At 54.3% G+C, this 57,671-nt stretch carries 41 protein-coding genes (1 of these 41 only partly in view); 26 read left to right on the top strand and 15 right to left on the bottom strand.

What is annotated here, in order from left to right:
* Positions 1-457 carry the 3' portion of a protein disulfide oxidoreductase gene (locus QSJ80_RS10430; RefSeq protein WP_285764392.1) on the top strand. It extends 47 nt beyond the left edge of the window, so the window shows 457 of its 504 coding nt (coding positions 48-504); its start codon lies off the left edge, out of view; it ends in the stop codon at positions 455-457.
* Here the strand turns inward: QSJ80_RS10430 and QSJ80_RS10425 are convergent.
* From QSJ80_RS10425 to QSJ80_RS10415, 3 genes are all read right to left on the bottom strand, one after another.
* Complete coding sequence (locus QSJ80_RS10425; protein ID WP_285764391.1) at positions 454-1,557, bottom strand: AI-2E family transporter; 1,104 nt, start codon at positions 1,555-1,557, stop codon at positions 454-456. The two genes, QSJ80_RS10430 and QSJ80_RS10425, sit on opposite strands and share 4 nt — an antisense overlap.
* 31 nt (positions 1,558-1,588) lie before the next feature.
* On the bottom strand, positions 1,589-2,557 hold the full coding sequence (locus QSJ80_RS10420; RefSeq protein ID WP_285764390.1) for a lytic murein transglycosylase: 969 nt from the start codon (positions 2,555-2,557) through the stop codon (positions 1,589-1,591).
* Positions 2,558-2,649: 92 nt separating this feature from the next.
* Complete coding sequence (locus tag QSJ80_RS10415; RefSeq protein ID WP_285764389.1) at positions 2,650-3,339, bottom strand: D-Ala-D-Ala carboxypeptidase family metallohydrolase; 690 nt, start codon at positions 3,337-3,339, stop codon at positions 2,650-2,652.
* A 342-nt stretch (positions 3,340-3,681) separates the two neighbouring features.
* Here QSJ80_RS10415 and QSJ80_RS10410 point away from each other — a divergent pair, with 342 nt between their 5' ends.
* On the top strand, positions 3,682-4,986 hold the full coding sequence (locus QSJ80_RS10410; RefSeq protein ID WP_285764388.1) for a DASH family cryptochrome: 1,305 nt from the start codon (positions 3,682-3,684) through the stop codon (positions 4,984-4,986).
* Positions 4,987-5,160: 174 nt separating this feature from the next.
* On the opposite strand, the gene QSJ80_RS10405 is transcribed toward QSJ80_RS10410, so the two are convergent.
* Both QSJ80_RS10405 and hslO read right to left on the bottom strand, forming a co-directional pair.
* Entirely contained in the window at positions 5,161-6,720 is a 1,560-nt protein-coding gene (locus QSJ80_RS10405; RefSeq protein WP_285764387.1) for a phosphoenolpyruvate carboxykinase, read from the bottom strand.
* A 253-nt stretch (positions 6,721-6,973) separates the two neighbouring features.
* On the bottom strand, positions 6,974-7,852 hold the full coding sequence (gene hslO / locus QSJ80_RS10400; protein WP_285764386.1) for an Hsp33 family molecular chaperone HslO: 879 nt from the start codon (positions 7,850-7,852) through the stop codon (positions 6,974-6,976).
* A gap of 42 nt (positions 7,853-7,894) precedes the next feature.
* Here hslO and QSJ80_RS10395 point away from each other — a divergent pair, with 42 nt between their 5' ends.
* From QSJ80_RS10395 to QSJ80_RS10385, 3 genes are all read left to right on the top strand, one after another.
* Complete coding sequence (locus QSJ80_RS10395; protein ID WP_285764385.1) at positions 7,895-8,122, top strand: hypothetical protein; 228 nt, start codon at positions 7,895-7,897, stop codon at positions 8,120-8,122.
* Between the two features lie 199 nt (positions 8,123-8,321).
* Positions 8,322-8,882: a hypothetical protein gene (locus tag QSJ80_RS10390; RefSeq protein WP_285764384.1), complete on the top strand. Its 561-nt coding sequence runs from the start codon at positions 8,322-8,324 to the stop codon at positions 8,880-8,882.
* Positions 8,883-8,951: 69 nt separating this feature from the next.
* Positions 8,952-9,101 carry a hypothetical protein gene (locus QSJ80_RS10385; RefSeq protein ID WP_285764383.1) on the top strand — a complete coding sequence of 50 codons (150 nt, stop codon included), beginning with the start codon at positions 8,952-8,954 and terminating at the stop codon, positions 9,099-9,101.
* Between the two features lie 7 nt (positions 9,102-9,108).
* On the opposite strand, the gene QSJ80_RS10380 is transcribed toward QSJ80_RS10385, so the two are convergent.
* The 4 genes from QSJ80_RS10380 to QSJ80_RS10365 all read right to left on the bottom strand — a co-directional run bounded on the left by QSJ80_RS10380 (position 9,109) and on the right by QSJ80_RS10365 (position 12,488).
* On the bottom strand, positions 9,109-10,635 hold the full coding sequence (locus QSJ80_RS10380) for a S1C family serine protease (RefSeq protein ID WP_285764382.1): 1,527 nt from the start codon (positions 10,633-10,635) through the stop codon (positions 9,109-9,111).
* A 125-nt stretch (positions 10,636-10,760) separates the two neighbouring features.
* The gene (locus QSJ80_RS10375) at positions 10,761-11,144 is read right to left on the bottom strand and encodes an RNA-binding S4 domain-containing protein (protein WP_285764381.1); all 384 of its coding nucleotides are present in this window, start codon (positions 11,142-11,144) and stop codon (positions 10,761-10,763) included.
* Positions 11,137-11,811, bottom strand: a complete 675-nt coding sequence (gene yrfG, locus QSJ80_RS10370) for a GMP/IMP nucleotidase (protein ID WP_285764380.1) — start codon at positions 11,809-11,811, stop codon at positions 11,137-11,139. Before yrfG ends, QSJ80_RS10375 begins: the two co-directional genes overlap by 8 nt.
* A 5-nt stretch (positions 11,812-11,816) precedes the next feature.
* Positions 11,817-12,488 (bottom strand): lysoplasmalogenase, encoded by a 672-nt coding sequence (locus tag QSJ80_RS10365; protein WP_285764379.1) that lies wholly within the window; start codon positions 12,486-12,488, stop codon positions 11,817-11,819.
* A 138-nt stretch (positions 12,489-12,626) separates the two neighbouring features.
* Between QSJ80_RS10365 and cysQ the strand changes: the two genes are divergently transcribed.
* The 12 genes from cysQ to QSJ80_RS10305 all read left to right on the top strand — a co-directional run bounded on the left by cysQ (position 12,627) and on the right by QSJ80_RS10305 (position 24,569).
* On the top strand, positions 12,627-13,451 hold the full coding sequence (gene cysQ / locus QSJ80_RS10360; protein WP_285764378.1) for a 3'(2'),5'-bisphosphate nucleotidase CysQ: 825 nt from the start codon (positions 12,627-12,629) through the stop codon (positions 13,449-13,451).
* Positions 13,452-13,582: 131 nt separating this feature from the next.
* The gene (locus QSJ80_RS10355; protein WP_285764377.1) at positions 13,583-13,786 is read left to right on the top strand and encodes a hypothetical protein; all 204 of its coding nucleotides are present in this window, start codon (positions 13,583-13,585) and stop codon (positions 13,784-13,786) included.
* A 220-nt stretch (positions 13,787-14,006) separates the two neighbouring features.
* Positions 14,007-14,276, top strand: coding sequence for a type II toxin-antitoxin system HicB family antitoxin (locus QSJ80_RS10350; protein WP_285764376.1), 270 nt, complete (start codon positions 14,007-14,009; stop codon positions 14,274-14,276).
* A gap of 112 nt (positions 14,277-14,388) precedes the next feature.
* On the top strand, positions 14,389-15,078 hold the full coding sequence (locus QSJ80_RS10345; RefSeq protein ID WP_285764375.1) for an outer membrane protein: 690 nt from the start codon (positions 14,389-14,391) through the stop codon (positions 15,076-15,078).
* 91 nt (positions 15,079-15,169) lie between these two features.
* On the top strand, positions 15,170-16,075 hold the full coding sequence (galU, locus tag QSJ80_RS10340) for a UTP--glucose-1-phosphate uridylyltransferase GalU (protein ID WP_285764374.1): 906 nt from the start codon (positions 15,170-15,172) through the stop codon (positions 16,073-16,075).
* Between the two features lie 647 nt (positions 16,076-16,722).
* Complete coding sequence (locus QSJ80_RS10335; RefSeq protein ID WP_285764373.1) at positions 16,723-17,283, top strand: glycosyltransferase; 561 nt, start codon at positions 16,723-16,725, stop codon at positions 17,281-17,283.
* Positions 17,283-18,587, top strand: coding sequence for a polysaccharide pyruvyl transferase family protein (locus QSJ80_RS10330; RefSeq protein ID WP_285764372.1), 1,305 nt, complete (start codon positions 17,283-17,285; stop codon positions 18,585-18,587). Before QSJ80_RS10335 ends, QSJ80_RS10330 begins: the two co-directional genes overlap by 1 nt.
* A gap of 31 nt (positions 18,588-18,618) precedes the next feature.
* Positions 18,619-19,479 carry a glycosyltransferase family 2 protein gene (locus tag QSJ80_RS10325; RefSeq protein ID WP_285764371.1) on the top strand — a complete coding sequence of 287 codons (861 nt, stop codon included), beginning with the start codon at positions 18,619-18,621 and terminating at the stop codon, positions 19,477-19,479.
* A 56-nt stretch (positions 19,480-19,535) separates the two neighbouring features.
* On the top strand, positions 19,536-20,915 hold the full coding sequence (locus QSJ80_RS10320) for a nucleotide sugar dehydrogenase (RefSeq protein ID WP_285764370.1): 1,380 nt from the start codon (positions 19,536-19,538) through the stop codon (positions 20,913-20,915).
* A gap of 32 nt (positions 20,916-20,947) precedes the next feature.
* A complete protein-coding gene (locus QSJ80_RS10315) occupies positions 20,948-22,255 on the top strand; it encodes a Coenzyme F420 hydrogenase/dehydrogenase, beta subunit C-terminal domain (RefSeq protein ID WP_285764369.1) in 1,308 nt (435 codons plus the stop codon).
* Positions 22,252-23,616 carry a hypothetical protein gene (locus QSJ80_RS10310; protein ID WP_285764368.1) on the top strand — a complete coding sequence of 455 codons (1,365 nt, stop codon included), beginning with the start codon at positions 22,252-22,254 and terminating at the stop codon, positions 23,614-23,616. The genes QSJ80_RS10315 and QSJ80_RS10310 overlap by 4 nt, the downstream gene beginning before the upstream one ends.
* Before the next feature lie 14 nt (positions 23,617-23,630).
* The gene (locus QSJ80_RS10305) at positions 23,631-24,569 is read left to right on the top strand and encodes a glycosyltransferase family 2 protein (protein WP_285764367.1); all 939 of its coding nucleotides are present in this window, start codon (positions 23,631-23,633) and stop codon (positions 24,567-24,569) included.
* Positions 24,570-24,687: 118 nt separating this feature from the next.
* Here QSJ80_RS10305 and QSJ80_RS10300 read toward each other — a convergent pair whose 3' ends face one another.
* Entirely contained in the window at positions 24,688-38,436 is a 13,749-nt protein-coding gene (locus QSJ80_RS10300) for a non-ribosomal peptide synthetase (protein ID WP_285764366.1), read from the bottom strand.
* Between the two features lie 312 nt (positions 38,437-38,748).
* Between QSJ80_RS10300 and QSJ80_RS10295 the strand changes: the two genes are divergently transcribed.
* Entirely contained in the window at positions 38,749-40,206 is a 1,458-nt protein-coding gene (locus tag QSJ80_RS10295) for an oligosaccharide flippase family protein (RefSeq protein ID WP_285764365.1), read from the top strand.
* Positions 40,207-40,209: 3 nt separating this feature from the next.
* Here QSJ80_RS10295 and QSJ80_RS10290 read toward each other — a convergent pair whose 3' ends face one another.
* A complete protein-coding gene (locus tag QSJ80_RS10290; RefSeq protein WP_285764364.1) occupies positions 40,210-40,920 on the bottom strand; it encodes a 4'-phosphopantetheinyl transferase family protein in 711 nt (236 codons plus the stop codon).
* Positions 40,892-44,224 carry an AMP-binding protein gene (locus tag QSJ80_RS10285; RefSeq protein WP_285764363.1) on the bottom strand — a complete coding sequence of 1,111 codons (3,333 nt, stop codon included), beginning with the start codon at positions 44,222-44,224 and terminating at the stop codon, positions 40,892-40,894. The genes QSJ80_RS10290 and QSJ80_RS10285 overlap by 29 nt, the downstream gene beginning before the upstream one ends.
* A 285-nt stretch (positions 44,225-44,509) precedes the next feature.
* Here QSJ80_RS10285 and QSJ80_RS10280 point away from each other — a divergent pair, with 285 nt between their 5' ends.
* The 8 genes from QSJ80_RS10280 to QSJ80_RS10245 all read left to right on the top strand — a co-directional run bounded on the left by QSJ80_RS10280 (position 44,510) and on the right by QSJ80_RS10245 (position 54,292).
* On the top strand, positions 44,510-45,622 hold the full coding sequence (locus QSJ80_RS10280) for an undecaprenyl-phosphate glucose phosphotransferase (protein WP_285764362.1): 1,113 nt from the start codon (positions 44,510-44,512) through the stop codon (positions 45,620-45,622).
* 141 nt (positions 45,623-45,763) lie between these two features.
* Positions 45,764-46,948 carry an outer membrane beta-barrel protein gene (locus tag QSJ80_RS10275; RefSeq protein WP_285764361.1) on the top strand — a complete coding sequence of 395 codons (1,185 nt, stop codon included), beginning with the start codon at positions 45,764-45,766 and terminating at the stop codon, positions 46,946-46,948.
* A gap of 18 nt (positions 46,949-46,966) precedes the next feature.
* Positions 46,967-47,539, top strand: a complete 573-nt coding sequence (locus QSJ80_RS10270; protein ID WP_285764360.1) for a polysaccharide biosynthesis/export family protein — start codon at positions 46,967-46,969, stop codon at positions 47,537-47,539.
* Positions 47,539-49,782 carry a GumC family protein gene (locus tag QSJ80_RS10265; RefSeq protein ID WP_285764359.1) on the top strand — a complete coding sequence of 748 codons (2,244 nt, stop codon included), beginning with the start codon at positions 47,539-47,541 and terminating at the stop codon, positions 49,780-49,782. The genes QSJ80_RS10270 and QSJ80_RS10265 overlap by 1 nt, the downstream gene beginning before the upstream one ends.
* Complete coding sequence (locus QSJ80_RS10260; RefSeq protein ID WP_285764358.1) at positions 49,779-50,534, top strand: tyrosine-protein phosphatase; 756 nt, start codon at positions 49,779-49,781, stop codon at positions 50,532-50,534. The genes QSJ80_RS10265 and QSJ80_RS10260 overlap by 4 nt, the downstream gene beginning before the upstream one ends.
* Before the next feature lie 97 nt (positions 50,535-50,631).
* Positions 50,632-51,468, top strand: a complete 837-nt coding sequence (locus tag QSJ80_RS10255; protein ID WP_285764357.1) for an Ig-like domain-containing protein — start codon at positions 50,632-50,634, stop codon at positions 51,466-51,468.
* 598 nt (positions 51,469-52,066) lie between these two features.
* Entirely contained in the window at positions 52,067-52,339 is a 273-nt protein-coding gene (locus tag QSJ80_RS10250; RefSeq protein ID WP_285764356.1) for an Ig-like domain-containing protein, read from the top strand.
* A gap of 447 nt (positions 52,340-52,786) precedes the next feature.
* On the top strand, positions 52,787-54,292 hold the full coding sequence (locus tag QSJ80_RS10245; protein ID WP_285764355.1) for a DUF1565 domain-containing protein: 1,506 nt from the start codon (positions 52,787-52,789) through the stop codon (positions 54,290-54,292).
* Positions 54,293-54,373: 81 nt separating this feature from the next.
* Here QSJ80_RS10245 and QSJ80_RS10240 read toward each other — a convergent pair whose 3' ends face one another.
* The 3 genes from QSJ80_RS10240 to QSJ80_RS10230 all read right to left on the bottom strand — a co-directional run bounded on the left by QSJ80_RS10240 (position 54,374) and on the right by QSJ80_RS10230 (position 57,586).
* Positions 54,374-55,846 carry a hypothetical protein gene (locus QSJ80_RS10240; RefSeq protein ID WP_285764354.1) on the bottom strand — a complete coding sequence of 491 codons (1,473 nt, stop codon included), beginning with the start codon at positions 55,844-55,846 and terminating at the stop codon, positions 54,374-54,376.
* 67 nt (positions 55,847-55,913) lie between these two features.
* Positions 55,914-56,735, bottom strand: coding sequence for a 2OG-Fe(II) oxygenase (locus tag QSJ80_RS10235; RefSeq protein ID WP_285764353.1), 822 nt, complete (start codon positions 56,733-56,735; stop codon positions 55,914-55,916).
* Positions 56,732-57,586, bottom strand: coding sequence for a hypothetical protein (locus tag QSJ80_RS10230; protein ID WP_285764352.1), 855 nt, complete (start codon positions 57,584-57,586; stop codon positions 56,732-56,734). The genes QSJ80_RS10235 and QSJ80_RS10230 overlap by 4 nt, the downstream gene beginning before the upstream one ends.
* Positions 57,587-57,671 lie beyond the last annotated feature (85 nt).

The raw sequence follows: 57,671 nt of genomic DNA, 5'->3' as shown, positions 1-57,671 counted from the left end.
CGTCGCCGGCGCGATCAGCTGGTACCAGCAGCGGGATATGCCAAGCGGAAAAGCGCTGCACCTGCGCGGTCCCGACATTACCGCAGCCGCATCGCAGCAGGCAGAGCTGGACCTGCATCGCATGGCTGAGGACGGCCCGGTGCTGGTTTACTTCTGGGCGACCTGGTGCGGATACTGCCGCGTGGTTTCGCCGGCAGTAGATGGGATTGCAGAAGACCATCAGGTTATTTCAGTTGCACTGCAGTCCGGCAGCGCTGATGAAGTCCGCCAGTATCTGCATGACAAGGAGCTGGCCTTCCCGACCATCAACGACAACAGCGGCATCCTCTCTTCACAGTGGGGCGTACGTGTCACCCCCACTATCGCCATTATCGACAGCCAGCGCGAGATCGCCTGGGTGACGTCCGGCATTACCACTGAGGCCGGCCTGCGCGCCCGGCTTGCAGTTACCCGCTAGCCTGCCTCATCAGAACCATTATCGTCGTGCTCCGCCCCCACCCTCGAACCGCGGCCGCGCACAGGGTTGAATTCACGCGCAAAGATTTCCCAGAACGCCACGAACAGTGCCGCCAGCAGGGGCCCCATCACAAAACCGGAGACCCCAAACAACACAAAACCACCGAGGGTGGAGAACAGCACCAGGTAATCTGGCAGCTGCGTGTCGCGGCCCACAAGGATCGGGCGCAGCAGGTTGTCAGCGAGACCAATGACCAGCACTCCATAAGCCACCAGCACGGTCGCACTGATCAGTTCGCCCGTCGCAAACAGGTAAATGGCCACCGGCACCCATACCAGCGGCGGCCCCATGGCAGGCACCAGTGACAGTACCGCCATCAAAACCGCCCACAGCATTGCACCGGGAATATCGAGAATCCAGAAAATCAGGCCGCCGAGAGCCCCCTGCACCACGGCCACCAGCAGGTTGCCCTTGATGGTCGCGCGGGTCACTTCGGCCACCTTGTCAAACAGCAGATGTTCGCGCGCATCCCCCATCGGCAGCGCACGCTTGAATTTCTCCAGCAGCGCCTGGCCATCACGGAGCAGGAAGAACGTGAGATACAGCATCAACGCAAGGCCGACGAAAAACTGCGCCGTGTTCTGACCGAAGCTGATAGCGTGCTTGCCGACAAAGCGGCTCGCGTTCACCGCCCCTTCCAGCGTCTGTTTTTGCAGCTCATCCAGGTCGACATCGAGGCGCTCGACCAGCCCGGGAAGACCGGGAATCGCCGAGCGGATACTGTGCAGGATCTTTCCAAGGTCTATCTCTCCGGCCTGAATTTTCTGATAGAAACTGACCGCTTCATTTACGACCGATGCGGATATCAGCAACACCGGCAGGACCGCAAGCACGATACTCAGCAACAGCACCGCCAGTGCCACCAGGTTTTGTCGCTGGGGGTACTTCAGCAGCAGTTTTTTGTGTAGCGGGTGGAACAGGACCGTAACCACACCCGCCCAGAAGATGGCAAAGAAGAATGGCTTCAGCAACCAGCCGAAGGCCAGGGTGATCAACAATAACAGTGCGAGGAAAAATACCTGTTCCAGTTTTTCCTGCATGCCAATCCCCCGGCCCACCACTGTCGCCGAATCAACGGCGGCAGATCTGGTCCGCCATCCAGCCGACGGTGCCGGCGTAGTAGGTAGAGTTGTTGTAGGTCATGATGGTGTCGAAGTTGCGGAACGCGAGGAACGCAGGCCCGCCGTCCGGCGTCACGATGCGACCACTCAGTGAGGACGGCACGCCGCCCGGCACCTGCACGCCCATGGCCTTCCACTCCGCGGCGCTCTTGCGGGTCTTGCGGTCCACGTGGGAGCGGCTGAAGTTGCGCGGCAGGCGCACTTCAACGGCCCAGGGCTGACCCGCCTGCCAGCCATTGCTGCGCAGGTAGTTGGCAATGGAGCCGAGCGCATCCGGAATGCTGTTCCAGATATCCTTGCGGCCGTCGCCATTGTAATCCACCGCATAGTTCTTCCAGCTGGTGGGCAGGAATTGCGGATGGCCGGAGGCACCGGCCCACTCACCCACAAACTGGCCAAGGGATACCTGGCCCGAGTGGACGATATGGAAGGCCTGGATCAACTGCTTGCGGAAGAAGGCCTTGCGATTGGAATCGTACGCAAGCGTTGCCAGGGACGGGATCACCGGGAAGCTGCCCTTGAAGCCGCCATAGGCAGTCTCCAGCCCCCAGATGGATGCGATCACACAGGAGTCCACGCCGTAGCGGCGTTCGACGCTGCTCAATGTAGATTTGTACTTTGCGTACTTCTGCCGACCGATGCGGATACGCGCGGCATCTGCGCGGGAGCTGCGATATTTTAGGAACGACAGGCGTCGCTCCGGCTGGCTCTTGTTGAGTTTCTTGACCTTGCGATCCGGCTGCCTGGCTGATGCCATGGCCCGGTCGAACAGGCTTGGCGGGATACCGCTGGCCACCACTTCGCGTTTCAGGTCCGCCTTCCACGCGTCCCAGCTACCGCGCGCTTCCGCGCTTTGCGGTGACTGCAGCAACAGCAGGCTGCACACACCAGCTCCGATCAGAATACTTTTGAATTGCACGATACACCCCGGATACTACTTATTTCCTCTCCAGAGTATAGAAGGCTTTTTGCGCCACGCTTTCCTACACCGCCAGGCCGAGTAAATTAGCCCTACCACCGCCTAAAGCCGCAGGTATCGATATGGAACCGTATGCCGCTGTAGATACCCAGCCCCATATTCCAGTCACGCCCGGCCTTGCCGTGCATCTTGCGCAGGCGCGATACCAGCTTCTTGCGTGAGGTGGGGTTTTGCGGAATCAGGTCGACACCGCAGAAATGCATGTGCTTGCTGCGCCGGGATCCGCCGGCCTTGCGGTTGTATTCAGGGGTCCGCCAACCGGACAGCACGTGCACAGGCCCCACCACCGGCACCACTTCGTCGCGGATCGCCTGCAGGGTCCGTACCATGGACGGCCACTTACTTTCCGGCGGCATGGCAAACGGCGGCTCCTCTACCATCAACCAGTCAGTGCCCTGACGCAGCAGTTCGAACGGTGGCACCACGCCCTCCACGCCCTCACTGGACAGGAAATTGCGCAGTTTGTCGAAACGATTACTCTCCTCTGTTTCGAACAGGTAGGCGGAAAACATGGTGCGCGACGGCGTATTGTAACCCTGTAGCACACTGATCGCCGGCAGCGCCGTGGGGATTTCATCCGGCGCGCTGACCGGTACCGGTTCCCGAATCAGCAGATAGATCACCAGTGACAGCAGGGCCGCCGCCAGCGTAGCCAGCCAGCTGGCGGTACGACGCTTGATCCGGAACTCGATGTAGTCTGACTTTTCAGCTTCTATCGACATGCTTCACCAGTACTTCTGCGCAGTGCTGCAGGATGCGGCCGGCGGGTCCATTCGCTCGCAGTTGGTGAGCCACCAGAGGCGCGCACCGCAGAATACCAGTAACGATACGATCACGACCACGACCATGCGATTGATAGGACTGCTCCCCGTCGCTCCTGGCGACTGCCTCAGTCCCTAACGATAGTCGAGTTTTGCGCCATCGGCGGGTTTTGCATTCTGGGAATAGCTCTTGACCTTGCAGCGCTGTTTAGCTTCTCTAAGTAAACAGTGACTCGGAAAAACGCGTTACCAAAAAATCCTGCCCGGCATGCGGGCAACCTTTCACCTGACGGCGAAGGCAAAATGAAGCTGGTCTGGTTTCTCAATAATCTGCGCAGCCATGACAATCGGCCACTGAATCGGGCCTGCGATCCGGAGCATGGTAATGAACCAGTTGTCGCCCTCTACTGTTTTGATCCGCAATTTTTCAACAGTGATGAGTTCGGATTCCCGCGCACCGAAAAGTTTCGCGCGCAGTTTCTCCTGCAGAGCCTGGAAGATTTACAACAGCAGCTATCCGACCTCAATATTCCGCTACTGATACGCTTGGGTACACCCGCACAGATTATTCCAGAGCTTGTCGCCGAACACGGTATAACCGAGCTGTTTTTGCAATATGAGTGGACGCGAGATGAACGCACTGCGCTGGCGTCCCTGCGCGCGGCACCTGCTATGGACGCAGTGCACATCCACATGGATTACGACCAGTTTCTCATCCATCCAGACGACCTACCGTTTGCGGAAGTCGCAGAGTTACCGGAAGTGTTTACCCAGTTCCGCAAGGTGGTTGAGCGACAGTTACCCATACGCACGCCGCTGCCCACCCCCACACCGCGATCCGGAAGAAATCTCACAGCAGCAGGTGGCAGCTCGCCATTGCCGACACTTGAAGAGCTTGGACTGGAGCAACCGGTAGCAGACCCTCGCAGTGCTTTTCCCTTCACCGGTGGTAGTGCCGCGGGCAAGCAACGTATAGAGGAATATTTCTGGCGCAGCGAAAACATTACCCGCTACAAACAAACCCGCAACGGCCTGATAGGCACCGAATACAGTAGCAAACTCTCCGCCTGGCTGGCGAATGGCAGCCTGTCGCCACGAGAGGTGCATGCAGAATTGAAACGTTTCGAACGGGAAGTACAGGCCAACGAAGACACCTATTGGCTGCAGTTTGAACTGCTGTGGCGCGACTACTTCAAATACATATCACTCAAGCACGGTGATCGCCTATTCGTCCTGAGCGGTATTCGCGCGCGGGATTACACGTGGCAGCTGGATGAGAAAAAGCTTGTGGCATGGATAGAAGGGCGCACACCCTACGATTTCGTCAACGCCAATATGCGCGAATTCGCCACTACAGGCTGGATGAGCAACCGCGGGCGGCAAAATGTAGCGAGCTACTGGGCGAAGGAACTGCAGCAGGACTGGCGCGCCGGCGCCGCCTGGTTTGAGAGTCAGCTCATCGACTATGACGTACACAGTAACTATGGAAACTGGATGTATAACAGTGGCGTGGGTAATGACTCGCGAGACCGCAGGTTTAATATCGAGCGACAGGCAGAAAATTACGATCCGGACAGAGCTTATCGCAACTTGTGGCTCAGTAATTAGATAGGGTTAGCTCAGTACCGGTGCGCCCGATGGCACGAAACGTGATTTCTTTAGGGAAGTCGTCATACATTTTTGAAATGCAACCTGCGACACATTGCCAGCGGACAAAAAAGCCGGCTATTAAGCCGGCTTTCGCGGGCGGCCAGGTGGCCGCCTTCAGAGAGTAGGGAGCACTTAGCCCTGCGGGCCGGCGTTCTCGATGCCGCTACCCACTTCGAACTTCTTGATGTTCTCAGCAAACAGCTTGGCCAGCTTGGTCGCCGCCGCATCGTAGGCGCCCTTGTCCGCCCAGGCTTCACGCGGGTTCAGGTAGGACTTGTCCACACCCGGTACTTCCACAGGGATATCCAGGTTGAGGATATCCAGGTGCTCGGTGGCCACACCTTCGAGGGCACCGCTCTGGATGGCCGCAACCACCGCGCGGGTGACCGGAATCGGGAAGCGCTTGCCCTGATGTTGAGAAGAGCCACCGGAGCCACCGGTCCAGCCGGTGTTCACCAGGTACACGTTGGAGCCGAACTCCTCGATACGCTTCATCAGCAGGTCCGCATACTCGCGCGGTGCGCGCGGCATGAACGGCGCACCGAAGCAGGTGGAGAAGGTCGGGTGGATACCGGCCTCGGCGCCCAACTCGGTTGAGCCAACACGGGCGGTGTAACCGGACAGGAAGTGATACGCGGCCGCTTCCTTTGACAGGATGGAAACCGGCGGCAGTACACCAGACACATCACAGGTCAGGAAAATCACGTTCTTCGGCTCGCCCGCGCGGTTTTCCAGCTGGCGCATTTCGACGTGCTCCAGCGGGTAAGAACAACGACCGTTCTCGGTCAGGGAGGTATCGTCGTAGTCCGGCACGCCGGCTTCGTCGGTCACCACGTTTTCAACGATGGCACCGAAACGGATCGCGTCCCAGATTACCGGCTCGTTTTTCTGGCTCAGGTTGATGGTCTTGGCGTAACAGCCGCCTTCCATATTGAACACCGCGCCCTTGGCCCAGCCGTGCTCGTCATCGCCGATCAGGTAACGCTCAGGATCTGCAGACAGGGTGGTCTTGCCGGTGCCGGAAAGGCCGAAGAACAGGCAGGTATCGCCGTCTTTGCCAACGTTGGCGGCACAGTGCATCGGCATCACGTCTTTCTCCGGCAGCAGGAAGTTCTGCACGGAGAACATGGCCTTCTTCATCTCACCGGCATAGCGCATGCCGGCCAGCAGGACCTTGCGCTGGGCGAAATTGATGATCACGACGCCTTCAGAATTGGTGCCGTCGCGCTCCGGGTCACATTCGAAGTTGGCGGCGTGCAGGATGCGCCACTCTTCCTTCGCCTGCGGGTTGTACTTCTCCGGACGGATAAACATATTGCGGCCGAACAGGTTGTGCCACGCGGTCTGGGTGGTGACCTTGACCGGCAGGTAGTGGTCTTCGTCCTGGCCAACGTGCAGGTGCTGCACGAAAGAATCGCTGGCAGCGACGAAGCTCTCGACACGGCTCCACAGCGCATCGAACTTGTCCTGCGGGAACGGGCGATTGACGTTGCCCCAGGCAATGCTGTCGGCAGTGGAAGGCTCTTCCACCACAAAGCGATCTGCCGGGGAGCGGCCGGTGCGGGCGCCGGTGGTGGCCAGCAGCGCGCCAGTGGCGGTCAGCTTGCCTTCACCGCGGGTGATTGCTTCTTCAACCAGTCGAGCGGAAGCCAGGTCCTTCAGTACTACCGTCGCTTCGTCCAATCGTGCCATTCGTCGAATACCTTTAATCTGATCCTGCATCTGCATCCGTGCAGCGCAGCAGGCGCCACCCGGATTTTTGGGGGCGCCATTATGGCAAAGTTCAATGCGGGTTAATACCGAAGTCCGGCGATTTTTGCGCAATGAAAGCCCAATTCTCCTGAATATTCAGGATAGAGATTGCAAATACGACAAATACTACAAAAAAAGGGTTTTTCTGTAGTTTTCCTACAAAAAATATCGCCCGTTTTTTACTAACTTTTGGTCAGTGCAGGGTCTGCGTCGGCGAACCAAACAGGGCGTCAATATCGTTACTGTCGAAACGATATTGCTGGTTGCAAAACTGGCAGTCGGCCGCGATTTCGCCTGCGGATTCCTGCAACAATTCGCGCACCTCTTCCTCACCCATCGCCACCAGCGCCTGCTCACTGCGCTCGCGCGAGCAGCTGCAGCGGAAACGGATATCCGACATGCCCATATCGGCCGGTGCCAGCTCGTGGAACAGCCGGTACACCAGCTGGTCATGCGGCAGGTTGTGCAGTTCCTCTGCGGTGACGGTTGCCGCCATGGCAACGGCATCATCCCAGGCCTGGGCATTTTCCTCGGCGGTGGCGGCGTTATTACCGGGCATGATCTGCAACATGATGCCACCGACGGTATCTGCCGCCGCCTCCAGCCAGAAGCGGGTGGCTAGCTGTTCGGAGCGCTCGAAGTAGTGCTCCAGGCAGCCCGCCAGGGTATCGGCTTCCATCGGCACCATGCCCTGGTAACGCGACCCTTTGGCCGGGTCGATGGTGATGCTGAGCACCGCATTTTCCCCCAGCAGCTCGCGCAGGCCGGCGCCCTCCGGAATGACCGCATCCGCCTCCAGCCGCGCAATACCGCGCAGGTCACTGTGGTGGGTACACTCCGCCATGATCAGTGGCATGTTGCCATCGCCGCGCGCCTGCAGCGTCAGGATGCCCTCAAACTTGAGGGTGGTGGACAGCAGGCAGGCCGCCGCCAGAAACTCGCCCAGCAGGTGTGCCGCGGGCGCCGGCAGGCTGTTGTTGGAGAGGATGTCGCGATAGGCGTCACCCAGGGTGACTACCTGGCCACGAATATCGTGACCGGAGAATATAAAGCGTTGAAGCTGGTCTGACATGTCGATCGCCGGTTGAAAAATGCGCGCATTCTAGAGCATAGCGTGCAGCGGCAAAAGGTGACCCGCCTGCACGATAAGGGTGAGATCGCCGAAGGCGAGTTGATGGACAACTATGTGACCCTCCTCGCCGGCATCTTCCGCGGCGTACGCTTCGGTGCCGCCAGCGCCCAAGTTGCGGGAGGCCCATTGCGGATATGGCGCCAATTGTCCGAGGAGGTCGTATGGGGCATGTTTAAACCAGAGTACCTGATCCCGACGATGAGCATGTGACTCGCCTTCCCGTAGTCAGAAAATATACCCGGCGGGCGACTGTACTGGCCGCGGCATTTGTGAGAGGGTACGGGCAGGGTTGGCTTGTAGCTCCTGTCAGATTTTGTGATTCTTTTTTAGCAGCCCGCAAAACCTGGGGCCATCCGCTTGACACTATCGCTCCAGCGTCTGATTCGATTCTCGATCAAGGAGATTTATCATGCGATTTGGGGTTCTGGTATTCGGCTTCGTTTTAACGCTTCCGGCATCTGCCCATGCGGTCGATCATGCCCTTGGAATTGAGATCGGCCCCGCAGGCACCTCCGGCAGCCCATGTGCCAACTTTTCCACGAACTATGATTGTGATGATAGCGATCAGGCCTTCCGTCTTTTTTACGGTCTAAGGGTCTCGGAACAGTTTGAACTCCGGCTGGGCAGCACTTTTTTCGATGTTCGCTTGACGGATGATGTCGACCCGATTTTTAACGCCCCCAGTGTAAGCTCGAGTATTACTGATGCCGCACTGTTATGGCGAAGCCCCATCAATGACTGGGTGCAATGGCATGCGAAAGGTGGCCTGGGGTACTGGGAGGAATCCCGGTCCGGCGGTGCTTTTCTCGGTGGGGGAGACAGCTCCAGCGGGGTGGTACCACTGCTAGGCTTCGGGGCTGAACTTGGCAAGGGTCCTTTGAGGTTTGGCCTGAATCTGGATGCTTACCCGGGTGCGGCAGAAACGGATCTGCTGTATTTCTCCAGCATCGGCTTGCAATTTATTTGGTAGCGGGAACGGCATCAGCCACTTCGCGCCAGGCCGCAGAGCCGATGTCCTGCCCAGCGGCTAGGTATCAGCGTGGCCGCCACTGTAACGCAACGTGTGGTACTTCGCCTCGACGACCGTGCAGCGCAATCCATCGAGTCGCTGGCGGAGTACGCCGAAGGCGGGTCGCGCCAGCGACTCACTGGCGGCCCTGGTGTTCTGCAACTGGTGAAGGGTGACTGATATCAGGTCACAGCGCGGAAGTATGCGGTGTGCGCCCCTTGCCCGCCGCTGCGCTGGAATCGAACAGCCCCGGCGAATGGCGTGCGGGGATATGGTAGGTTTCCAGGATCAGCGGCTGTTGCCTGCTGGCCTCCTCGTGTTCCAGCACCATCATGTATCCCGCATCATCCTCCATTCGAACGAATGCCTCGCTGTTGTCTTCCAGCATCCGCGCAAACGACAGGAAATCCCGTACGGGCTTGCCGTTCACCTGTTCCACGATCCAGTTCTTCCAGTCGTGATAACCCAGGTTGATCGCCGCGGGCAGGACCTTGAGTGCGACCACCAGCTCCTTGCGATCGGCGTCGGCCCACTGGCTGCGCGCGTGCAGGAAATCCACCGGCGCCTTGGAGTGCCAGCTGCTGCCCCAGCGCTTGATCAGGTTCATATTGAGCGGCACAAACACCACACCCCCATAGATGTAGTATTGCGGCAGCTCGTCGTACTGTTCGGCGAGTACCAGGGTGCGAGACAGCGGCGGTTTGCCCAGCTCTACCTCCAGTGTCTGCTCCTCGCCATCGCGCGCAACCTTCACCTTGATCTTGTCACCGACATGGTGTCGGTCGATGGCGAAATGGTAGTTGGTGCGCTGATTCGGGCGCCATTCCACGGTCCGGTCCTCGGCAACCTCCATACCATCGACCTCGAGAATCACATCGCCGAGCTTGAGTACCCCGGCAGCCTTGGAGTCCTCGAATACCCTGACCACCAGCGCACCTTCCTGGTCGTCCTCCAACCCTGCAATGGCGCGCATCGAGGGGCTCTCCATGTTCTGGGTTACCGCGCCGAGTTCCGGGAAACCATCGTGGCTGCCGTCACCGGCGTCTTCCAGTACATGCCGAATCACGATGGGCGGCACGAAGTAACCAAGGTTTTCTGCGCGCTGGCTGGTATTGGCCTGCATCACCACACCGACAATACGCCCACCGGAAATTACCGGGCCACCGCTGTTGCCCGGGTTGATGGCGGCATCGATCTGGCCGGCCATCAGGTAACTGTCAGCGTGGGCGTAGTACTGGTGCTCGACCCGCGACAGCACGCCGCGGGTAATGGACAGCGACTTGCCGCCAATGGGGTAGCCGTACACCGTAACTTCCTGTTGCAGCTCCGGCAGGTCGCCGATGCGCAGGGCACGCGTGCCCTCGAAAAAGCTCTCGTCGTCGACGGAAAGCACAGCGAGGTCCGCCTCGTGTGAAATCACGTCCACGCGCGCACGGTATTTCTTGGCGTCGCCGTGGCGCTGTACCTGTATATAGCTGCCATTGGCAACGACATGGGCGTTGGTGAGGATGCGGTTATCGGCAATGACGGCACCGGAGCCGTTGAGCTGCTTGGCATTCAGAAGCGCCCACGGGTTGAAGTAATCCGGCGCTGCCGCAGTGGTATATATCTTGATGATCGAACGCTTGATGCGCTCGATCTCTGCCGTGTCGGCGTGGGCAAGGGGGACGAGGAACAGCCCCAGGGCCAGGACCGCGAGAATTTTACGCGCCATTTCGTACTCTTCTTCCTTAAAATTTTTATTGACGATATTTGGACCGGCAAACACGCCGTCGGTTTCGTCAATTTAGCAGTTCCCTGTGAAGATGACCGAAATTGCTTCCTGTTTACTTTTTCAGGCTACTTGTCCATATCCTCACGGAAGCGATGGATCTGGCGCCGCTGCTTCTTGGTGGGGCGGCCCTCGCCCGCACGCGGCACCGCACCGGCCTTGCGCGCGGCTTCCTGTTCGGCGCGTTTCTGCGCGCTGTCCTCGGTCTCTCGATAGAGTTTCTGCGCCTCGGGCGCACCGCGACGCTGGTCTGACAACGCCAGCACCTCGACGGTTTTCTCATCCCAACCCTGGCGCACCACCAGCAGGGTGCCCACCACAATTTCCTTGCTCGCTTTCACGCGCTGGCCATCGCAGTGCACCTTGCCGCCCTCGATCGCCTGCTTGGCGATGCTGCGGGTCTTGAAAAAACGTGCGGCCCAGAGCCACTTGTCGATACGGACTTTATCCATTGACATCTTGCGCGCTTTCGATTGGCATCACTTCATCGAAGTGGGTAATGGCCGGGAATTCATCGATCTCCCGCACCGGTCCGCGGCTGTCCGGCTGGCGCACGCAGAGCAGGTGGCGGATGCCGTATTTGTGCGCGGAGCGCAGCACCGGCAGGCTGTCGTCCACGAACAGGGTGCGCGCCGGGTCAAAGGGCTCACTCTCCTGCAACGCCACCCAGAAATCCTGCGCCTCTTTCGGATGGCGGAAATCATGCGAGGAGACCACGCTATGCAGCCACTGGTCGATGGCAGTCTCACGCAGCTTTAGCCCCAGCGCATCCCGGTGCGCATTGGTGGCGAGGATCACGCGCTTGCCGGCACCGAGCAGCCCCTCCAGAAACGCCTCGGTATGGGGACGAATCGCAATCTTGTGGCGAATCTCCTCCTTGAGCGTCAGCATGTCCATATCCAGCCGTTCCGACCAGTAGGCCAGGCAGTACCAGTCCAGTTGGCCGCGGATCGCATCCATGTCTGCCAGTAGCTGTTCACGTACCTCATCCGGCCCCACACCGCGTTGCTCTGCGTAGCGATTCGGCAGGTGCTCCAGCCAGAAATAATTATCGAAGTGCAGATCCAGCAGGGTGCCGTCCATGTCCAGCAGCACCGTATCAACATTCTTCCAGTCCACCGGGTTCACTCCTGTGTACTCCCCGCCTGCTGCGCAGCCTGACGCCGGAGCAGGCCGCTGACAATCAACAGCTGGGCCAGATAATAAGTGACCATGATGGCAACATCAGACCCAACGAACGGCTGCACGAATTTATTGATGGCGATCAGACTGTCCGACAACATAAACGCCAGCGCGCCGGCGAACAGTACCCCGGAGGGCGGGCTTACCGCGGCAGCGCAGACCGCCATGGCGGTGATGGCGCACAGGTACACCGCAACCGGCGCCTGCATGCCGGCCGCCAGCGGCAGGATGATGACAGCCAACGCCACTGCGGCTGCAATTAGCGGGGCAATACGGCGACTGAAGATGCCCGCGCGCCACTCGGCCTCGCGCAGGAAATTGTAGGTATAAATCAGCTGTGCGATCAGGAAAGCGCCGAGGCCGGAGACAAACTGCCCCGGGAATTGCAGTGCAAGCAGCACATCGCCCAGGGCCGAAAACAATAACGCCGCTGTAATACCCGCGCGCAAGCGCCCGCGCAGGTTGCGCCAGGCCACCCAGGCCAGCAGCAGGATTGGCAGCGGCTTCAGCAGGACCGGCAGGAGCCCCTCTACTGACATTGCACGCAGCACAATAAACACACAGCCCATTGCCACGAACAGTAGAGTCTGGTTCCGCGTCAGTGCTGTTGTCATCGTATTTCCCATATTCATCGTTATGTGTCTCGCCCTGCCACCGACCGGCGTTTTCAGGAATTTCCGCATACCCTATCGGTGCAGTCGCAGGCGGCCTATAATCCCCGCCTTTATCGTAAAACTCAACCGGGATAGGGTATGGACAAGGCGCTTCTGGAACAGGTCATCACAATCGCACAACAGGCCGGTGAGGCCATTCTTGAGGTTTACCAGCGCAGCGAAGGGATGGACATCCAGACCAAGCAGGATGATTCGCCGGTGACCGCAGCGGACCTGGCAGCCCACGCAATCATGGAACCCGCACTCGCGGCACTGCTGGACGGCGTGCCGGTACTCAGCGAGGAGTCCAAGCTGCCGCCTTTCGACGTGCGCGGCCAATGGCAAAGCTACTGGATTATCGACCCACTGGACGGCACCAAGGAATTCATCAAACGCAATGGCGAATTTACCGTCAACATCGCGCTGGTTGAGGACGGCATCCCGGTCATGGGCGTGGTACACGTGCCTGTACTGAATATCACCTACGCCGGCGGTCGCGACCTGGGCGCCTTCAAGATTGCAGACGGCACCCGTACAGCGATCAGCAGCCGCAAGCTGGCGCAGCACATCGACAGCGGCAAGCCGGTCGAGGTTGTGGCCAGCCGCAGTCACGGCGCCGACGCCGTCGATGCCCTGATGAACCGGATCCAGGGCGCTCTCGGGCCGGTAGACACCAAAAACATGGGCAGCTCGCTCAAGCTATGCCTGGTCGCCGAGGGCGCCGCAGACCTGTATCCGCGCCTGGCACTGACCAGCGAGTGGGATACCGCTGCGGCGCAGGCGGTCGTGGAGGCCGCGGGAGGCATCGTCGTGGACGACAAGTTCCAGCTGATGCGCTACAACACCAAGGAAGACATCCTCAACCCGTTCTTCTATGTGATCGGCGATCCTTCCTACGACTGGAAGCCACTGCTGCTGGGCTAATCCCCGCCCCCTCCTGATTGCCGCCGTGCCAGATACCGTGGCGCGGCGCGCAAAATCCCGCTATACGTCCTAAGCTTTATCAATACGGCGCGATTTTTCGCACTCAAAGGAAAAGCTGGAGATGTAATGCCATGGCCAATCCCCGCAGTGCTCACCTCAATTACTTGGCCTCCCGAAAACTGGCGGGGCAACTGGAGCATGAAATCGACTGGCTCGAACGCCAGGTCAGTGAACTGCATGGCACAGAAGAGAAACTGGACTTCGCCCTGCTGCAGACTTACAAGGAAATGATTTTCAGTCGCAAGCAGATGCTCACTGAAATCCGCGGGCGCTGATTTTTGGTGCCGCGTCGACACTGGCTGGCAATGCCATTGCCCAGCCTCTAAATCCAAAAGGCGCCGCCTAACCGGCACACCGGTAAATATTCCGTAAAGCCGCGTCATATAAAATGTTTTCCCGCTTCACTTCACAAGTTTGCGGCGCCAACTTTCCTACCTAGATTTTTTTTCTGGCTACCCTTTCGTTTGTGCATTTCGTCAATAAGAGCTCAAACTTATGCGGTACCCGGTGGTCGTACATAATTTTCAGTATTCCGGCTTCGGCGCAATCGCCCCGGACCTGCCCCACTGCCATGTGCATGGCGAAACACTCGACGAAACCCTGCAGAAAATGGCAGAGACCATCGTCGATCGATTGGACGAGCTGCAGGCACTGGGCGAGCCCATCCCTGCCCCCGCAACCATCGATCACTATCGCAATAATCCGGCCTTCAAGGATGGCATCTGGGCGATTGTCGATATCGTCCACACCCAGCCTTCAACCTGAGAACCTGACACAACCTGAAAGCAACCAGCAGAGACCCGTTCAGTTACAGCCATTCCAAGCAGCATTCGGCTAATGACCAGGGAACGAATAGGAAAAACACCCCGGAGTCACCATGAAAAGAACCATCGCATTTTGCGCCGCGCTGTCCGCACTCGCTTCCGGCAACGTCCTTGCCGACTGGAACAATCCCCTCGATGGATTCTGTCGCGGTGAATACTTCCTGACCACCAGAGTCGGTGGCGGCGTGGGTGAGATTGATGGCGGCTGGGGACAAAGCTTCGATGACGCCTTTATCAGCTTCGGCGTTCAGGAGGCATGGTCAGGCTTCGAGGTGGCGTTCAAGTACCTCACCGCTGACGGCGACTTTGGCGATCTGGACCAGTACTCCGTCGACTTCAATTTCGACCTGGCGCCCGATTGCGACATCATGTGCCTCTACCTCAAGATGGGCTGGAACTATGGAGATTTTGACCTCGATCGCGTCCGGCTATCAGCATTACCCGATGACTTCGAGGTGACCGATGAGGAAATAGGACAGCGATATGTCGACCTCCTCGGCGAGAGTGAAAACGATGACTGGTTCAGCTGGGGCATCGGCTTCCAATACAAGTGGACTGACCGCCTGATTACCGCAATCGAATACAACCACCACAATGTTGGCCGGGTCGGCGACTACACCATGGACAAGATGGAGAACATCCAGCTTTCCCTGACCTGGCGCTTCGGCAAGACCTGGAACACAGCGCCACCGTATACCGAATACGACAGCGGCAGGCCAATCGATTTTCCTTACTCGAAGTGACACTGAGAACTGTTTGCCAAAATTTGTGGGAGAACCACTCCAGAAAGCATCTTTCAAGACCGAAATCCGATAACTAAAACAGGCAGAATCCATGCTACCGGTGAAAAAAGCAGTCATCCCCGTCGCCGGGCTTGGCACGCGTATGCTTCCTGCCACGAAGGCAATTCCAAAGGAAATGCTTCCTGTGGTTGATAAGCCTCTGATCCAGTATGTGGTCAATGAAGCAGTGTCTGCAGGCATTAACGAAATCGTACTGGTCACCCATGCCAGCAAAAATGCGATCGAGAACCACTTCGACACCTCCTTTGAGCTGGAGGCGCAACTCGACAAGCGCCAGAAGCGCCAGCTGCTCAATGAGGTGCGATCGATCATACCGCCCGGTGTCACAGTAATTTCGGTACGTCAGGCCGAGGCGAAAGGCCTAGGTCACGCGATCCTCTGCGCCAGGCCGGTAATTGGAGAAAATCCCTTCGCCGTATTGTTACCGGATGTACTGATCCACGACCAGCCTGCAGACTCTGCAGGCAATAACCTAACCGAAATGCTTTATAACTATCAATCGAGCGGTCGCGCGCAGGTAATGGTGGATCCGGTTCCATGGAAAGACGTGGCGCATTACGGCATCGTAGACTGTCTGGACTCACAGCTGGCGGAACGCGGAACAACCAGGGTTTCGGGCGTGATTGAGAAACCGTCGATAGATGCCGCACCGTCAAATATGGCGATAGTTGGACGCTACATTTTCCCGGCTGATATCTGGCCGCTCCTCGCGAGCACACAACCGGACAATTCCGGTGAAATCCAACTAACCGATGCCATGCTGCCTCTCGTAAAGGAATCGCGACTCGACGCGTTCCGGCTCGCAGGAAAAAGTTTCGATTGCGGCAGCAAAATCGGTTACATGAAAGCCCAACTGCACTACATCCATGGTCACCCAGAATTTCTGCGCGACCGTGACAAGACTCCAGCGAAAGTACAGATGCCAATTACTGAATAACCCTCCCGATTTTTTCTGCGTACCTGGCGTACAGGAACTGTAGGAACCGAAAAAAGAAAACCAAAATGACAAAAAACCCTCTAGAAATGGCCATGCAGACCGCTCTTGTCTACCTTCAAATGTACAGTCTGGCAGTCCCCACGCCACTGCCAAAGCGCAAATAACTTTTATAAATATTCCGGGTCCAGATCTATGACCGCTTCACGGAAAAAAATCCTCGCTTCTGCTTCACCAGGCGGTCACTGGAAACAACTGCTGTTACTCTCTCCTGCATTCGAGGGCGCAGAAACAGTTTTTATAACTGCGAAAGACAACCCGGAAATTTCCGCTATTCCAGGCCGTTATTATCTTGTCCCGGACGCCAGTCGACACAGCCCTTTTCGGGCAATCGAGCTTGCCTGCAAATCCCTGTGGATCATGTGGTGTGAACGCCCGGATGTCGTAATTTCAACGGGTGCGCTACCCGGGCTCGCCAGCATAGTCGCCGGCAGGTTGCTTGGCGCGCGCACACTATGGATCGACAGTATTGCCAACGCACAGGAACTCTCCATGTGCGGTCGCGCTGCCAGGCGCCTCGCCCATACTACCCTTTCCCAGTGGCGACAGCTAAGTGACGGGAAATCGGTTTTTTACATAGGCTCGATTATATGACCTTTGCATTGATTACAACTGGTACCCAGCTTCCATTTGATCGCCTGGTACGCGCAGTCGACAAGTGGGCGCAAACCCATAGTGACATCGAGTTTCTAGCACAGGTTGGCGAAAACGCCTACGCGCCGGAGAATTTCGAAAGCCGCGCCTACATCGAAGGCGGCGAATACCAGCGCCTTGTAAAAAAATCTGACCTGATCATTTCTCATGCCGGGATGGGGTCAATATTGGCTGCAATAGAATGGCGAAAGCCAATCATTCTCTTCCCCCGATCTCACCTGCTGGGGGAAGTGCGCAATGCCCACCAACTCGCTACAGCGCAGTGTTTCCGCAGCGCCAAAGGTATCCACGTTGCCGATGACGAACCCCAACTTAACCTTTTGCTTGGACGAGCGGACTCGCTGGAATCGCCTGACTGCGCAAAAAATTCGAACACCAGCAGTCTGGTCAATTTTGTTCGCGAATTTATCCACTCTGAAAGAATTTCTGAGATGGCAGATCATATTACGGCCGCAGAAACCCAACCACCTGGTGTAGTCGAAGACAGGAAAGCGTGATGTTGACTCCAAAAGCCACAGAGACACCCCTGCGTCTTGGCATTTTTGGTGCCGCCCCGGATACCGGCAACCTTGGCGTCAGTGCATTATGCCACTCAGTATTGAGTGGCCTGGGAGGCCGTATCAACGATGCCGCCCTGACCGTCTTTGACAATGGCCGCGGCCTGCGGATGCGTGATTACCAGAGACTTCGCCTGACCAGGCCGGTTTCCCATTGCGGCATGCGGAATTCACGCAGGATCTACCAACATGACAGCATGATCAATATGCAGCTCACGGCAATGCTGGGAGGGACAGGCAATGCCAACCTTAACGCATTGAAAAATCTTGACGTGGCCCTGGATATCAGTGGCGGCGACAGTTTTACGGATCTTTATGGCGCCCATCGATTCCAGACAATTACCAGGACAAAACAGCTCTTGCTGCGCCTGCGGCGCCCACTGATCCTGTTGCCGCAAACCTACGGTCCATTCGCCAACATTAGCAACCGGAAGACGTCATCCGAAATCGTAAGGGCGGCAGACTATGCATGGGCGCGTGACGCTCGCAGTTTTGAATATTTGAAGGAACTGCTACAGGGCGAATACGATCCGCGGCGGCATCGACGGGGTGTAGACGTGGCATTTCTGCTGCCGCCTAAAAAACCACGGGCTATTCCTGAATGCCTTACCGAACCAACCCGGGAAGTGGTTGGCATAAACATCAACGGCCTAATCTATAACGACCCGGTTGGTGCAAAACAGAACTTTGGGCTCATGGCGGATTATAGGCGCGCCGTAGTTGAGATAGTGCGGCAAATTTTACGTGAAAGTAACTGCACCATTATGCTGCTCCCGCACGTGCTGACACCCACGGGGCACCCCGAGTCAGACCTGGACGCCTGTCTGGACGTGTGCAGGCAGGTCGGGAAGTCCTATTCGGATCGAATTTTCATCCCGGACGCTAACTATAACGACCAGGAGGCCAAGTGGATGATCGCGCGAACAAGCTGGTTTTGCGGGACGCGCATGCACTCCACCATAGCCAGCTTGTCCAGTGGGGTGCCGACGCTCGCAATCGCCTATAGCAAAAAAACGCTGGGTGTGTTCGAAACATGCGCGCAAGGACACAATGTCGTCGATCCCAGACTCCTGCAAACAGAAGAGCTCATCGAGCTCGCCGTTCGTAGATTTTCCGAAAGAGAATCTATACGCAAGCAGATTTGTGCGACCTTACCGAAGCTTCTCGAAACCGCAAAACAACAAATGGACGAGATCAGTAGTGCGTGTTGCGCACTTTCTCGAACGCCGGAAGCCGTCTTTTAGCGGCAAGTGACTGCAGGATCGAAAACGCAGCATGGATTGCAAAATAAAACCGAGCGTAATCATACCGGCTTTTAATGAGGCCAGAGGTATAGCCCGCCTACTTAGCGAAATTCTTCCTGACGATGAACCGGCCGACTACTCGGTAGTTGTGGCCTGTAACGGCTGCACCGACAACACCGCCAAAATCGTGCGCGGTAGATTTCCGGAGGTTATCTGCCTTGAACTGGACGAAGCCTCAAAAATTAATGCGATAAATGCTGCAGAAAACCTCGGGTTGGGATACCCCCGTGTATATGTCGATGCCGACATTGTCATAGACAAGCCCTCAATTCACAAACTCATATCCATTGCGTCGAGCAGCGACCAGCCAATACTTGTTGCGCCACGGGCGAGCATTGAGTTGTCTAGATCGAGCTGGCCTGTAAAGAGGTTCTATGCAACATGGCGTAAGACCCGCTTCTTTATCCAGGAGGGGTTTGGCTCTGGCGTTTACGCGATGAATTTCTCAGCCCGAAAAAAATTCGGAAAATTTCCTAAGGTAATGTCAGATGATGGCTATGTCCGAAAGGCGGTGGGCCAGGAATACACAAGGGTTTGCGAGGAGTGTTGCAGTCGAGTTTTTGCCCCCATGGACCTTGGCAGTCTTTTGAAGATAAGAACAAGGGGGAAGCTGGGGAAAAGAGAGCTGTCTGGTATGATGGGTTGCGCTGCTAATCAAGAGTCGAGACACAAAACCTTTCTATTACGGCCGCCAATCCTGGGTTTTTTGGTTTATTACACTGTTAATGCAATATCATTTCTGCGCGCCTATTACGTATACAGACGAACCAAGCCTTACGAGTGGGGCCGCGACAACAGCAGCCGGAGCGATGCCGGCACTGAATCCCTGTGAATGGCTGCTGATCCCGCAACAGCTTTTTTTGGTTCATACAAGGAGGTTTTCATATCATGAAACACGTGGCTGTAATAGGGCTTGGCTATGTCGGACTGCCGCTCGCTTCACTCTGCGCCGTGCGTGGATACCGGGTATTGGGGTTCGATAAAAAACATTCTGTCATAGACAGTATCAATAGCGGCCAATGCCACTTCCGGGACAAAAATGCTGAACTCTTGTTCAGTGAAGCCATGCAAAGTGGTAACTTCGAGGCCACCAGCCAACAGGAGCTACTGACTGACGCCAGCATTTATATTATCTGCGTGCCAACCCCGGTAGATAGCAGCCGCAACCCGGACTTGTCGCCGCTACTGGATGCCCTGGAGGTTGTCGGGCCGCACCTGGAGCGCGGGGATCTTGTCGTAATCGAATCCACAGTGTTTCCAGGGACTTGTGAAGATGTAGTCGCGCCAAGACTCGCGCAGCTTTCCAACCTTACACCAGGTCGCGATTTCTTTCTTTCCCACTGCCCGGAACGCATCAATCCCGGGGATGCATTCTGGCACTGCGGGAATATCCCGCGCGTAGTCGGCGCACTTTCTGACCAAGGTGCCAGACAAGCTGCTCTTTTCTACGCGGACATACTCGGTGGAGATATATTCGATGTGCGTACAGTGCGCGCTGCACTACGCCCCAAGTTTCGCAGTAATGAATATGGCCTTCAGGTCACGCAGGTGCCCCTCGGCAGTATCACCATGATGCGTTCCATCCGTGATGCAGAAGCGGTCAAGGCCATGGAGAATACTGTTCGCGACGTCAATATCGCCTTTGTCAACGAACTCGCAAAAATCAGCGACGCGCTAAAACTGGATGTCGTGGACATAATAAATGGCATGGCCACCAAGCCATTCGGCAAGGGCCCTTTTTATCCTGGCGTTGGTGTGGGCGGGCACTGCATCGCCGTAGACCCTGAATGGCTAAAAATGGCATCCCGACAAGCGGGCTTCATTCCGGAGATAATTGAACTTGCACGCGCGACGAATACTTCTATGCCGACCTATACAGTCCAGCTCCTGCAGGACTTACTGAATGAACGCGGCATGCCGGTCAAGGGAACACAAGTTGCCATACTGGGCACCACCTACAAGCGTGATACCGACGACCTGCGTGAGTCTCCTTTTTATCCCTTGCGAGATATCCTTAAGCGGAAAGGTGCCTCGCTGAGAGTCTTCGATAGCTGGAACCCGGCGGAAAACACCCACAGTGATATTACATCAGCACTTCATGGAGCAAAAGCAGCCGTAATTGTCACCGATCACACCGAGCTCAAGGCCGCTCTTTCCGGGGTAGACTTCGCCGGCCTTGGCATAGAAGTAGTAATAGACGGCAGGAACTGCCTGGATCCAGAGTCATTTGACGCAGAATCCGTCATTTACAAAGGCATCGGCCGCTGATAGCGGCCGTTAGTTTGGCACCCCGAATAATCATGCACCTGTTTAAGAACATAAGATCGATTGAAGACGTAAGACAGAGTCATCTCTGCACTGGCTGCGGCATCTGCGCTGCACTCGAACCCGAGCGCTATCAGATCCAAGATTTTGACGACGAAGGCCTGCGTCCAGTAGTTCTGCCTGGTGCGCCCGAGGCAAATGGCAAGGCGCTGGCGGCCTGTCCGGGTTTCAGGCTGGACCGCAGAACGCTCATCGCATCCGATCGCTGTGACCCGGACTTGCTACCGGATTGGGGCCCGGTCGAGCGAGTTGCGGAAGCCTATGCCGCGGATCCCACAATGCGCTTTGAAGGATCCAGCGGCGGCGCCGCTACTGCCATAGCCAGTTATTGCCTGCAGCAAGCTGGCATGTTGGCTGTGCTGCACACCGCTGCAGACCCACACAAGCCTTACGCCAATCAGTCCCGTGTTTCTGAGGATGCCTCTACGCTGAGGAGTTCCGCGGGGTCCCGATACGCACCTTCGGCACCCTGTGCGAAGCTCACCGAGCTCGGAAAACACGGAAAGGGCGTATTTATTGGTAAACCCTGTGATGTGGCTGCGATCTATCGCGCTGGACTTCAGGACCAGCGCCTCCAGGACTCGATAGGTGTGACGATATCCATTTTCTGTGCCGGCGTCCCATCTACGGCTGGCGCACTCGCACTGGCACACGAATCTGGCGCGCCCAGTTCTCATTCGATAAAGGCGTTGCGCTTTCGCGGTAAAGGCTGGCCCGGCAACTGGAAATTAGACTACGTTGACACCGGAGGATCTGCGCAATCCCATTCCATGAGTTATCAGGAATCCTGGGAATACCTTCAACGGTACCGCCAATGGCGCTGCTACATCTGCCCAGATCATACCGGTGAATTTAGTGACATTTCCGTGGGCGACCCCTGGTATCGCCCTATCAAACCCGGTGAAGCAGGCAGCTCCCTAGTTATCGCTCGCACTGAGCGGGGGGCTGAGATACTTGAAGGTGCTATTCGGGCTGGCTTTCTGAAGGTTACCAGAGAGGACAAGGCAATGCTCCCCGACTCCCAACCGAACCTTTTGAAGACGCGCGGCGCTCTGTGGGGAAGACTGGTGACGCTGCGCGTGCTCGGCGCCGCTGCGCCGGTTTATCACGGGTTTCACCTGGTGGGTGCGTTTTTCAGATACTGCACACCTGGAGAAAAAATTTCCTCAATTCTTGGTACTGTCAAGCGCTTTGTCAGGAAGCGCCTATATCAGCCGGCAGGATCAATCATCAGTAAGCCGGAACCTGCTACCCAAGCACAGGACGAGGCGGGGGTCTCATGAACGAAAGGGAAATGCCAGAAATTTTCGGTGGCGGGCTCTGGGCGGACCAAACCATTGTACACCCGCTGGGGCTTACGGTGCTGGCTGTCTGCCTCCTATCGCTGACCGTATTGCCCCGCCGGTACATGTTCTTTCCTCTACTGTTCCTGGCTGTCGCGATTCCGAGTGTCCAGCGAGTCGCCGTGCTGTCACTGGACTTTACCTTTCTACGTATTCTGATCCTGATGACTCTGCTTGTGGCCGTCGCCAGGGGCCATGTACGGGATATGCGCTGGATGCCACTGGATACCGTCATCGTAGCCTGGGCGCTCTGGTCGATTGTAGGTGGCGGTTTACAGGCAGGTAATCTTGGTGCGGTTGTCACACGCACGGGGGCTGCGATTGATGCCCTTGGCGCTTTTCTGGTTGGGCGGATATATATCCGCTCGATTGTCGATATACGTACGCTATGTATAGGCGTAGCCATACTTGCCGTGCCAACAGCCTGTATGTTTCTACTGGAACAGAGCACTGGCAGGAATCTGTTCTCGATTTTCGGTGGTGTACCCCCGGAGACAATTGTTCGCCAGGGCAAACTTCGTTGCCAGGGGCCTTTTTCACACCCGATACTCGCAGGGGCTTTCTGGGCGACTATCGTTCCGCTGTTCCTCGCATTCTGGCGTGGCCGTGACCGGCGCCGCTGGACTGTGCTACTTGGCGCTGGCTGCGCAACCTTTATCGTGTTTGCTACAGCCTCCAGTACTCCGGTCCTGACACTCGCAGCAGGTCTTGCAGGGATCATGGCATTTAGCCTCCACAGGCACCTCGCGCTGCTCATGTGGCTTGGGATCGGGGTTTTGAGCATACTGCATATTCTGATGGAGCAACCCATCTGGCATCTGATTTCCAGGGTGGACCTGGCCGGGGGGTCTACAGGATGGCACCGCTACAACCTGATAAACCAGTTCATACTCCGGGTCGATGAGTGGTGGATGATAGGTACCAGTTATACCGGCCACTGGGGCTGGGGACTACAGGATCTTACAAATCAGTATGTGCTGGAAGGCGTCCGCGGCGGCATGCTCAGGCTTCTTCTTTTTGCACTATTTCTGTACATGCTTTTCTCTCAGATCGCACAACGTTTGCGCCATAGCAATAGCCGTTACGAAAAGCAGGTTTTCTGGGGATGCTGGGTGTTTCTTTTTGCTCACGCAGCAGGCTTCATCTCTGTCAGCTATTTCGGCCAGATGACTTCTCTGTTTTTCCTGCTCGCAGGTGGCATAGCTTGCGCGAGCATGCCGGCTTGGGCTCCTCGCCCCTTGAAGAGGCCAACATCCATCCCGGTTACACCTCCCCGCTCAGGTGCAGCGGGCGGAAATTGAGTACAGCAGGTCCCATGCAGGTGGAAACATTACATGTTATTTTTGTCTGTTATAACTGCGGTGCAGATATTGTCAGCGTACTTCAGGACCTTTCGGCGGGAAATGGCGATTCCCGGCGCCTGTCTGTAACAGTAGTGGACAACGCTTCTTCGGACGACTCTCTGACGTGCCTGCGTGGTTACAGTTTCACCAACCTGAATATAATCAGCTCACCGGTGAACCTCGGGTTTGCCGGTGGTTGCAACCTAGCATTTGACCATCTGCCATCCCATGGCAGAGTGCTCCTACTGAATCCGGACGTAAGGGTGCCATACGACAGTATCGATCGGCTTATTTCCTTTTCCACATTCAGGCCTGAGTGCCTAATTTGGGGTGGCATCACCGTAGATAGCTATGGAAATTACGACGGGAAATGCGCATGGCGTGAGCCGAACCTTCTCGGTATCGCCTCCTGGGCATTTCTTTACAATGCGATTGCTGCTCGCATCGGCAGGCGCCTGCCCGGCTCCTATACCCTCTCCGACCTCGAGCTGAATTGCCATGTCGATGCCGTATCCGGGTGTTTTATGCTAGTAGACATCGCAACGCTAAAACGGCTAGGAGGCTTCGATGAAACATTCTTTATGTATTCTGAAGAGATCGATTTTTGCCGGCGCGCACGAAATCTGGGAGCAAAACCGGCGGTGTGCACCGACGCGGTGATCGAGCATGCGGGAAGCGCGACCTTGACGTCCTCTCGAAAACAGCACTACCTGATGACGTCGAAGTCGCTTTACCTGAAGAAGCACTGGCCGTCAGCACTGTATCGACTGGCAATGGGCGTGTTACTTGTTGGAAGCGTGATCAGAATGGGCAGCTATACCGCAGCGTCCTTGATCAAGCCCTCCCTGGGTGAAAAAGCAAAAGCCTGGCGAGGAATTTCGCTAGGCCAGGCCAAAGACTTGTTTGCCTGAACAGCCATTTTTTTGAATTGCTTTTCTTCAAAAAATGGCCCCTGACCTGGACGCCAGTGCAACCGGCAACCAGCTTAGCCGCCGGATCCCGGGGTACTCGCTCCAGAACCGGCGTCGATTAGCGAATTTCCTCCCCCTCCAAAGGCTGCATGAATTGGTCACGATGCCGCTGCAGGAACCCGATTGGTCGGTCCCACCATTTCAGTGCGCACAGTCGCTCACGCGTCTGCTCTGAGAACCTATAGCGCACTACTCTGGCCGGGGAGCCCGCTACCACAGCATAGGGAGGCACGTCTTCGACAACAACTGCGTCAGCTGCAATCACAGCGCCGTCACCGATATTCCGGGTAGGGTAAAGAATCCTGGCCCCTGGCGCGATAAAGACATCATTACCAACTGTGATTTTTACCCGATCAAGCTCATACCCTTCACTGAACCCGACACTCGCATGGTAGAACATAGCGTGGGTAGACAACGTATTACGTGGATGTTCGGCGTTCAAAAACTGTACATCGTCGCTGATAGAGCAGAACTTGCCTATTTTGGTCGAATTTCTTAGTGAATACTGGTTAAAGGGAACGTAACTGAACTCCCCAACCGTGATGTCATGGCAGCGGGCAAATAAATACCGCATTGTAGTGGAAAGGAGATGCCCCCCCTCAAGGCGTAAAATCGCGCGCTTTACCAGCTTCCGTATACTGGGCCCGCTTTGCTCATAGACCGGCGCCAGAAATTTACGCGCGATCCAGGACGTGCGCATTCCACCAAACGATCTTTCCTTTTCGACAGGCACGGGAACACCACGCCCAGACAACGCCTCAATCACAGACTCCGCACGATCATTATCTCTGGCGGAAGAGTTGATTTTCTGTTCCGAGGGTGCCGCGCCACGACCCAGTATTTCCCCAATCTTCTCAGAGAGCGCACCAACACTCGGGTAATCAAAAACCAGCGCAGGCTGTAGCCCGAGCCCATAGCGTGAATTGATTGCGTCGATTACCGAAAATACCTGCAGAGAGTGCCCCCCCAGATCAAAGAAGCTGTCATCTGCCGAAACCGACTTGGTTTTTAGAACGCTACAGAATATATGGCTAAGAACAGTTTCGAGCGATTCTCCTTCCGAAATTCCGCACTGGTCATCTTCTGGTCGCACCATATCCGGAGGCGGCAGTCTATTCCGGTCGATCTTTCCACTATTGGTCTTTGGCATTTCATCCACAGCTATGATCTGTGAAGGCACCATGTATTCCGGAAGTTTCTTGCGTAGGGATTGCTTGATCCCGTTGTCATCAAACGGGTGACCCGGCGTGTTGACAACATATGCTACCAGGACCTTCTGCCCTGAATCTGCCTCAATGGCGGTGACTACGCTTTGTCCGATCATCGGAAGGCCGCTGAGTTTCTGCTCAATCTCACCAAGCTCTATCCTCACGCCACGAATTTTCACCTGATGGTCTACGCGTCCGAGGAACCGGACATTGCCGTCCGGAAGTCGTACAGCAATATCGCCCGTGCGGTAAAGTCGCTCGCCGGGCACGTGCGGGTTTTTCAGGTAGCGTTGCTCTGTTAACTGCTCCCTGTTCAGGTAACCGAGCCCTACGCCGACGCCACCAATATGCAATTCCCCCGGCACTCCAACCGGACACAATGAGTCGTGCCGGCCAAGAATATAGATACCCGTATTATTGATCGGGCGGCCAAGCAGCCCGGTATCTGACGGACGCTCAACTTTCTGCAGCATTGAAATTACAGTGGTTTCAGAGGGCGCATATACACTCCACAGGCTGTGCCCGTCCGCAACCAATTGTTCCGCTACATCCCCTCCTGTTGCCTCGCCGCCGGTCAGGATCTTGACCTGATGACCGCCTCGCCATCCATTCTCTACCAACGCACGCCAGATTGCCGGCACCGCAAAGGCGGCTGTCACCCCATCTTGCTCGATTCGCCGTGCCATCTCCCCAGGGTCTAGCGAAAGGTTTCTGTCCCGAAGTAACAGCCTGGCGCCAGTGACCAACGGCAGGAATATTTCCATCGTTGCTGCGTCAAAGCTAATGGTGGAAACCGCCAGGAATACATCCTCCCGGGTAACCCCTGGCCGCTCCTGCAGAGAAAAGAGAAGATTGCGCAAGCCAGCATGGGTCAATACCGTACCTTTAGGTTTGCCGGTAGAACCCGATGTATAAACGAAAAACGCAGGCGATTCATCGAAAACCGACACGCATACTTTTTCTGCCTCTTGGTTTTCGAAAATCGGTGAATCCGGTTCCAGCAGCACTACTGAACTGTCGCACTGGCTCAGCTTTTCCTGGAAATCCCCGCAGGTCACCAGTATCTCAGGTTGCGAGTCCTCGAGCATGGTGGCAAGGCGATCAGCCGGAAAATAAGGGTCTACCGGAATGTAGGCCGCGCCACACTTCATCACTGCCAGCAGGGCAACCGGCAATTCCGCAGTACGATCAAGGCATACAGCCACTTTCGTACCGGCGCCTGCTCCAAGCGACAGAAGATGGGCGGCGACCTGGTTGGCGCGCCTCAAAAGGGTCGCGTAGTCCAATGTTTCCGTCGCCGTTACCAAGGCAGTTGAATCCGGATAATCCCGCCCCGCCTGCTCGACCAAATGGTGGGTATAAAGGCCCGGCGAATACTGGACTTCAGGTCCCCGCCAGGTTTCCAGCAGCGCGCAGCGCTCGTCTTCTGGCATGGCTGGTATTGACCAGATCTGCTGCTCAGGATTCTCCAGCGCAGCATTCAGCAGGGCAATAAAGTTCCGCCCCATTCGTACAACGGTGTCATGCGAAAAAATCTCGTCGCTGTACTCGATCAAGCCGTGCAGCGTGTCGTCAGTTTCCGATACGGCCAGGGTTAGGTCATATTTCACCCCATCCTGGTACAGTGGACGCAGGCGGCCGCGAGCCTCGCCGAGACGACAACCGTCTCGAACGTCACGGTAGTGAACGAACATATGCTGAAATATCGGCGCCATATTCGCCTGGCGATCTGGTCTGATCTCTGCCAACAACTCATCAAAAGTCAGCGAGCTATTGGCAAATGCATCCAGCGCCACTTCACGCACACGCTCAACCAGCTCCTGAAAACTCGGGTTGCCGGAAAGGTCGGTACGCAGTACCAGATTATTGATCAGGCAACCTATCAGCGGCTCTACTGCCGAGTGATTTCTCTGGCTTGCCGGCGTTCCGACAATTACATCGTCCCGGCCGCTATAGCGGTGCAATAGCAACTGCCAGCCCGCCAGCAGGACCATAAATGAAGTCACTTTCTCCTTTCCTGAAATTCTATGCAGCTTCTCGATGAATCCGGTGGGAAAGTGAATTTCGACTCTACCACCGCTATAGGTAAGAAGTTGCGGGCGCCGCTTATCCTGCGGTAACAGCAAGGGATCCGGTAGATTCTGCAGCTTGTTTTTCCAGTAGTCGAGCTGGCTACTATTGCTCCCGCTTTGTACCTGCCTCTGCTCCCAAGCCGCGTAGTCCGTAAACTGGTAGGCTAGATTTGGCGGATTTGACTGTTCCGCACTGTACAGCTTTTCAAGCTCACTGAGGAATATTCCTCCGGAATTCTGATCAAAAATTATGTGGTGAAAGACCAGTACCAGCCAGTGCCTTGTGTCACTTACCCGAACCAGACCGAAACGGAACAGTGGGCCGCGCTCAAGATTGAAACGCACACCCAGCCAGTCTCGAGCTACCTGCTCCGCGGCGGCATCCGGGTTGGGTTGAATTCCGACGTCCTGCATGTGCAGCGTGGATTCGACGTGCAGTTTTACCTGTTGCCAGAGCGCGTCATCTTTCTGATAAAAGGTCGTACGCAACACCTCGTGCCGCCGCACGACCCCTTCAAGTGCAAACTGCAATCGCTCGGTATCCAGACTACCTTCTAGAACTAAAGTAGTGGCGACATTGTAACGCGCCTGGCCTTCATTCAACTGACACGCGAGCCAGATGTTTTTCTGTGCAGATGACGCTGCTAACGGCAGCTCTCTAGAGACATGCGACAGTGGGCAAACTAGATTCTGGGTCGGGTCATTACAGAGCTGTTCCACTCTGGCGGCGATCTCTGAAAAATCCGATGCCTCAAATATATCTCGCACCGGCAGGTCAACCTGGAAGCGCTCACGAATGCGGCTGTTCAAGCGTGTCGCGCTAAGCGAATGTCCACCCAGCTCAAACATGTTGTGATTGATTCCCAGATCACGGCGCGCAAGAATGTCGGCGGCGATCGAGAGTATTTCCCGTTCGTAATCATTGCTTGCATCAACTGTCGCCTCTTGCAGCAGGTTTTCTCGTGGCTCAGGCAACCCCTTGCGATCCACTTTGTTATTCTGCGTTTTAGGCAGGGAATCCATGGCCACGTAATAACCAGGAATCATGTATACGGGAAGGGTCTTTCGGAGCTCGGTACGCAGGTTGGCGGGATCTGGTAATTCGCCACTTCCGGTCACGATATACGCAACAAGCCGTTTTTCACTGTCTATATCACGTGCTACTACAGCGACTTCAATTACGTCCTCAAGCCTTGCTAGTGCAACCTCTATCTCCCCGGTTTCAATGCGAAAGCCATTGACCTTGACCTGGTTGTCCATGCGGCCCAGGAATTCGATCCGGCCTTCTGCATTGCGTACGGCAAGGTCACCGGTCCGGTAAAGTCGCCGCGCCGGCACGAGTTCACTTGACACAAACTTATCTGCATTGAGTTCTGGTCTGTCCAGATAGCCTCGCGCGAGGCCCTCTCCGCCGATATGCAACTCACCGGGAACACCGAATGGCTGCAATACGTCATTTCTGCCCAATATCAGGAACTGGGTATTGGCGATAGGTGCCCCTATATAGCGGGCCTGGACAGGATCGCTAATTCGCTCCACCGCAGACCAGATCGTAGTCTCAGTCGGGCCATACAGATTCCACACCTCAAGCTTGCGCGCGAGCAGCTGTTCGGCAAGATCCTCACCCATGGCTTCGCCCCCACACAGCACTCGGAATTCCGGATTACCCTGCCACCCGCTCTGGAGCAGCAGTCGCCAGGTTACCGGGGTCGCCTGCATCATGGTGATGTCATGCTGCTCGATACTCGCGGCCAGCTTTTGTGGGTTTGTGGCTGTTTCTCGATCGGAAAATACCAGTCTTGCGCCACTGACCAGGGGCAAAAAAATCTCCAGCATCGCGATATCGAAACAGACCGTTGTTACCCCCTGGATCACATCCTTGGTACTGATACCCGGGGCCTGTTGCATTGCACTCAGGAAATTCACCAGCGCCCGCTGAGTAATCTGGACTCCCTTGGGCTTTCCGGTTGAGCCGGAGGTATAGATGATATAAGCCAGATTATCCGGCGTTCCAGGCTGGGCGAGATTGGAGGTTTCCCCGCTCTGGAAAATGCTCGCCTCGGCCCCGACCTCAACAACTGGTGCAGGAGCATTATCCAGTACTCTCCTGTTCTTGCGGTCAGACAACAGCAGGTCGACCTTGGCATCGTCCAGCATCATCTGGATCCTATCCCGGGGAAACTCCGGATCGATAGGCACAAAGGCCGCACCAGCTTTCTGTACAGCAAGCAACGCCACAATTAGGTAAGACGTTCGATCCATGCAAACGCCGATCAATGTCTCAGGCTTGACGCCATGAGTCTGCAGGTACGCAGCCAACTGGTTGGCTCGCCCATTCAGGGTTGCGTAGGTAAGCGTTTCATCAATACCCACGACCGCGATCGCCTGGGGTTCCTGTTCCACCTTTCGTTCTACAAGCTCTGAAACAGTGAATGAAACTGGAAACTCCCTCTCAGTATTGTTCAAATGAGTAGCCAACATATCCCGTTCCCCAGGCGCGAGCATTTCCAGCGACCACAAAGTATTCTCTGGTGACTGACAGGCACTCCTGAGCAGGCAAAGGTAATAGCCGAGCATGCGGCCAACGGTATCGGCGTTATACAGGTCTGTACGGTATTCAATAGCTACGGACAGGGTATTTTTATTTTCAACGACATAGAGTGAGAGATCGTAGGCAGTACCCCCTGAGTCCACCGGCAGCAGCTCCAAATCGAGTCCGCCAAGTTTCAGCTGTTCAGTAATTTTGCTTTGATAGACGAAATAATGCTGAAAAAACGGTGCTTGATTAGGCTGCCTTGACGGCGCGAGTTTGTCGATCAGGTATCCAAAAGGAATCTCATCATTTGTGAGTGCCTCAATACAGGTCTTCCTCGTGCGCTTGAGGGCCTCGATATATGGCGGATTCCCAGAAAGATCAGTGCGCAGAACAAGATTATTCAAAAAACAGCCAACCAGTTTTTCCGTATTAAATTGCTGCCGCCTGCCACTAGGAGTTCCCACCAGTATGTCATCGCGACCGGAATAGCGCTGAAGCAAAATCTGCCATGCGGACAGCATCAGCATAAATCGGGTCGCCCTGGCTTCGCGCGCGAGCTTATCGACAGCCTCCAGGAGGTCAGAGGGAATTTTGATGAACATCTGCCCGCAGCGTGCACTGGCGACCTCCGGTCTGCGTCGATCACCTGGCACCATCAATGGATCTGGCAGATTTGCGAGGCGACCCTTCCAATATTCCAGATCCGTGTCATACGCTCCGCTCTCTATCCTCTGCAACTCCCGTCTAGAAAAATCACTGTACTGCATTTCCAGAGGCGGCAAATCTGGTTTAGAACCGCTAGCGAATGCACCATAATATTCATCCAGCTCGCGCAGAAAAATGCTCAGGGAACTTCGATCAAAGATACTGTGATCAAATGACAGGCCTACCCAGACTTCATTTTTCGCCATGCGGTATAATACGCAGCGCAACATATGGTTGCCATCCACCGATAGCGGTTCGGTCAACATCGTATTGAACAACGTCCTCGCGCGCTGCTCCCGCTCGTCCTGTGGCAGGCATGAAAGGTCTGTTTTCGCAATCGCAACTTCGCCAGCTGCGCTTACTCTCTGTAACAACCGGTCGCCCTTCGATATAAGGGTGGTACGTAATACATCGTGGCGTGCAACTACTGCATTCAATGCCTTATGAAATAGCTTCGCATCGAAATCACCGCATATCCGGATGAATGAGGCAACATTATTCGCTCCTGATCCGCCGTAGATTTGCTCCATTGTCCACAATTGCCGCTGAATACTACTTGCTGGTGCAAAGCTAGATTCCTGTATAGCCTGCAATGGAATCTCCTCCTGTTCTACAGTTCCGGTGACGGCCTCGCGCACTCTTCGCCCGAGCGCCTGCATGTCATCTGTCTCGAAGATTTCTGAGATTTTCAGGTCAATGGAAAACCGACGGTTTAGCCGTGTCAGCAATTGTGTAGCCGTGAGGGAATGCCCCCCTATATCGAAAAAATTGTCGGTTCCTTCTACTGAGTCGCACCCGGTGACATCGCGGCAGATTTCAATGACTGCTCCGACAAAATCATCATTAGTGCCGGCCATTGGCCCAACAGATGGCATAGCTGCTTGCTTTCGATTCGGATCCTCTGCAACCGGCAAAATTTTCTCGTCAGTATCAGGTGCCATGGCAAACGCATCAATCGATAGATGCGGATCTTTCACCGCGGCACATAACAGGCTCAGGTAATCATCTACAATGGCTTGCGCGGTTGTCCGATCAAACAGATCTTCACTGTATTCCAGTACCCCGCTAAAACGTCCGCTCTCTTCGCGCACCTGCAGCAGTAGATCGTACTTGGCCCGCTTTGTATCTGACTTCAGCCGCGTGACTTCTACTCCAGGAAGATCCCGGGGAGCGTAGGCTGCGTTGTGGTAAAGAAACATATGCTGAAAGAAGGGCGTCAGGTTCATTTCCCTGCGGGGATTGAGATCCTCCACCAGACGCCCGAACGGTACTCTGTCATGGCTGCAAGCATCGAGTACTGTCCTGCGCACTCGCTGCATTAATTCAACAAAAGCCGGGCTGCCTGAAAGATCCGTACGCAATACCAGATTATTAATAAAACAGCCAATCAGGTTTTCTGTTTCCGGTCGGTACCGACGCCCGCTCGACGTACCGACAATTAGGTCCGCCTGCCCGGCGCGGCGGTAAAGTAACAGATACCATGCGGAAAGCATGACCATAAAGTGCGTAGAGCGTTCTCCGCGCGCGAGAACGCTCAGTTTCAGGCCAACATCGTCCGGCACTTCACAACGCACAAGACCCCCGCGATACGAGGGTATTTTCGGACGCGGACGGTCCGTCACCAATTCCAAATAAGGAGGAAGATTGTCTAATTGCCTGTGCCAGTAGGCGATATGCGAATCCAGTGCACCGTTTTCCTCCTGCTCAACCTCCCACGCCACGTGATCGGAAAATTGCAGTGGCAGCTCTGCGAGCGGAGGCTTTTCGCCACCCTGAAACGCCTGATAAAGTTCGGCGAGTTCGCGGAAAAGAACTCCGGATGAGCTGTGGTCATATATGATGTGATGAAAAACGAGTGACAGAAAGTATTCCCGATCTGACAGCTTGATCACCCGGAAACTGTAGAGAGGCCCCTCATCCAGCATAAAACACCTGGCGCCGTTTTCACGAACCAGCTGCATGGCCCGGGCCTCCCGTTTCGCCGCGGGCTCTCCGGTCAGGTCCTGAACCTCCAGCTCAACCTCTTTCGCTGGACACAGCTCCTGCCAGGGACCGTTGTCATCCGAAGGGAAGATACTATCCAGCACTCGATGCCGCCGGACTATTTCAGTAAGTCCGCGGTGCAGGGCATCAATATTCAGTTCACCTCGAAGGCGCAGCATATTCACGATGTTATACGCTGCATTGCCCCCAAGCATTCGACAAGAAAACCAGATACCACGCTGTGCCGCGTTCAATGGGTTTCTCGTTTCACTAGCCCCAGCGGCAGTCACTTCTGACGAAATTGGCTCCTTACTGCGAATATCCTCAATATGCGTGGCCAGTTCACCCAGTGTTTCAGCCTCAAATATATCGATTATGCCGAGGTCGCACCCGATCAGTCGGTTCAGTCTAGACAGCAACTGGGTCGCCACCAGAGAATGGCCTCCAATATCAAAAAAGTTCTGCTCGAGTGCTATATCTGAGCGGCCCAGAAGGTCCGAACAAATTTCCAGAAGGATTTCCCCAGCCAAGCTGGATCCCACAGCGCCCTCTTCTTTGTGCCAGGTTTTCGGCGGCCTGGAGCGCGCTCCCCGATAGCCATCCGTATTATTTTCCGTCAGGGCCTTTCGATCGACCTTACCATTCGCTGTATATGGGAACTCCTGCACTGCAATAAACGCAGACGGCACCATGTATTCCGGCAATACTTCACCTAGCTTTTTACGTAATTCCTTGCGTAACTGCGACGGATCTTCGCCTCTGCTTTCCAGAAGAACATACGCCACCAGCTGCTTCCGCTCCTCTTCACCCCGCACAACGACGACCGATTGACGTATATCCTGTTGTGCATCCAGAACGGCCTCTATCTCCTGCAATTCGACCCGGTAGCCCCGTATTTTGATCTGTGTGTCGATTCGGCCATGCATCCTGAACTCACCTGTACCCAGGCGCGTAGCCAGATCACCTGTCCGGTAAAGCAACTCACCCGCTTTCCATGGATTCTGAATGAATTTCTCACGGGTCAACGCCTCACGATTCAGGTATCCGCGAGCAAGGCCTCTCCCTCCTATCAACAGTTCCCCGGGCACACCATCAGGTTGCAGCGAACCGTGTTTGCTCAAAACCACCAGATCAGTGCAGGCTATCGGATAGCCGATGCTCAATGCATCCGTCGGTTTCTGCACCTGTTTCACGGAAGACCAGATAGTGGTTTCAGTTGGGCCGTATAGATTCCAGACTTCGATGTCGAGGGCGATCAACTGCTCTGCGAGGCTTTCTCCCATCGCTTCACCGCCGCACAGGACCTTGAGCCCTGGAGTTCCCTTCCAACCGTACTCCAGCAGCATACGCCAGGTCACCGGAGTCGCCTGCATGATGGTTACTCCATTTTCCTCCATGCTGCGCGCGAGCAGTGCGGGATCCATCGATGTTGTCCGGGGACTGATAATTAGGCGTGCACCCGTTACCAGCGGAAGGAAAATTTCCAGCATAGCGATGTCGAAACACACCGTTGTCACGGCCTGTACCACATCCTTATCGGCAATGCCCGGGACATCAGCCATCGAGCCCAGGAAATTCACTAATGCGCCCTGCTCAATCTGGACCCCTTTCGGCCGGCCGGTAGAACCAGAGGTATAGATGACATAGGCAAGATTGGATGGCTTACCCAGATGGAACAGGTCACTGCCGTCGCCATCCGCAAGGATATGCTCGAGCTTGTCCAGTATCAGAGTCTGAACTTCGCCCAACGAGAGCTTTTGCAAATGCTCCGCCTCAGTGACCAAGAGCCCTGCACCGCAATCATCCAACATCGCCTGCAGGCGCGCGCTGGGATAAGCCGGATCCATCGGCACATAGGCCGCACCCGCTTTGAAAACCGCCATTAAGGTGGTGACAAGGTCTGCAGAGCGCTTCATGCAGACTGCAACCAGCGTATCCGGGCCGGCCCCGTGCTCGCGCAGGTAACGAGCCAGGCGGTTTGCGCGTGCATTGAGTTCTTTAAAACTCAGCGATATGTCACCTGCGATCAGAGCAACGCGATCCGGGTGCGTCGCCGTACGCTGTTCGAACAGTTGCGCAACAGTCCTGTCATCGGCGAACCTGCCGCTCCGCGGCGGAGGAAAAAAACGGCCGAGCTCAGATGCTGAGTACATCTGCAAGCGTGAAACTGGCAGGTCCCGGTTTGCAATGGCCGCATCCAGCAGTGTACAAAAATGCCTGGCCAGTTGCTCTGCGCGTTTCCTGCTGTAGAGACCAAAGCTGTACTCTAGGGTTCCGGTGATGCTATCACCTTCCTGTAACAGCGATAGCGTCAGGTCGTATTTTGCAGAGCGGCTATTAAGTACTACTGGCTCGGTTTCCAATTCCCCTATCTTTCCGACGAAGTCTTCACGCTGACGATAGATAAAGAAATTGCGAATTTTTGTCGGAACTCGATGCTGGACTGAACCAAAATCGCGATCCGTCAAAGTACAAGAACCCGCCCGCTCCCGCTCGAAAGCCTCGAGTACAGAGGTTCTGCTGCGCGCCAGCAACTCACCGAAAGTCGGGTCATCGCTTATGTCTGTACGCAACACAAGACTGTTCAGAAAGCAGCCGATCAACCCGTCAGCCCCGGGGTGAAGACGACTGTCCATCGGCGTACTAACCAAGATATCGTCCTGGCCTGTATATCGTTGCAGCAGCAGCTGCCAGGTAGCCAGAAGTAGCATAAAGGGCGTCACTGATTCCGACCTCGCCAGTTCCACCAGGGCATGGCAGTTAGATCTGGGTATCCGCAATTTAACGCGCCCACCGCGGCCTTCTGGGCGCCGCGTACTACGCGTGTCTGGTGGAACCTGGAGGTTGTCAGGCAGCTCCCCCATTTCACTCCAATACGTTGCGCCCCGCGCCGTTTCCCGCTGCCTGCCTCTACTCTTGAGCCAGATACAGTAATCAGCGAACTGGAGAGAAAGTGGCGCGAGCACGAGCGGCTTACATTTCGTGCGCGCTTCGTACAACTCATCCAGTTCAGAGAAAAATATTTCGCTTGATCTGAAGTTGTCGTAAACGAGATGGTGGAAAACAGCGACCAGGAGGTGTTGGGAATCATCCACACGCAGCAATACGAAGCGCCACAGGGGACCTGCCTCGAGGTCGAAGGGCACATTGAAAACCTTCTGCGCTTGACTTACGGCCTCTGCGGACCCCGCTACATCCTGGCGAGTCAATTCGAAGCTTTTTGCCGCTTCGATGCGCTGGACCGGCCGCCCATCCACAGCCGGAAAAACTGTACGCAAAGCCTCGTGCCGCACGATTAGCGAAGCCAGCGCCCACTCCAGCGCGTCTACATCCAGCGCCCCCCTGATCCAGATCGAATTGGAAAGATGGTACGCACGGCTGTTCGGCTGCTGCTTCTGGAAGCGCCACAAGAAAGCCTGGAAATCGCTGGGCTCTAACGGATCACGACGTTCCGGAACGCTATATTCAGATTCGCTGGTTCTGTCGTCGCAATCGATAATTCCGTCGACATACCGCGCAATACTTACCAGGTCCGGGGCGTCGAAGATAATTCGAATGTCACAATCAATACCAAAACGCTCGTTCAGAGCTGCAACCAGTTGGCCCGCTACCAGCGAGTGACCGCCGAGATCAAAGAAATTCTGCTCCAAACCTATCCTGTCACGACGCAGCAGGTGCGCACAAATATCCAGTACCGCGATTTCGGCAATGGTCCGCGCTTGTCCGCTACCCACATCCGTAAGTAGCCGCTCGTGGGTTGGCTCCGGTAAAGCCAGACGGTCTACCTTGTTATTCGGCGTGCGCGGCAAAGCTTCCACTAGAACAAAATGCCCCGGAACCATGTGTGGAGGCAATTTCTCTGAAATTTTCGCTCGAATGGCAGATACACCTGGCTGCCCCTGATCAGACCAAACGATGTATGCAACCAGTTGCACGTCACCATTGACTGCCCTGGACATCACGATAGCGTCCGCGATTTCTGGCAGCGAAAGCAGCGCGCACTCGACGTCACCCAGTTCCACCCGATAGCCACGAATAGTGACCTGAAAATCCCTGCGTCCCTGATGCACAAGCATTCCATCGGACGTCATCAAGGCCATGTCGCCCATACTGTACGTCCGCACGCCGTTACGCACCCCAAATACACGGCCCGTGGCTTCGTCATCGTTCCAGTACCCTAGTGCAACATAAGGGCTCCGAACGACAATCTCGCCAAGCTCCCCTTCGCTGACTTCCTCCCCCTCTTCGTTCAAAAGAAGGATTTCCATGTCCTCGACCGGGTATCCAATAGGCACGACTTCCCATTCGAGTTCCGTGTTCTTGTCGATTCTAAAGTACCGTACTGTGCCTGTTTCCGTCGCACCGAGTCCCGTATAGAACTCCACGTCTTCAGAAAACAGCTTGCGGGCAAGCAAGACATCATCTTTGAGAACGCGTTCGCCTCCAAAGATCGCAAGGCGAACCTGGTACCCCCCTTCCGCTGGCGAGAGCTTGCCGAATTCCCTGAATACTGTGGCAATGGTATGAAACACTGTAATTTTACGAGTCTGTAACCACTTGCCAAGCCCGCCGATACCATCTCTGTTCAGTTCATAGGGAAAAACCGATGCTCCGTTTAACAGGGCGGTATACAGGCCGACGGCATTCCCCATAACGCTACAGGAGTACAACAGACTTACACGGTCCTCCTCTGTCATTTTCTGAAGATTGGTGCGTCGCATGGTGGCGTGGAGCATCGTGCGATGGCTATGCATCACACCCTTCGGGCGGCCCGTGGACCCAGAGGTATACAAAATAAATGCGAGTCTGTCTGGAGAAAACTTCTGCTCCGGATTACCAGCGTCGGGCAATTCCGAAATTCCCTCGATCTCAAGAAACTCAACCTGGTTGCCACAAACTGACTGTGCCTCGGCCAGAAACCCAGAATTGGTAATGCAGATTGAAATCCCTGAGTCTTCAACGATGAACCGATTCCGATCCCCGGGAAAAGCCGGGTCGATCGGCACGTACGCGTAGCCTGCCTTGAGTACGCCCAGGACAGAAGCAATGAATTGGATACCCTTCTCGAAATACAGTCCAATCCTCGGGCACTCCTCTTGCAAAGCTATTCCCTGCAGCGACCTGGCGACCCGGTTTGCGTACTGATTGAGTGCCGCGTATGTCATCGACTCAGTGGAATCTGTTACCGCCAAGCGGTCGCTAAATTTGTCGACCTGCTTCTCGAATTTTGACGCCAGGGTCTGATCAACTTCGCTGATGTCGAATACGGAGGAGATTTTTTTGGGCTTGGAGACGACTGTCATCAGTATTATTTCGCAATTTTATTTTCTTTCAGCCCTCAGCCGCAGTCGGTGCAAGTATCGGGCTGCCGGGCATGTTTCTTAGCGAAAAAATTATAGTTAATAGAATCGGCAGGATTGCCATATGGAATTTAATTTAGCTTTTTAGACGCCATTGATTGCCGAACCAGTACACTACTTTCGCGCCGCATTTAGGCAATGCAACAGCAGTTCGGAGACTCGACGATTATACTAATCACTCCATCAAGACCGCGGAAAAAACTGAATGCTGTATAAAGTTGTTCCTGCGAGCCCGCCACTCGCACTGAGTTTTACATGAACGGCTTAACGTCCATTATTAAAAACCGTATGCTTCGGGGAGCCTCGACACTACTTGTTAGCCAGGCAGTTTCGATTTGTGCCACTTTTGTACGAAATGTCATCATCGCGCGGTATGTTGGCGCGGAGAACTACGGCATTGCCGTAACCTTCGGCCTCGCAATGTCCATAGTCGAAATGAGTGGCAATCTGGCACTGACGACCCTTCTCGTGCAGGATAAGCGAGGCGACTCCAATGAAATGCTTGCCTCCGCGCATTTCACCATGTTCGTAAAGGGTTTACTGCTTTCCTTAATCCTTTATATCGTGGCAAAACCAATCGCTGCGGTATTCGATTTAGTGCATATCACCTGGGCTTTCCAGTTACTCGCCGTAGTACCGGCAATACGTGGCGCCTCCAATCTAGATCTGATCGTCATGCAAAGGCGATATGATTTCCTGGCGACTGCAATTGCGGACGCGGTGCCGCAACTGGTTTCTGTTGGTATGGCATTTGTGCTCGCCACATGGCTTGGCGATTATCGCGCAATGCTAATTTTGATCGTTTTTAATACTATTTTTATGACGCTTATCACCCACCTACTCGCAAAGCGTCCGTATCGTTGGCTCATTAGCAAAAAGTTGATAGCAAAGACGATTACTTTCGGCTGGCCCATTCTCCTCAACGGGATATTGATTTTCCTGCTGTTGCAGGGGGACCGAATGATCGTCGGCTCAATGTATGATATGACCACCCTTGGTATTTACAGCGCTGCTTTTTCCCTGGCTCTGCTGCCATCACTGTTTTTCGCAAAGCTAAGTGGCATGCTCTTAATGCCAATTCTTTCCAGAACTCAGGATGATCCTGATTCTCTTGAGTATTACGGCACTATCACACTGGACGCTTGCTTCAGTTTCGGAATTCTCTTCTCAGCATTTTTCATACTCGGTGGCCAGTCACTCCTGCTTTTCTGTTTCGGCCAGACTTTTGCCGGCGGTATGGAAGTAGTTGCCTGGCTTGGCATTATGCAGTCCATACGTTGCATTCGCATGGCGCCTACCTGCATAGCAAACAGCCAGGGCTGGACTAGGCTCCCCCTGATTGGCAACATTTTTCGCGTGCTTTCACTACCGTTTGCTGTGTGGCTGGCCTCAAGAGGCATGAGTCTGGCCTGGCTAGCCTACATCGGTATTGTTGGTGAAATCCTGGCGTTCATTGTACTTTGGCGATTGCTGCCACTGCAGCAAATGAAGGGGCGTCTGGAATCTCGGGTCCGATTTTTAGTTATGCTAATGTTCGGCAGCTGCTCATTAGCACTGGTGAGTGGACTCGGCACGCCAGCAACTACCCCACTTGGCAACTTTTACAATGTTTTATTGGCCGCCTTCTACAGCACTGCCATTGCTGCAGGGACACTGTTGTTTCTGCGCCGCGGGGTTACTCCCCCGCCACGCGTAGTGAACCTCCCCGAATAGCAATTAGGTAGTTATGTAACAGCAGGTGCGGTGCTCAACGAGAGGCACGCGTTTCAGACTGAATCGGGAGAAACGGTCTCCGAGATAACCTACGGGGCGGGCCCTGGAGAGCTCGAGCTCTATCTCTGCCGGAGAAAGTTGCATACCCGTGCCGATACACTTCATGAGGGATTCCTTCGCCATCCAGTACTCCAAAAACAACCCCCAACGCGCCTGGTAATTAACCTGTTCCAATGCGTACTTCTCCCGCTGGGTCAGCGTAACCCTGACAAGGGAACGGAAATCCTGATGCGCATTCAGGCCAAGTTCAACATCTATGCCCACCGGGGAGCACTCACTGACAGCCAGAACGGCCAGGCCGAAAGAGTGGGAAAGGTTGAAGAATATAGGATTGCCTGCGACCTCCGGCTTGCCGTATCTACCGGTACCGATCACGAGCAATTCCGAGTTGAAACCGAGCACACTGGCAAGTACTTTACGCAGAAATGCGCGCCCGGAAACAAAGCAGTTACTATGCGTTGCGTAATGGAATTTACTCGCGCGCTGCTTTTCGGCGTCAGACAGACAGGTCCAGTCACTCTCTTCAGGCAGGCCCGTCGATAGCTTGGTGGCAAATAGCTGGAGGTGGCCGTTCGCCGAATCAGATTCCCATACCGGGGGACTAATCTCTTCGGCCTCCTGCGGTCTAGCCTGCGAGGACTGTACTGGCAGCATTCGCAGTCTCAGACGCTCGGATTCTTTCCGACATTATTTTCGCGATGGCTTCGACCTGCCCGGATTTCATGATTCCGTAGTGGTCCCCGCTGATCGCTGTAATGTCGAGGTCGCTCGCATATTCTGACCAGCCCAGATCAGGCATGTTCTGAGGCTCAAAGTCAGCACGTTCCTCGGCACGGAAAAACAGGATTTTCCTGTCAATCGGCCTTAATGGGTAGTCGTCGATAATAAGGCGACGGCCAATCATTCCGAGATATGCGCCGCCAGGCCTTTCCGCTTCCGGTTTAGCGAAAAATCCCCTGGTAATGACTCGCTTAAATCTGGCCAGGATTCGTCTATACACATAGGCCGGCCCCTCCCGTAACAATTTACGAAAATGCGCGCTGATTCTCTGCCTTGTTGTGAGTCGGTCAAGGAATCCTGGTGACCAGGTATCAAACATGGCAAGCAAACAGACTTGCTCCCCCATCGCCTCCATTTTGCGAGCCACTTCCATTGCAATAAATCCGCCCAATGACAGACCGCACAGGTAATAGGGGCCTCTCGCCTGATACTGCCGGATAACCTGGAGATAGTGGTTGATGATACTGTCGAGCAACTGCCGTCGCGACCCGCTGCGCATCGCCGATTCCACCTCAGCACTGAGATCTAGCCCTGCGAGGTCTTCTGAAATCGCGCACACCATATTGTCTATATCAAGCGACTCAGCGAGGTCCTTATACGTCAAGACGCCACAAAGACAGAAAAGAGGAGGCTTTCGATTATCCCCGTCTTTTAGCACGACAACGTTGTTCACTTCTGGCAGGCGCACCTCCCCGTCGATAATCGCGGCAAGGTCTTTTATCGTTGCATGCCCGACAAGGCTGGCAATCGGGATTGCCACGCGGAACTCCTTATCTATCTGCGCGAGCAGATTCACCGCTCTAATGGAATCTCCGCCGAGTTTGAAAAAATTGTGTTCAATTCCGATTCCTTTCGTACAGAGAAGACCTTCCCATATGCGGACCAACGTCAGCTGTGTAGGCGTCAAATCAAAATTGCACTCTGGCAGCGAGGAATCCTCGGCGCAGGGCACGGGAAGCTGGCCTCGGTCTAACTTCCCATTATGATTTAACGGGAGTTTTTCCATCGCTACATACGCATGTGGCAGCATATATTCCGGGAGCAAATCCGATAGGTAGCCATTCAGGTCGGCTTTCTTGACCTCCCCTCCTGAGCGCGGAACCACATAGGCAACTATCGTGGTTTCCGAATCTTCACTGTCACGACGGCCATGCACCACGCAATCCGATACAACTTTGTGCTTCTTGAGGAGCGACTCGATTTCAAGCGTCTCCACGCGCATACCGCAGACGTTTATCTGAAAGTCTTCCCTACCCAGTAATTGCAGATTTCCCTGCTCATCAATTCTTCCAATATCGCCTATTGAATACCAGCGCTTGCCCTCATGAGAATAGAATCGTTCTGCCGTAAGCGCTGGATTGTCCAGGTAGCCCTTAACCAGGCCCGGGCCTGAAAAATGTATTGTGCCAACCACTCCAGGTAGAACCGACTTCCCATCTTGGTCCAGCACCCTGATACTTGTATTTTCAAAAGGCCTGCCGACCCTGGTCTGCTGGACAACCCGCTCTTTGGGGACCTCATAGGTGCAGCCCATGCAACTTATTTCACTCGCACCATAGATTACGTAGACATCCGCCTCTCGAAAGCAGTATTTCAACTTCTCGAGTATTTCCGGCGGGATCATATCTCCACCGGAAGAAGCGTGGCGGACCCCGGAAAAGCGGTTGGTATCACCAAAATTTCGACAGATATAGGGCAAAAAGACCTTAAGCAGGCCTGGGCCAAAGTGAAATACAGTCGCGCTCTCGACAGCGCTGGCGAGATAAGCAAGATCCAGTACGCGATTCCTTGGAAGTATGTTGACACTTCCACCCGACACCAGCGGCACCAGCAATTCAAACAGGCTAATGCTGAAGGTATAGCGAGCCGCCGCGATAAAACGGTCACTGGATGAAAAGCGGTACTCGTGGATGGCGGACCAGATATAATGCGCCAGATTCTCGTGTGTGGCGACTATGCCTTTTGGTCTGCCAGTCGTTCCGGATGTAAAGAAAATATGCGATTCGTCCGATGGATGGATTTCCAGACTCTCCAGGTTGTCGGGCGTGGCCTCAATGTCGCATAGCTCCCGGGATAGGCCGAGGTAACTCTCTGGTATTGAGTGCAGGGTACCTCTGGTGAGCACCAGTTCCGGGGCTACGGCTTCCAGAATCGCCTCCACCCTGCCTTTTGGAAACTCAGGATCTATCGGTACGTATACCGCTCCTAGCCGATGCAATGCCAGGATCGCGATAGGAATATCCAGTGACGGAGGCATATACAGCGCGACCCGACTACCACGCCCAATGCCCAGCCTCGAAAGCGCACCCGCCAGTGCACCGGAACAGGTCCACAATGCGCCATAGGTAAGTGATTGCCCTTCGCAGCTGACCGCGATGCGCTGCGGCTGCGCCTCCGCATGAGCGGAAATTACGTTGATATACGGGGAAAATTGGCGAACAACTTGTTTCCCGGTACCATAGGTATAGAGCAGTTTACGGTCCGAGTTGTCTAGCACGTCAATTTCACCAATCGGACTTTCTAGCCCATCCTTGACTCTGCGCAGCAGCGTGAGAGAGTGCCTTTTAATCCGATCAGCCTTACTCCTTACTGATTCGGCATCAACGCCAGTCCAGGCGCAGCTTCCGGTCTTCCGATCCAGTACCAGTGCAAGCAGGCAGTCCCGGTCACCAAGTATTTTTTCCAGATAGGTCCTCGTCCGGACGCCGATTGGCCGATCGCACAGTAGCAGGAATATCTGCGATTTTCGTACTTCCTGATTCAGGCTTCTATTTCGGACCTGCAACGCCTCGCATAGGTATTTGGTGAGTGCTGAGAAGGTTGCGCGGGACGGAGAACCCGAGTGCAAGCTGGTGGCTGTTTTTCCTGTTGGCGTTCCTTCACCGTCCTGGCGGATCATTATTGTTGGTAATTCGATCTCATCCCTGCCGGCTAGCCGCTGCGTGGCAATCAGGAAAGCGGTAGCGATCTGTGCCCAGACAGGCCAGCCATGGCTGTCGCCAGGCATATGTATTTTGCTCAGGTCGTCCCAGGAGTGCCAATTCCACCTTCTCCTGTTGCTTAATGAAATAGTTTCGGATCGGGTAAATAATTCAACAGGTTCAGCCCCGGACTCCATAAGTAAAACTGGCGCGGCACTGCTGGTAGCCAACCTGTTGGCGTCAAGAAGGTTTGCCATACGGATCCCCGGAGGAGTTGACGGTAGTTGTTCTGTAAGTGACCAAGGCCCTCTAAATGATTACCTAAAAACCGGAAAATGTAGTGGAAAGGGCGCCGAATTTTATCGCTTCACGCCAAACTTGCCTGTGACTTGCACTGCTGTGCCAGGTCTTCGCGTCCTGGCCAGCGCCGTAGAATTAAATGAATTTTTTTTTGAACTAATTCAAATTTCTACCAAGCTTGGTTAGCGCAAACGGCTCTGCCTCTGGCGACACCACTAAAAGGCGGCAGAGCGTAACTATGCATGCGCGGTATTGCAGTACCAAAAGAGGTAGAGGTAGAGGTAGAGGTAGCGGTGTTACTACAGGATGTACTTGAATCCGGCAAGGCGCACAAGACCCGTAATAGTGCCCACACCGAAAATACTAACGGTGTTTATCGCGCGTGTATTATTGGTTCAAACAGCGTTGCTTTCCGACTCGCAGATGAGCTCACCGAACACAGCTCCCCTGATGTGCAATTTCTTGGATTTTACGATTCTTTCGTCGACATGTCTGGTCCTGATGGGCTAAAGGCACCCAGTAAGGTAGCAGGCAGCGATAGTGATGCCATCTCCGCCGCCCGCGAAGGGATAATCAATATCGTCTATATCACCCTGCCACTCAGGGAGGAAATTCGTATCCGAAAGTTGCTCACGGGGCTCTCGGATACCACGGCAACGGTTCATATTGTCTCAGACCTATTTTCTGAGACGACCCTGCATACTCGCCGAAAAACCGTCGGCAGCACAAATCTACTTAGCCTCCATGACACCCCGATTCAGGGGCCGAATATTCTGCTGAAGCGAACCGAAGATGTTTTGTTATCTGGCCTTATCCTTACCCTTGTGATGCCTTTGATGTTGTGTATTGCTGCAGCCATCAAGTGTACCTCGAAGGGCCCGATCCTTTTCAAGCAACGGCGTAACGGTCTAGACGGTAAAATAATACCCGTATGGAAGTTCCGCTCAATGACCAGCACGGAAAATGGAACAGACGTCCGCCAGGCCTCCAGAAATGACCCTAGAGTGACGACAATCGGACGTTTTCTGCGCCGCACCTCTCTCGACGAGCTTCCTCAGTTTTTCAACGTTCTACAAGGGCACATGTCCATAGTAGGGCCCAGGCCTCATGCGGTGGCGCACAACGAGGAATACAGGGCGCAGATCAATGGCTACATGCTGCGACACAAGGTTAAGCCCGGAATTACCGGGTGGGCTCAGATCAATGGATTCCGTGGCGAAACCGACACGCTCGAGAAAATGCAGGGCCGCATTGCACTCGATCTGGAATACATTCGTAACTGGTCAGTCTGGCTTGACCTGAAAATTATTTTGCTGACGTTAGTAAAGGGATTCTCTGGCAAGAACGCATATTGAAATCGAATGCGAGGCGAGGCGCGTCAGAAGGCAGGCGTTCTTTCCTGAAATCAACTAAATAGATATGAGCGGTTAGGATTGCGTGCTCCTCTGACACCACGCCTCCCTGCCAACTCATTTATTCACAATAAAGCCATAACCATGAACCGTTGTATCCTAACTCTAGCGCTATTGAGCGGCGTGACCCCCGCGGTTTCACAAGACGATGGTCCCGCGTCATTGAAAATGCCCTTTGGTTTCGAACTGACCCCAACTCTCGATGTCGGTCTTGCACACGATGATAACGTAGCCAACACAGCGTCCGATCAAGTCTCGAGCTTGCTCCTTACCGCGTCACCGAGCGCTCAGCTAAGCGGAGAAAACGGCGCATTTTCCTTATCTGCTCAGTTTGCCATGGAACGCGGCAATTACCTTGACAGTAGTGAAGACAATTACACCGATACTGGCCTGGATGTCCTCGCCAATCTGGCGATAGACAAGCGCAACAGTATCGGTATCGGCGCAATTGTGACCCGCGCACACGAAGCTCGCGGCACTGGCTACTCCCAGGGCCTTGGTGACCTGCTCGATGAACCAGACACTTATTCCAATCGCGACGGATTCATGGTGTACCAGCGCGGAAGCAACAGCAGTCGCGCCGGATTGGAGCTAACGGCAGGCCGCTCAAGCCTTGATTACGACGGCGGCACCCTGACAGCGAACCGAGACAGGTTTTTCAATTACGGTACCGCTCGGTTTGAGATACGAATCAGACCGAACAGTACAATTTTCTCTGAATTGAACCTGCGTGACATCAATTACGACTTCCGCGAGGAGGGTGCGTCCTCACTGGACAGCCGCGAATCCGATTTCCTACTCGGGATTAGCTGGGAAAACGCTGCACGAACCAATGCAACCCTGAGAGTAGGCCGGGGACGAAAGAATTTCGACGAGGAACTGCGGGACGATGTATCCAGCCCACGGTGGGAACTCGAACTAGGTTGGCTCCCCAAAACTTACAGTAATTTCGAGCTATTCAGCAGCCGCAGTGCGCAGGAGAGTTTCGGCGGTGGCAACTACGCTGAAGTCACTTCGCACTCCATTCGCTGGGCCCATGAATGGACGCGGCGCCTGAATACCGATATCGGGTACAACATTTCAGAATGGGACTATCAGGGCTCTGACCGGTTTGACAATCTGGACGGATTTGACGCTAGCATATTCTATCAGTTTAGACGCTGGTTATCCGCCGGCGCAGGAATCTCCCATTCGGCACAGGATTCAGATGCCGAAGTCAGGACATTCGAGCGCAATATCACCTACATACAACTCAATATCAGCCTGTAATTTGCAGAAGTGAACTCCATGATACAGATCGCCGCTACATCGCGCTTCATAGTTAGAATGCTTTTCAGCATTATTTTCGTAGCTACCCTTACGCTCCCCTTCCCGACTGGATCTCATGCCCAGGGCGCAATTTCTGACTACCGCCTCGGTTCTGGCGACCGGATCCAGATCCGTGTTTACGGTGAGGAAGACCTTTCGCTGGAGGCTCTAATTAGCGACAGCGGTACCTTTGTTTACCCATTTCTTGGGGAAGTACTGGTAAATGGGCTGACGCTTTCGCAACTGGAGACGGTTATCCGCACCGGGCTCAAAGGGGACTACCTTATAAACCCCGATGTTCTCGTATCCATTGTCGAATACCGACCGTTTTTTATTCAGGGTGAGGTTAATGCGCCCGGTGGCTACCCATTCCAGCCAGGCCTGACTATCAATAAGGCCGCTGCGGTAGCGAATGGGTTCACAGAGCGGGCTTCGGAGAAAAAGATATTTGTCGTTCGGGGTGACGACCCCCAGCAAAACCGCGTAAAGGCAAAACTAACCACCATGATTCGCCCGGGCGACATTATCACTGTGGAACAGGGATTCTTCTGATGGATAACAGCGAATACAAAGATCACGTTGTCAATACCCAGACTGACGACGTTAGCGGTATTGATATAAGGCAAATCAGCCGTATCGTATTGGCCCAGAAATGGAAGATTCTATTATTTGTCGCATTGATGACGGCACTTTCTGCTGTCATTGTCTCCGATCTCCCCGACCGTTATGAAGCCACGTCAACCATACTGGTTGAGTTTCAATCCGCCAACCCGGTCAACATCGAGAATGTCTATGATCCTGACAGCAGAAGGCGTGAGTATTTGAGAACCCAGTACGCCATGCTCCGCTCTCGGCAGGTCGGTGAACGCGTGGTGGACAAGTTATCGCTGGCTAGCCATCCGGAATTTCTCGGTAACCAGAATGACGGAATCATCAACCGCATAAAATCCGTCCTCGGCCTGAGCACTGACTTATCCCCGGGCCCGGGTACTGGCATGAGTCAGGACCAGGTCGACAGGCTTCGGAAGCAGGCAGCCGTAAGTCAGTTTATGGCGAACCTGAATATTGACCCAATACCAAACAGCCAACTTGTGAACATCCAATACGAGTCCCACTACCCCGAACTTTCCGCGGAAATAGCCAATGCTATAGCCTCAGCTTACATCGACAGCCACCTCGATATACGCAACGAAGTGACTTGGGAGGCTACGCAATGGATGAACTCACGGATAGGAGAGCTCCGCACAAAGCTTGAGGCATCCGAGATAGCGCTTGCTGATTTCAAGGAAAGGGAAAACCTGGTGGATCTGAGCGGAGTCCAGGGCCTGACCTCACAGGAAATCAACGGTATCTCAGCACAGTTGCTGGACGAGCGTAGGAGGCAGCAGGGCCTCGAGGCGTTACGGCGCCAGATAGAATCCAAGAATTCGGATCCGAGAAAACTGGCTGAGGTTCCCGATATTTTCAATCATGTCCAGATTCAGAGTGTTAAGTCTGCTGAACTCGGCGCGGCCCGACAGGTCTCCGAGCTATCCCTGCGCTACGGCCCCAAACATCCACGGATGATTGCCGCGCATGAGCAGCTGAAGACGGCCCAGAATAACCTGCGCTCCGCAATTCACTCGCTGGTTAACACTATCAAAAATGATGACCAGACGGTACGAGCCAATGTACAGTCCCTGGAAGAGTTACTGCAGAAGACAAAGGGAGACTACCAGGTAGTTTCTCGCAAGGAAGGGCGCTATGCGCAGCTGAAGCGGGAAGTTGAGCTAAACGAAGAGCTTTACAATATATTCCTGACACGGCTTGAGCAAACAAACGCAACGGCGGACTTCCAGAAAGCAAATGCACGCATAACCGACCCGGCTGTTGTACCTACCAGCGCCAGCTTCCCCGCGCGCAAGCTTACTGTGGCCGCCACAGCAATAGGCAGCGCCCTGCTGGCTGCGCTGATGGTGATCGGTCTTGACCTACTGAACCAACACGTACGCTCTCCTGCCGAAATAGAGCAAAAACTCAACCAACGGGTGATCGGAATAATTCCAGTTACACCCCAAACCAGGAGCGGGAAGCTTGACCTTCGGACTTATTTTGACAGCAGCCAGTTCGGGTTCAGTGAATCCATACGAACGCTACGTACCAGCCTGGTCATGTCCCACATAGAAGGTCAGGGAAAGATTATTGGTGTAACCTCATCCATACCCGGTGAGGGAAAAAGTGCAATTGCAACCAACCTGGCATTTTCTTTAGGACAGCTCGAAAATGTTCTGTTGATAGATACGGACATGCGCAGGCCGACGCTGGCAAGGGAATTTTCCCTCACGGATGATGTGCGTGGACTCTCTAACCTGATAAACGGCAGTAGTCTTTCAGAATGTATTTACCGGGACGAGGAAAGCGGGATTGATATCATGCCCGCAGGGCCCCTGCCGGATAACCCGCAGGAGTTACTTGGCGCCCCGCGATTTGGTGAAGCTCTTGCCAGCCTCAGCAACCATTACGACAGGATTATTCTTGATACTCCGCCATCCCAGGTGGTGAGTGACGCCCTGATTGTATCGCGCCTTGCAGACGCCATGCTGTATGTCGTTAAGGCGGACGCAATCAAGCTGAGGACCGTCAAAGGCGGCATTAACCGATTGCTTGAATTCGGTGCACATATTGATGGTGTAGTGCTTAACCAGGTAGATACATCCGAAAATTCAGCCTACTACGACGACTATTACGGCTTCTATGGGGAAGAATATCGCTACGACGATACCACTCCTGGCGCGGCGGGCCGAGCAGCCTCGTGATCGACCTGCACTGCCACCTACTGCCGGGGATCGATGACGGCGCGCGTAACGTAGAGCAAGCCGTAACGCTTGCGCGCCTGGCCGTCGAAGATGGTATTAGTCATGCCGTGTTGACTCCGCATATCCATATAGGTCGCTACGATAACTCACTGCTATCGATTCACCGGGCTTGGAAGAAGTATCAGGCGCTACTTGTAAAACATCACATACCATTGCAGGTTGGATATGCCGCAGAAGTACACTTTTGTGCTCAAATCCTGGACTGGGTACCGGAACAGAAATTACCTTTGCTCGGCTACTGGGAAGGTGAAGGGGTTCTGCTGCTTGAACTGCCACACAGCCACATACCCGTGGGTGTTGAGGAGCTTGTGTGCTGGCTTTTGAAGCATCGCATCAGACCAATGATTGCTCATCCTGAGCGTAACCGGGATGTAATTCGGGATTTCGACAAGGTCCTTCCCCTGGCGGAGCTCGGCTGCCTTTTTCAGGTGACCGCTGGCTCGGTAGCCGGCCAGTTTGGCGAGCCCGCCCGGCTGCGTGCCATACAGCTGCTGCAAAACAAACTCGTCACAGTACTGGCGACTGACGCACATCACGAGCTCCGCAGGCCGCCAAATCTCAGTGAGGGCCGCCGCGCGGCGGAAACCCTCATCGGAGAGTCAGCGTCCTGGGATCTGGTGCAAAACAACCCCCTGCGCATCGCCTCTTGCCACTTCCCCCTCAAGGTCGTGCATCCCGCCACCGAGACCTGAAGTTCACAACAGCTCTAGCCACAATTTCAGATTTGCCCGCGCCTTTTGCTACCGCTGGCATGTCGTGTGCAGGGAATGGGCTGGAAATATTGGCAATTTGCAAAAAATCACGACTTCGCCAGCCAGAAAGTCTGGCCAGCTTATTATCAAAAAGGATCGAATAATCCTGCGCCTCTGGCGTCACTTGCTACATTTACTTAATGGCAATGTGGTAATTGGTGTCAGTACTATGGACAAGCCCGTTCTTCTCCTCTCCGTGATTTTGATCGCTGCAACCCTTTCTGCCTGCGGCGGTGGCGGCGGTGGTAGCGACCGACCAGACAAGGATACCTCCTCGCCCGGTGGTACATCCCCTCCCAGCAGCAGTAACTCCGCGCCTGTCGCAAAAGATGACAGCTTTCAAGTCACAAAGGATGGCGGTGACCACGTGATGGATGTTTTGAGCAACGACAGCGATCCTGATGGTGATGAACTCAGCATTTCCGATGTTTCCGCATCCAAAGGCTCGGCCAAGATAAACGCGGACAACACTGTCTCCTATATCCCTCCCAAGGGGTTCACCGGACAGGACTCAGGAAGTTATACTGTGAGCGATGGAAAATTGACAGACACTGGTGAAATTACCATCTCTGTGGTTGATGAAGGGGCACAGAACCCGGAGTCACCATTGAGCATTAGCATCCAGTGGACAATACCCACAAAACGCGAAAATGGAACAACGCTAGACGCGACTGAGATCAAGGGCTACCAGGTCTCTGTCAAGGCTGTTCCGAGTGGTGAGCAGGTAACGGAATTGTTTGTAGAAGGTGGGAATTCACGTAACGCCTCCGTTGGCCTGGATACAGCCGGGACCTATGAGGTCTCAATCTCAACAGTGGACACTTCCGATATACCTAGCGGCGGCAGCGCGCCGGTAACGGTAACAATCGAGTGATCCTGGCATCGCTCCGCCGCCCCCCCACAGGCACACCAACATTATTTCTTGAAAACATGAAATCTGCATCATGAAAGCATCAAGATACATATTGCCGGAGCCCTGTCCTGATATTGGTACTTTCTTCCTGTGGCGGCGGAGGCGGTGACATCCATGTTCTGGACGTGCTTGTGAATGACAAAGACCCTGACAGGGAAAATCTCAGTATCACGGAGGCAAGCCCAATCAATAGCTTGATTCCGATCGAGAACGAACACACAATTTCGTACACTCTCAAAAATGATTTGGCGGCACTGACACTGTCGACTACGCCATCAGCGATGGCAATCTAACTGATTCCGCTACGGTAACCATATCCGTTCTCGCTCCCTCGGTTATTGGAAACTAGCCAGCTCAGGAGGTCCCAGAATCTTCGATGGCGGAGGACGGGACCCTGGAAATCGATCCACGCAAATGGATCACTGGGGACAGTTCCGCAACAATTGCCGTTTCTTAAGTGGAGCCTGATCACAGTACCACCGATATCTCTGGTAGTCGCGTAATAATTCTAACACCCGGGGACTTTAACAGGGCCGTGCGGGTGATGGACGGAGGGGATTTGACCACAGACATCAATGTCGCAGTCAAGCCTGTAAGCGATGCACCGGTAGCCAATGATGACGTAGCAAACATTGTGCAAAATAGCGATAGCATGCGAACTCCAGTGCTTGACAACGATGCTGATCTTGATGGATGTCAACTTATCGTGGAAGCAGCATATGCTGGCAATGGTGGCACAGAAATCATCTGGGGTGAACTGAACTACGAGCCCGCAAATGAGTTCGAGGGGAGCGATTCCGTTTCCTATACGATTGCTGCCCCCACGGGTTGACCGCGACGGCGTTTGGAAAAATCACCGTCACCAACCAAGGGGTACACACAATCACTGCCCAATAAAGTATTTGCACTGAGCGAAGGGATGGATCGCCCTTCAGCTCGGGGACCTGTAGGGCTATACCATCAAAATTTCGACGCCGGATGTAGAGAGTGTGAAAGACGTCTTCATCGAAGACGGCGGACAGTCCGGCACTGTCATCAATATGGACCAGACAGGTACTTAGGAGATCATGGTTTCGATAATAGATGCCACAGGCTTATGTACCCAGAGCAATGACCCGGTAATAGTGGCCGCAGAAGGAGTTCGCTCCGTATATCTGGCTCAGAATCAGGCACAATGCCCCGGCTCAGTGTCTAGACTAAATGATGTCCGTAAAAATACGTTTTCAACCAGCGCCTAATTCTAGCTCGTTGCAAACCACCATTAAAAAGAGAGGTTGGCGTGCGAATCAAATACTCTTTTGTCGTCCTCGCGGCTTGCGCAATCTTGCCATGGCACGCGGCCCGCGCCGCAACTTATTTTGTCGACGCCGGCGGGGGCAATGATGAGAATGATGGCTCCGAGAACGCCCCCTGGAAGACACTCACCAAGGCGCGCTCTTCAGCCAATGGTGGCGACGTAGTTATTGTCGCTGCAGGCGATTATGGTAGCTACTCCGAGCGAAGCCCCGCAGGTAACACCAGCTATATAAAATTTAAGGCGGCTGCCGGCGCCAAACCGAAACTTGGACAGATAACGGTGTCGTACGGCTCACTTGCCGAAGCCAATCTTATTTTTGATGGTTTTGAAGTTAACAGTGACGCCAGTGGTAACATGGTCACGCTGAATCAGGTACAGAATTTCCAGCTACTGAACAGCGAGGTGCACGCAGCCCATTGGTCGAAAGGCCCCAGCGCAGGAATTGACGGCGTTGATATATCAGCCTCCAGGGACATCCTTGTAGAGCGCGTAAAACTTTACGAGCTTTTCCGCGGTGTCCATGTCAATAACTCTGCCAAAGTAACAATACGCCGTAACTTCATTACCACGAAGGGGGGTACTGGCATTCAGTGGTTAGGGGGTAATTCTGAAGGAGTGATAGAACTAAATCATATTCGCTCTGAGCCATACACTCGCTACCCGCAAGATCCGATGGCATTCAAGGATCCTCACCAGAGTATCATATCCGTACGAAGCAGCAGCCTGACCATTCGAAGCAACTACATGCATTCTATGGGTAATTCTTCAGGAATAATGTTCTATGAATCCGGACTAGCTGGCACTGAGACAGCCTACAGAGATATCACCATTGAAAACAATGCTCTTTTCAATACCCAGAACCCCTATGCACTACGCATGTATAACCTCGGAAACAACGTTGTTGTTCGAAATAATTTTATCATGGCTCACCGTAAAAATGGGAGCTGTAGCGACGGCACTGATGCGGATGCGCGCTATCGATATAATGGCGCCCTAGTGGTTCACAATGTTGCCGCAGGCTACTCGGGTTCGGGACTACGAGTCTATAACAATATTCTCCTGGGAATGACCATTGTGCCCCGAGGGGCTATAGAGAGTAACAATATATTCTGGTCATTCCAGGCTGGTAGCGGATGGTCAGCAGAAAGCCCTAGCGGCACTTCCAAAGTCTATGTAAGCACGTATATGGGATGTAATAATGCGCCAATGGACTTCGAAAATGGCACGTTTTTCCTGAAGCCGACGAATTTCAAGTACTCTTATACGGACCTACCTATATTCCTCCTGTCTACAGAATCGATTGGTCGGAACTTTGGGGATGCAAACAACCAACCTCCTACTACACTCGGCTCTCTAGATAGCGAGGGCTTCTTGATGGATAACGGTGTACCCCGAAGCAACAGCGTGCACAGCGTCGGGCCTTACGAGCAGGTACCCTCACCTCCATTGCCACCTGGCAATGTCGAGGCCACCGGCAGCAAAAATTAACTCATCACTCTTCCTGTCTGTGGGGGAGCAAGTTGGTACCTCTCCCTTATGATGGCTGAAAGTGTCAACAACACCCCTCCGCTAGGATACGGGTCTGAATAACTTCAGCCTGCGGGTTTTCCAGCCCTTCATGGTGGTGACCAGCTCTTTCGCTCCAATCGCTCTTGCGAAGTACTTGAGTTCCTGCTTGGCAAATCGCAGCTTGCTTATTCCCTCAGCACGATTTATCGGAATTCTCAAAAGCTCTGGCCAGGCCTGTAGGACAAGAGCCCTTGCAAAACGGTTATTTATTCGAGCATCCTCTGGAAGAGCTAACGCCAAACGATATATGGCGCGACTATTAAAAGGGGAAAGTGTGGGGTAAGCAACCTTATGTCCAAATACGCTCGGCCCCGCCCAACAGCCAAGCCGTTGTTCGATATATGCAACATCCAGAATCTGGGTCGGGCGGCGTTCTCCCAGGCTGGACAGCCAATTGTCCGCCTCTCGCAACATCAGCGGCGACTCCGGAATGCCCAGACGTTCAAGTAGTTCATCTGGTTGAATCTTCTCGGTACCAGAGTATCCCCGCGCCCAATAATATGCTCTTGCAACCTCCCCGCAGACGCCGTTGATACAATGATAATTGCGGTCATACGCCCTTGCTGTTGGCCCTAATCGTGATACGGCATCAGTCAGGCAATACCCCACGCGGTACTGCCAGTCTTCCATTTCTTCCTGGCGAGGACTTACAAAAGGCAGAAGTTCATGCTTCAACCCATACTTGGATGCCAATCCTGCGGCAAGGTGACAGTCCAGTTCGGTTCCCCGGCCGGCCACCGTTTCAAACACACACTCTGAAGCCCAGGGGCGCGCGGCAGCCAGTACCATGCGTGAATCCCACCCGCCGGTAAGGTGTACGAAACCGGCATTGCCGCGAATGATCGCGCCAATGTTGGCACGGAGACGATCCAGTACGCCATTCACGGACGCACTTGTATCTGGATTGATAATTCCATCTGGAGCATAGAAACGCACCGGTACAGAGGAGGAGATGTCAAGGTAGAAATTCGGCAATAGCCGCCGGACACCTTCAAAGGTCGTGAGCCCAAATGGTATCCACCCTATCAACCGCAATATATCAAGCAACTCCCCAGAGGCTTCACTTTGCCTTTGCTTGGCAACAAGCTCCATGGCTGTCGTGGTTGATGCTAATGCATCCAGTTTTTCAGAGTATACTAAGGGGAACAAACCGCCGGCATCAGTACACACCCGTATCCCGTCACCAACTTTGAACAGCAAAATATAACGACCGCACAGCTCATCACTGATTTCCGGTATACCGTCAGGTGAAATTCGGGTCTCAAGACTGTCGCCATTCTGAAGTAGGGTGCTGGATTGGACCGCCCACCCAAGAAGGACTCCAAGATTTTCGCCATCTGGGTCACGGAGATTAATTACAGGAACTTCCCTACTCGAGTTAACGTAGTAGCCACAAATTTCAATAACGGAAGAATTGTCCAGCAGGTGCTCTGGCCGACGAGAAATAATGATTTGTTTTGGCAGAAGAGGCACTTTATTTCAGGCTCCCGAAATCAGTGATTTGTAAAAATATCAGGCCTTCTAATTGCCGCAAAGTCCGCTAGGTACCTTTGGAAAATTTTCGCCAGATAACCGGTGGACAAATATCCCGTAAGAAATCGGCCATAATATCTTTTCGATTCGCCCGGTCTCCGCTTCCCGGCCTGGATCGAAAAATTGTTGTGTGTTTCTTGATAGAAAAATTTCTGGGTGCAGTATAGTAATAAAGTGCCAAGGACCTTCGATAGCGATTCTCCGGACAATTCAGGGGCTCTGGATGTCCATGCCAGGATTCTTCTGTGGTATTGAATATCACAGCCCGACCGAACGTGGGCTGGACACGGATATCACACTCAGACATGTCTTTACTCCATAACTCCAGGTCCCCACCGTACTCCGGCAACCAGTCTTCATTGAGGTACAGAATCAGGTTCAGGCGTCTCCACAAATTCAGCTTCTGATGCAGATTAAAATCGGCATGAATGGAAAGGTGCCCACCACGAGCTGTCTCGTGCAACCCACCACCGCCATAATGAGGATCCGATATCAGACCATCAATACCAGTCAGGGACTCCAGAAATGAAAGGAACTGGGATGAGTTCAAGGCGTAAAACAAGTTTGTAATAAATGGGCTGGATATCATTTCAAGCTGGTAGCCAGTCTTCAGCTTGGACTGAGAGTTCGAAAATCTTCCTTTCTGTCTGTCCGGGAACTCTTTAATTACCCGGGCCAGAAGATCAGAAGGTAAGAAGTCATCCAGCACAATATGCCTGAAAGGGCTTGCAGTTTCGTAGGTATCGTGATTTTTTTCACCGAGTTCGATACATTGTTCTCTGTCAAATGAAACCGAATCGCCATTGACTCGAACCGGCAACAAGCTCATATGGCGCTCCCGTCATTCAAACCCCTATTTGTAAGCGGCAGTTGACGATTACTATCAGAATGGACATACATCGCATACTGATTATGGCTGAAACTGTGGTGAATATAGATCTGCTCGTTCCAGCGAGCCGGGCGCTTTCTTGTGTACTGCATGCCATGAATCGGCGCCAGCTTTTTAAACTCATTTGAGCTATTGTATTCACTGATTGCCTTGAGTTGGCCAACCTCATCACACATCAGCCCTCCGAGCTCCGCACTCATGATATCATCGAAGTACAAATAGACACGGGGCAGGATTTTTTGGTCCGGAGCCTTGAGTAGGCCAAGAGAGTCACGTGTAGAGCTGTAGTAGTCAAGGTCGGAAAAAATTGCGCCGATAGGTGCAGCATCCGGATAATCTTCGAAAAATCTGGGTACAGTCTCGGCAACGTCTCCCATTACGAGGGTGGACCTGGCCAGTCTGGCCTTTAGCGCAGGGAGATCCATATGGAAGAACCCTTCCTTCCAGATATACGGTAAATCGCGATAATCTTGTGGTGCAGGTAACCCCATACCGCTATCAAATCCGTATATTTCAAATTCGACAGGAAATTCTTTTTCAACTTCCTGCGCCAGCTTTTCCAACTCAACCAGCCCATTTCCGCCAGCAACACCAAACTCCACCAAGCTTATTCTGGGTATCCTGAGGAGCTCGGCTTGCCTGGCAGCATGCCACACGCAGTATGCATAATGAGGTCGCGGAAAAATATCGAAATCCATACGTGTTTTGAACGACCCGAATGGCAGTCTCTTCCACAGCTTGAACAATATATCTTGTGGATGCAGGAAAAGATCGGCGAAATGTACGGCCATTTTTTCTCCGTTTATTATGGTTACACAGGCGATGAGCAAGGAAATTGAATGACAGATGCGGATTCGGAAATTTATTCGTTCAGCC

This window comes from Biformimicrobium ophioploci (assembly GCF_030270605.1).
GTDB classification, from domain to species: domain Bacteria; phylum Pseudomonadota; class Gammaproteobacteria; order Pseudomonadales; family Cellvibrionaceae; genus Biformimicrobium; species Biformimicrobium ophioploci.
The sequence above is the reverse complement of the archived record's forward strand: the minus strand, read 5'-3'. Positions and strand labels throughout refer to the sequence as shown.

Excerpts from the sequence above, each read along its gene's own strand:
- QSJ80_RS10345 (WP_285764375.1), top strand. The coding sequence starts at position 14,389 with ATGAAAAGAACCATCGCATTTTGCGCCGCGCTGTCCGCACTCGCTTCC.
- QSJ80_RS10315 (WP_285764369.1), top strand. The coding sequence starts at position 20,948 with ATGCACCTGTTTAAGAACATAAGATCGATTGAAGACGTAAGACAGAGT.
- QSJ80_RS10410 (WP_285764388.1), top strand. The coding sequence starts at position 3,682 with ATGAAGCTGGTCTGGTTTCTCAATAATCTGCGCAGCCATGACAATCGG.
- QSJ80_RS10350 (WP_285764376.1), top strand. The coding sequence starts at position 14,007 with ATGCGGTACCCGGTGGTCGTACATAATTTTCAGTATTCCGGCTTCGGC.
- hslO (WP_285764386.1), bottom strand. The coding sequence starts at position 7,852 with ATGTCAGACCAGCTTCAACGCTTTATATTCTCCGGTCACGATATTCGT.
- QSJ80_RS10425 (WP_285764391.1), bottom strand. The coding sequence starts at position 1,557 with ATGCAGGAAAAACTGGAACAGGTATTTTTCCTCGCACTGTTATTGTTG.
- QSJ80_RS10295 (WP_285764365.1), top strand. The coding sequence starts at position 38,749 with ATGAACGGCTTAACGTCCATTATTAAAAACCGTATGCTTCGGGGAGCC.
- QSJ80_RS10300 (WP_285764366.1), bottom strand. The coding sequence starts at position 38,436 with ATGACAGTCGTCTCCAAGCCCAAAAAAATCTCCTCCGTATTCGACATC.
- QSJ80_RS10365 (WP_285764379.1), bottom strand. The coding sequence starts at position 12,488 with ATGACAACAGCACTGACGCGGAACCAGACTCTACTGTTCGTGGCAATG.
- QSJ80_RS10285 (WP_285764363.1), bottom strand. The coding sequence starts at position 44,224 with ATGGCAAACCTTCTTGACGCCAACAGGTTGGCTACCAGCAGTGCCGCG.
- QSJ80_RS10270 (WP_285764360.1), top strand. The coding sequence starts at position 46,967 with ATGATACAGATCGCCGCTACATCGCGCTTCATAGTTAGAATGCTTTTC.
- QSJ80_RS10275 (WP_285764361.1), top strand. The coding sequence starts at position 45,764 with ATGAACCGTTGTATCCTAACTCTAGCGCTATTGAGCGGCGTGACCCCC.
- QSJ80_RS10310 (WP_285764368.1), top strand. The coding sequence starts at position 22,252 with ATGAACGAAAGGGAAATGCCAGAAATTTTCGGTGGCGGGCTCTGGGCG.
- QSJ80_RS10320 (WP_285764370.1), top strand. The coding sequence starts at position 19,536 with ATGAAACACGTGGCTGTAATAGGGCTTGGCTATGTCGGACTGCCGCTC.
- QSJ80_RS10230 (WP_285764352.1), bottom strand. The coding sequence starts at position 57,586 with ATGGCCGTACATTTCGCCGATCTTTTCCTGCATCCACAAGATATATTG.
- QSJ80_RS10405 (WP_285764387.1), bottom strand. The coding sequence starts at position 6,720 with ATGGCACGATTGGACGAAGCGACGGTAGTACTGAAGGACCTGGCTTCC.
- QSJ80_RS10335 (WP_285764373.1), top strand. The coding sequence starts at position 16,723 with ATGACCTTTGCATTGATTACAACTGGTACCCAGCTTCCATTTGATCGC.
- QSJ80_RS10390 (WP_285764384.1), top strand. The coding sequence starts at position 8,322 with ATGCGATTTGGGGTTCTGGTATTCGGCTTCGTTTTAACGCTTCCGGCA.
- cysQ (WP_285764378.1), top strand. The coding sequence starts at position 12,627 with ATGGACAAGGCGCTTCTGGAACAGGTCATCACAATCGCACAACAGGCC.
- QSJ80_RS10415 (WP_285764389.1), bottom strand. The coding sequence starts at position 3,339 with ATGTCGATAGAAGCTGAAAAGTCAGACTACATCGAGTTCCGGATCAAG.
- QSJ80_RS10235 (WP_285764353.1), bottom strand. The coding sequence starts at position 56,735 with ATGAGCTTGTTGCCGGTTCGAGTCAATGGCGATTCGGTTTCATTTGAC.
- QSJ80_RS10375 (WP_285764381.1), bottom strand. The coding sequence starts at position 11,144 with ATGGATAAAGTCCGTATCGACAAGTGGCTCTGGGCCGCACGTTTTTTC.
- QSJ80_RS10325 (WP_285764371.1), top strand. The coding sequence starts at position 18,619 with ATGGATTGCAAAATAAAACCGAGCGTAATCATACCGGCTTTTAATGAG.
- galU (WP_285764374.1), top strand. The coding sequence starts at position 15,170 with ATGCTACCGGTGAAAAAAGCAGTCATCCCCGTCGCCGGGCTTGGCACG.
- QSJ80_RS10330 (WP_285764372.1), top strand. The coding sequence starts at position 17,283 with ATGTTGACTCCAAAAGCCACAGAGACACCCCTGCGTCTTGGCATTTTT.
- QSJ80_RS10305 (WP_285764367.1), top strand. The coding sequence starts at position 23,631 with ATGCAGGTGGAAACATTACATGTTATTTTTGTCTGTTATAACTGCGGT.
- QSJ80_RS10290 (WP_285764364.1), bottom strand. The coding sequence starts at position 40,920 with ATGCTGCCAGTACAGTCCTCGCAGGCTAGACCGCAGGAGGCCGAAGAG.
- QSJ80_RS10265 (WP_285764359.1), top strand. The coding sequence starts at position 47,539 with ATGGATAACAGCGAATACAAAGATCACGTTGTCAATACCCAGACTGAC.
- QSJ80_RS10355 (WP_285764377.1), top strand. The coding sequence starts at position 13,583 with ATGGCCAATCCCCGCAGTGCTCACCTCAATTACTTGGCCTCCCGAAAA.
- QSJ80_RS10380 (WP_285764382.1), bottom strand. The coding sequence starts at position 10,635 with ATGGCGCGTAAAATTCTCGCGGTCCTGGCCCTGGGGCTGTTCCTCGTC.
- QSJ80_RS10280 (WP_285764362.1), top strand. The coding sequence starts at position 44,510 with ATGCGCGGTATTGCAGTACCAAAAGAGGTAGAGGTAGAGGTAGAGGTA.